This window comes from Allomuricauda sp. F6463D, assembly GCF_023015965.1.
Taxonomy (GTDB): domain Bacteria; phylum Bacteroidota; class Bacteroidia; order Flavobacteriales; family Flavobacteriaceae; genus Flagellimonas.
This window is the reverse complement of sequence record NZ_JALKAN010000001.1, coordinates 828160-885830: the sequence shown is the minus strand read 5'-3', so window position 1 is coordinate 885830 and position 57671 is coordinate 828160. Positions and strand designations below refer to the sequence as shown.

Below are 57671 nucleotides of genomic sequence, written 5' to 3'. Positions count from 1 at the left end.
TTATCAGTACGGCCTGCATCCTCTGCATAGAACTCAACATCTTCCACAAAGGTTTTTGCATAAGCTACGGCATCTATGGCTCGCTCTATAATTTTATCTTGTGTGGAGTTGAATTTGTACTTGATGTGTGATTCGGAAGTTCCAATTCCAGTATGTATTCTTGGTCTCTTGGCGTCCTTAATGGCTTCCGAAGCAACTTCGATATCTTTTTTAACCGCACGGGTCAACCCACAAACCGTCGCATTCTTGACCAATTTGGCAATTTCGTTCACGGACCTAAAATCCCCGGGACTGGATATGGGGAATCCTGCTTCAATTACATCAACCCCTAGTTCATCCAAGCGTTCGGCAATGATTAATTTTTGCTCGGTATCCAATTTACAGCCGGGTACCTGTTCTCCATCCCTAAGTGTTGTATCAAAAATTTCTACCTTATCTTTACCCATTATATCAAGCGGTTTTTTTCTATTACTTACGAAAGTAGGGAAGGGGTGCTGAAGATCAAAAGAGACTATGAGCATGTTACAACGTTAAACTGCTTTTTGTGCAATGTAAACAACTGTAGTACAGTTGTTTAAATAATATTTTTTACGATGACAAATGCCCATAAGGACGCATTGTTTGTACTAGTAAAATCGCTTTCTAAGTCCGAAAAACGTCAATTTAAACTTTATGTTGGCCGATTGGGGGTTAATGCGGACGCTAAATTTTTGGCGCTGTTTAACCTCTTGGATAAAATGCGAAAATATGATGAACGGCAGATTTTGGATAGTGGTATTGTTAAAAAGTCGCAGCTTTCCAATTTAAAGGCGCATTTATATAAGCAAATTTTGGTCAGCTTACGGTTGAACCCAGTGAACCAGAATGTTCGAATACAGATACGGGAACAACTTGATTTTGCTACAATCCTTTATCAAAAAGGATTATATAAGCAAAGCTTGAAAATTCTGGAAAAAGCAAAAAGCTTCGCCATTGAGAACGAGGAGAAGAACATTGCTTATGAAATTGTGGAGTTGGAAAAGGTGATTGAAACCCAATATATCACTCGAAGTATACCTGATAGAGCGGATGAACTTGCGATTGAGGCGAAGGAACTTTCTGCTCAAAATGTGATGACCAGTAAGTTATCCAACCTTTCACTTCAACTTTATGGAATGATGTTGAAAGTTGGTTATGTGAGAAGTGATGAGGATCTGCAAAAAGTTAAGAGCTATTTTGATGAGCATACACCTAAATATGAAATTGATAAACTTGGTTTTCGTGAAAAGTTATGGCTCTACAAAGCACATTTATGGTATAGTCTTTTAATTCAGGACTTTTTGTCAGCCTACAAATATGCAAGTAAATGGGTGGATTTGTTTTATGAAAATGAGCACATGGTTCCGTTGAACCCAGTATTTTTCTTAAAAGGGAACCACTACCTTTTAGAATCTCTTTTCTTTGTTAAATATGCCTCGCAGTTTAGACAAACTTTGGAGCGTTTGGAGGAACAAGTAAAAGATGCGAAATTTCCGCAAAACGATAATATCAGTTCACTTGCCTTTTTATATATAAACTCCAATAAATTAAACTTGCATTTTTTGGAGGGCACTTTTGATAAAGGAATCTATTTGGTGAACATTATCGAGTACGGTATAAAAAAACATAAACAACAGATAGACGAGCATCATATAATGTTGCTTTATTACAAAATTGCTTGTCTTTATTTTGGAAATGGGGACAACAAAAACTGTATTGCCTATTTGAAAAAAATCATTTCAAATAAAAAATTGAAAATGCGAGAGGACCTTATGTGCTTTGCGCGTGTGTTGAGCTTGGTAGCGCATTACGAAGCAGGGATGGACTATCATTTAGAAGTTCAACTTAAAAGCACCTATAAGTTCTTGTTGAAAATGAACGATTTGCATGAGGTTCAAAAGGAAATGATCAAGTTTTTGAGAAACCTTGGTGATATCTACCCTACCGATTTAAAAGGCGAATTCCAAAAGCTGTATAATGAGTTAAAGAAATATGAGAACCACCCATATGAAAAGCGGGCATTTTTATATTTGGATATCCTTTCTTGGCTGGAAAGCCATTTGCAGAACAAACCTGTCTCAGAAATAATAAGGGAGAAGGCCTTAAAGCTTACTCGCTGATACAGGCATTCCAAACAGCGTCCTTTGGCGGTGCAGCCACGAATGTAATAGGTTCTTTTTTTACGGGATGAAGAATTGCCAAGCTCCTGGCGTGCAAGTGAATGCCACCATCTTTATTGCTGCGGTCGGCCCCATATTTTAAATCCCCTTTTATAATACAACCCATAGCTGCCAACTGAGCTCTGATTTGATGATGTCTGCCCGTTTTTAAATCAATTTCCAAGAGAAAATAGTTGTCCAGCTTTTTTATCACTTTGTAATCCAACACAGCTTCTTTGCTATTGGGCACTTCTTTGGAGTGAGCGTAGGATTTGTTTTGCTTAGGGTTTCGAACCAGCCAATGGGTTAAAGAACCACTTTCTTGTTCAGGTAAATTTTTAACAACCGCCCAATATATCTTTTTCGTTTCCCCTTGGGCAAACATTTTATTTAGACGGGGGAGCGCCTTGGATGTTTTGGCAAACACCACTATTCCGGAAGTTGGACGGTCCAAACGATGTACAACACCCAAATACACATTACCAGGTTTGTTATACTTTTCTTTTAAATACTCTTTGACAACTTCGCTCAATGGGTCGTCGCCGGTTTTATCACCTTGAACAATATCACCCACGCGTTTATTGACCACAATTAAGTGGTTGTCTTCAAAAATGACTTGAAGGTTGTTAGGTGAGGAATGTCTGTTATTGTTAATTGACAATTGTTGATTGGAATTTAATACGATTCTTCTTCATTGGGGAAATCCCGACTTTTTACATCGTCCACATATTGGGATACTGCTTTGCTCATTTCATCATAAAGGTTTGAGTACCTTCTCAAAAACCTAGGATTAAATTCATGAGTCATTCCCAACATATCGTGCACTACCAAGACTTGACCATCAACACCACCTCCTGCGCCAATACCGATTACGGGTATGGAGACACTCTCCGCTACCTCTTTGGCCAGTTTCGCCGGTATTTTTTCCAAAACAATGGCAAAACATCCCAATTCTTCCAATAATTTGGCATCTGATTTCAGCTTTTCTGCCTCTTCTTCTTCTTTGGCACGTACAGTATAAGTTCCGAATTTGTAAATGGATTGGGGGGTCAACCCCAAGTGCCCCATTACAGGTATCCCTGCCTCCAAAATTCGACTGATGGAAATTTTGATTTCTTCCCCACCTTCTACTTTTACGGCATGGGCTCCGCTTTCTTTCATAATGCGGATTGCTGAGCGCAAAGCTTCTTTGGAATCACCTTGGTAGCTTCCAAAAGGAATATCCACCACGACCAACGCTCTTTTTGCCGCACGCACCACAGAAGTGGCATGATAGATCATTTGGTCAAGGGTAATGGGTAAAGTAGTTTCATGGCCCGCCATTACATTGCTGGCAGAATCTCCTACCAAAATGGCATCTACATTGGCACCATCCACAATTTTGGCCATGGAGTAATCGTAGGAGGTAAGCATGCTGATTTTCTCACCGTGCTTTTTCATATCCACCAACGATTTTACGGTTACCCTTTTATATTCTTTTTTTGCTGTAGACATTGTAATTTTATTTGATGGCTAAAAGTAAGCAGATTTGTTTAATTTAGGCTTCAATCGAAAAACTAATACCATGAAAAAACTGTTAAGTTGTACCGTTTTATTTGCTGTTGGGGTATTGACGTATGCTCAAGGTCCGAACTCATCAAATATAGAAGCCGAAAATCAAATAAAACAAGTCATAGAAACTTTTTTTGATGGTTTTCACAAACAAGACTCAACAATTATTAAGGCTACTGTTACCGATGAGATTGTTTTGCAAACAACGAGTATAGGGGAAGAGGGGAAAACACTTTTCAGAACCGAAGAATTTTCAAAATTTTTAAAGTCCATTGTGGGTATACCGAAAAGTACCTCGTTCGAGGAAAAACTCACGTCATTTTCCATTCAAGTGGATAGGACCATGGCAAATGCTTGGGTTGGATATGAGTTTTGGATGAATGGTGAGTTCAGTCATTGTGGAATCAATTCGTTCCAACTTATCAATTTTGATGGCGAATGGAAGATTATCTATCTTATTGATACTAGGGGCAAAGATGGGTGTTTGAATTAGCAATCGCTTAAAAATACACCCACTGCAAGGCCTCCTTCGGAGGTTTCTTTGTACTTTGAGCTCATGTCTTTCGCTGTTTCCCACATGGTGTTCACTACTTTGTCCAAAGGTACTTTTGCATCGTTTGGATCGGTATCCAGTGCCAATTCGGCTGCATTTATAGCTTTTATGGCCCCCATGGCATTGCGTTCAATACAAGGAACTTGCACCAATCCACCGATGGGATCGCAGGTGAGTCCTAAATGATGTTCCATTGCGATTTCAGCAGCGATTAGTACTTGTTCGGGCGAACCTCCCATGAGCTCTGTTAGACCCGCGGCGGCCATAGCAGAGGATACCCCGATTTCTGCTTGACACCCTCCCATGGCGGCAGAAATGGTAGCGCCCTTTTTAAAGATACTGCCCACTTCGCTCGCTACCAATAAAAATTGTTTTACATCATCGAAATTGGCATCGTGGTTTTCAATGACCATATAATACATTAAAACGGATGGGATAACCCCAGCACTCCCATTGGTTGGAGCGGTGACAACTCGTCCAAGAGAAGCGTTCACTTCGTTGACACTTAAAGCAAAGCAACTGACCCATTTAATGATTTGACGGAATCTAACTTCGGTATCTCGAATACTTTCCAGCCATTCTTGGGGATTGGAATAAGGGGTGTTCCCTTTTAGTTTCAGATGCATCTCGAAAGCACGCCTTTTAACATTTAAGCCACCGGGAAGTTTCCCTTCGGTATGGCAGCCGGTAAACATACATTCCAGCATGGCATTCCAAATACGTGCAATTCCTTCGTCAATTTCTGACTCGGTTCTTAGAGAGAGCTCGTTCTCCATCACAATTCTGGAAATGGATTTATTTTGGGCGTTACAATGTTGGAGCAACTCATCACCTGTTTTTACAGGGTGTGGAAATGTATTAAATGTTGCTTTATTCTCTTTAGCGTGTGTGAGCTCCTCTTTTACCACAAAACCACCACCAATTGAATAATAGGTTTCAGTAATCGTTTTGCCATTGGTTAATTCTGCTTCAAATCGCATACCATTGGCATGGAAGGGCAAAAATTCTTTTTTGAAGATTATATCATCCTTAAAGTTGAAAGGAATCACTTTTTTTCCACCAAAATCCAATTTGTTTTTAGCCTTTATATCATCAATACTTTCTGGAATACTGTCAATCGCTACGGTTACAGGGTCTTTGCCCAATAATCCCATCACCACGGCGATGTCCGTAGCATGCCCTTTGCCTGTAAGACAAAGTGATCCGTAGAGGTATATTTTTATGCGATTTACTGATTCAAAAATCTTTTGCTCTTCAAGTTCAGCAATCCAACGTTCGGCAGCACGCCACGGCCCAAGGGTGTGGGAGCTCGAAGGTCCTACACCGATTTTAAGCATATCAAAAATACTGATACATTCCACGCTTTTAGTTTAAAGTAAAGGTAGGAGGATTTAAATAAATCAAAAAATTTTGTTGCAAGCAGGATGGAAAATTAGCTTCACCCCATATTCAATCTAAACGCTTTTTCTTGTGCGTGTATTGCCAGTTCCATGGCCAAGAAACAATGGTCTTGGATCATGGCGGTCTCGGTACGGTTCACAACATCGCTAACCAATCGTTCACCATAGGGTTTATGCACATTGCTACAGTCAAAATATTTGGTTTCTTTTTGGTCCACTAAAAACAAATGGTTGCCTTGAGGTCTTCCAGAAATATCTATATACTTGCGCATTTCAATATAACCTTCAGTTCCCAGGATAAAGGTTCGGCCATCGCCCCAAGATTCTAAACCGTTGGGAGTAAACCAATCGATTCTAATATAACCCGTAGCATGTCCGCTTCGTACCATCATATCTCCAAAATCTTGATAATTGGGGAAATCTGGCGTGTCAAAATTCCCAATTTGTGAGGTGCTTACCTCGGCATTAGTAGAATTGGTATAGAACAAAAATTGATCGCATTGGTGAGATCCAATATCGCAGAGTATTCCTCCTGACTTTTCTGGATTAAAGAACCACTCGGGCCTGTTTTCTGGTTGCATACGGTGCGGGCCAAGACCAATCGTCTGTATTACCTTGCCAATAGCTCCTTCCAGCACCAGTTTTTCTGCCATTACAGATGCAGAATTATCCAAACGTTCGCTATAGGCAATAGAATAAATGCGACCAGTTTCTTTTTGAACTTTTTTTACTTCGTTAAATTGATCAAAGGTGAGCATACCGGGTTTATCCGACATATAGTCCTTTCCCGATTTCATTACCTTAATACCAATTGGAGCGCGTTCTACGGGAATTGCAGCACTGGCCACCAATTGTATGGAATTGTCCTCGATAATTTCCAGCTCACTTTTTGCAATTTTAGCATTTGGATACTTTCTGATGAAGTTTTTTAAAAGTTCAGGCTCTTTTGCATAAACGGCAACAAGGGTGCCACCGCCAGCTATCAGGGAGTCTACCATTCCGTATATATGGCCGTGGTTGATTCCAATGACCGAAAAACGTATTTTTTTCTTGACCTTAGGTCGATCAGTAGCCTGGACCTTAATTTCCCTGATTTTTTCTGGGTTAAAGCCATGCATGCTTTGGGGAATCATAGCGGTGGCCGCCAACCCTGCTACTGAAGTAGCTCCTTTTCGTAAAAACTTTCTTCTATTGAACTCCATAGTTATGTTGAATTGTCATATGCTGCAAAATAGATAAATAAACATGGTAAACCTCGTTTACGGTAGCAAATAAATGAAGAGTGTTGTGTGGGAGCGAGGATAGTAGCGGGAACAATCAAAATGACATCATGTCATGTTGCTGTGGCTTGGCATATTGTTTGTCATTCAATAAACGATTAAAAAATATAGATACTATTAATTAATAACATATAGAATGAGCAAGATTATAGGTATAGACTTAGGTACGACCAACTCCTGCGTCTCTGTAATGGAGGGTAACGAACCCGTGGTAATTCCAAATGCCGAGGGGAAACGAACCACTCCATCAATGATCGCATTTGTTGAAGGTGGGGAGATAAAGGTTGGTGACCCTGCAAAAAGACAAGCCGTGACCAACCCTCACAAAACGATTTATTCCATTAAGCGTTTTATGGGCAATAAATACTCTGAATCCAGCAAGGAAGCCAAAAGGGTTCCTTATAAGGTGGTAAAAGGAGACAATGATACTCCTAGAGTGGACATTGACGGACGCATGTATACGCCTCAAGAGTTATCAGCTATGATTCTTCAAAAAATGAAGAAAACTGCTGAGGATTACTTGGGACAAGATGTAACCAGAGCGGTAATTACCGTTCCGGCATATTTTAACGATTCACAAAGACAGGCCACCAAAGAAGCTGGTGAAATTGCTGGTTTAACGGTGGAGCGAATTATAAACGAGCCAACTGCCGCTTCATTGGCATATGGACTTGATAAAAAAGACACCGAACAAAAAATAGTGGTGTTTGACTTTGGTGGAGGTACGCACGATGTTTCTATTCTTGAATTGGGAGATGGTGTGTTCGAAGTGTTGGCCACTGATGGAGATACCCATTTGGGAGGTGACGATGTTGACCAAAAAATTATTGATTGGTTGGCCGAAGAGTTCAAAAAAGATGAAGATATGGATCTTCGTGAAGACGCAATGGCACTTCAGCGTTTGAGAGAAGCAGCTGAAAAGGCTAAAATTGAGTTGTCTTCTTCGGCACAAACAGAAATTAATCTGCCTTATGTTACGGCAACGGCTTCAGGGCCTAAACACTTGGTGAGAACATTGTCCAGATCTAAATTTGAGCAGTTGATAGCTGATTTGGTCAAAAGAACAATCGCTCCATGTGAAGCTGCATTAAAATCTGCGGGACTTTCTAAGAGTGATATCGATGAAATTATTTTGGTGGGTGGTTCTACCCGTATTCCTGCGGTACAAGAAGCTGTTGAAAGTTTCTTTGATAAAAAACCATCTAAAGGGGTGAACCCAGATGAGGTTGTGGCCGTTGGTGCCGCTATTCAAGGTGGTGTATTGACAGGAGATGTAAAAGACGTACTCTTATTGGATGTTACCCCACTTTCTTTGGGTATTGAGACCATGGGGGGAGTGTTGACCAAATTGATTGAGGCGAACACAACCATCCCAACGAAGAAATCGCAGGTTTTCTCCACTGCAGCGGATAATCAACCATCAGTTGAGATTCATGTACAGCAAGGGGAAAGGCCTATGGCAGCAGATAACAAAACCATTGGTAGGTTCCACTTGGACGGTATTCCACCAGCACCAAGAGGTACACCTCAAATTGAAGTGACCTTCGATATTGATGCGAACGGTATCATAAAAGTTTCTGCAACAGACAAAGCCACTGGCAAGTCACAGGATATCCGAATCGAGGCTTCTTCTGGATTGACAGAGGAGGAAATCCAAAAGATGAAAGCAGAAGCCGAGGCCAATGCTGAATCTGATAAGAAAGCTAAAGAAACAGCCGATAAATTAAATGAGGCTGATGCGATGATCTTTCAAACAGAGAAGCAATTGAGCGAGTTTGGCGATAAATTGTCCGATGACAAGAAAAAGCCGATCGAGGATGCTTTGGAAGAGTTGAAGAAAGCTTTTGAAGGTAAAGACCTGGCTGTTATTGAGCCTGCTTTGGAAAAAATCAACGAAGCTTGGAAAGTAGCTTCCGAAGAAATGTACAAAGCACAAGCTGAAGCGCAAGGCGGTGGAGCAGATGCATCATCAGGTGCAGGCGAAGCAGCTGGAGGAGATACTTCTGAAGGAGATAATGTAGAAGACGTTGACTTTGAAGAAGTGAAATAATTTTAATTAAGTTATATAAATAGAAAAACCCTGACGAAATCGTCAGGGTTTTTTGTTTCAAAAAATTTCAGGTTTAAGCGGCACTCAACTGCTGCATTTCCATTTCTTTGATTTTTCGCAAAGCTTCGGATTTTGAGTTCACGTTGAGTTTTACATAAATGTTCTGGATATGGAAATTAACCGCGCTAGGCGTAACAAAAAGCTTGTCCGCAATCATTTTATAGGTAAATCCTTGAGTGAGCAATTCTATAATTTCATTTTCTTTTTTGGAAAAAGCATCATAGGATTTTGACTGGAACGAATCAATGATTTTTTTAGCCACATCTAGTTCCAAAGCTATACCATGTTGTTTTAGCGTGTTAAGAGCGTTGTACAGCCTATCCTTTGTAATGGGTTTTATAAGGTATCCGCTAGCCCCATTTTTAAAGGCGTCTTTAATAAGGTTAAAATCGTTTGTTTTACTCATCATTAACACCTTGAGGTCTTTGTTCTTTCGGAAAAAATAATTAAGACCATCAATGCCGGAAATGCCATTGAGCATGGCTTCACAAATAATAATGTCTGGATGTGAGCGTCCAAAGTTGGACAACAACTCGTGAATTGAGCTGTAAGTTCCAAGAAGTTGATACTGATCATTTTCTTGAAAATACTGATTGTAAATGCCGCCGATAGCACCATCATTGTCAATGATGGCAATTTTTAATAAATCTGTTTTCATGATAAGAAAGATTTGGGGGATTAATACTGTTACATAATATTGTTGTAGGTTAAGTTTTGGACATGGGAGTCCTTTTCCGCATTTTTGAAGTTGGGATAAACCAATGTAGCATAACTAGTAATACCCAAAGGACTATTACAGATTAAATTCAACTTAGTTTACTTCAAAATGGGTGTAATCCCTAAAGGGATTAAGCGCTAAAATTTGTGTTTAGTTGAGATGTTCGCCTGTCAAAAAGATAGGCTAAATTGAGGTTTTGGGACGCCTTTTTTTTGAGTGTTGTAGTTTTTGTTCATGACTTAATAGATTTGGGATTGTATTATTTCAATAGTGAATTTATAATTTTTTAACTACCATAGGTAATTTTTGTAGGCATTTTCGTTCAAATGCATATCTTAAAAAATTAAATCACTTTGATGCAGGGCAGGTTATTAACATCAACGATACACATAAAAATCTAGTAATCAGTTTAATACATAAAAAAATAGGATGCCGTCCCATCAGCATCCTATTCTTGGTATAAATCGGTCAGATTGAAATAATACAACCCGCTTTTATGATAGTCTGTCAGTTTCCCCCTGTCTTTCTTATCATTGTCATGAGTGTTTCGAATCTCGGCTATGAAACAACTTCATAAGACACGTCCTCAGGTTTATTGACCGATTCAATAAATTTTTTATGATCAGTACTTCTATTGCTCATCTTGGAAGGAGGTGTCCACATATTCATAGACATCCTCATTAATTGCCGTTTGTAGGCCTGCATCCCTTTCAGCAACATCGTTGTACTGATTCTGCTTACTTGAACGTCCATACGCAACGGTATATTGTGAAACAGTGTTGTTGATTCCTCTGTTGGATACCACAAACCCTAATTTTTTCTCTGGACTCAACTGAATTGCGTACTCATCGTTATTACTATTAATGTGACTGCCCAAATTAACAGATTCGGTAAGTGTATTTTTTGCAACTTGAGAGGCGTATAAATCCAATCCGCCATACCCATCTCTTCCTTCAGAAGCAAAGAATAATAAGGTCTCATTGTAAATGCTAGGATAGAGCTCATCCTCTTTGGTGTTTACCTTAGGGCCAAGATTTTTGGATATTCCCACGGTTCCGTCTGCTGAGATATCAGCTGCGTAAATATCGTATTTTCCAAAAGTTCCCTTCATATTGGAAGCAAAGAACAAACGTGATCCATCGGCCGAAATAGTAGGATGTTTGGCCGAATAGTGTTTTGGACATACATCCAACTTGGTAACATTGGTCCATTCACCGTTTAAATTTTCCACTCGGTAAATCTGATAGACCAATTCCTTTTTGGAGAATACTCCATAGAGAGGCTTTTGATAAATACCTTTACTAAAATAAGCCGTTTTGCCATCTTTGGTAATTGACATGGAGGGCACATAACCATCCAAAGTGGAAACGCTTCCTTCCATTGTGTCGTTAATCATCTTTTTCTCTGACTGTGCAAACATGTTTTGGCTGGTCAGTATAATTCCTGAAATAAGTAAGCTGTAAATAATTGAACGTGTCATGATGTATAGATTTGGGGGTTAATACATGGCAAAGATCAAAAACAATTGAAAAGAATACTTATTAATTTTTCATAGGTTTTTACGTTTAACGACTAAAAAGTGCATTTTATCGAGTATTTTTTAGACAATTAACACTCTTTAAAGTGTCAAATGACGTTTAAACGTCTGTTTTGTGTAATTGAACGATTGTTCATCGAGTTTTTAATGTAATGACCTTAAAGCTATAATATGTATAGACCAACTCTGTATTTTAATAATTCTATAAGAGATATAATCATAAATATTTATTTAAATTAAAGTAACTTCGCTTTTTTTGAAAATAGGGCATATTATTAGTGTTCTATATCATCAAATTCATGAAATAATCTCTAACTCAGTTTGACTGCTTTTACATGAATATTACCATAGAGAATATCATTTTAATTGGTTCTACACTTCTTTTGGTCAGTATTTTGGCAGGTAAAACAAGTTATCGGTTTGGAATCCCAACCTTATTGTTGTTTTTGACCATTGGAATGCTTGCGGGGTCTGATGGTATCGGAGGGATTTATTTTGATAATCCTAAAATTGCGCAATTTATTGGTGTAGTTTCACTTAACTTTATTCTATTTTCAGGGGGATTGGATACCAACTGGCAATCTGTTAGACCAGTACTTAACGAAGGAATAGCGCTTTCAACCATTGGCGTTTTGTTAACAGCGGTGGGTTTGGGGTACTTTGTTTATTTGATTACCGACTTCGGTATTTATGAAAGTTTATTATTGGGTGCTATTGTGTCCTCCACCGATGCGGCTGCGGTATTTTCTATTTTAAGAGGTAAAAATTTAGCCCTTAAAAAGAACTTAAGGCCAACATTGGAGCTGGAGAGTGGTAGTAACGACCCCATGGCCTATGTGCTCACCATTGCGTTTTTGACACTTGTCCAATTTCCTGAAAAAAATATACTTTCCGTACTGCCCATGTTTTTCTTGCAAATGATTCTTGGTGGTGCAGCCGGGTTTCTCTTTGGGAAGTTGAGTAAAATAATAATCAATAGAATCCGGTTGGACTTTGAAGGGCTTTACCCGGTGCTAACCATCGCTTTAATGTTCATCACCTTTTCGGCAACCGACTTTATTGGGGGTAATGGGTTTTTGGCCATTTACATTTGTTCCGTATATCTTGGGAACCATAATTTGATTCACAAGAAAACCATTATGCGAATGTTTGATGGTTTGGCTTGGCTTATGCAGATTGTACTGTTCTTAACCTTGGGGCTACTGGTATATCCTAGTGAAATAGTACCTTATATGGGTATCGGTCTGTTAATTTCGCTTTTCTTGATTTTTGTGGCTCGTCCTTTGGCTGTTATGATCTCTCTACTGCCATTTAGGATGAAGATGAGAAGAAGATTCTACATTTCTTGGGTAGGATTGCGAGGAGCTGTACCCATAGTTTTTGCAACTTATCCATTGTTGGCGGGAATAGATAAGGCCACAACTATATTCAATATTGTTTTTTTCGTGTCTATTACCTCAGTACTTATTCAAGGAAGTACGTTGTCCATAGTTGCCAAATGGTTGCATGTTGGATTGCCGGAAAGCGCAAAACCGTTATCCCCTACGGATGAACTTTTAACGGAACATCCCAAAGCTTTAATGAAAGAGATTTTGATCAAGAAGGATTGCTCTGCCGTAGGATTAAAAATTGTACATCTTGATTTTCCAAAGAAGGCCATAATCGCCATGATTGAACGTGATGGAAACTATCTGATGCCAAATGGTTCAACTGAAATTGAGGCAAATGATAAACTAGTGGTACTCACCGATAAACCAGAAATTTTGGAAAGGGTTTACACATCTCTATCCATGAAAAAGACGCAAGAAACCAAAGAAGTATCGTAATTGGTCTTGTTCAATGATGAGGATTTTCTAATATCCGCTTTAAGTTGATGTTATATAGGCGTTCGATATGTATAAAAAACCTTTATAATGGTTAATTTAACCAACATGAATTGCTTGCTCAAACCATTGGTGTTAATTTTTCTACTGTTACAATCTTGTACAGAAGAACCATGGCTTTCCGGAACCTTGAACATGTCCGATGGAGATGAATGGAAACCTATGGTTTACGTGGTTCATCCCCAGAAATTTAATGAGTTGGCCCAAAGCTTTGTTGGGATAGTACTGGATTCGGCCGAAGTGGACAGTAATGGGTATTTTGAGTTTAAGGAATCCCCAGACTATAAAGAACCTGTACTGTTGGAGATTGTAGTGCAAAAAATAGGTGAGAAGTATCCCAATAGGTTAATAAATGAAAACCATGTTACCGATAACTACTTCCCTTTGATTTATACGGAAAATGCTAATTTAGAAGTAAAAGCAGCCATAGCAAGTTTTCAAAGTTCACTTACCATAGCAAATCCTTCTCCAGCAAATGAAGCGGTACTCCGATTGAGGGATGAACGATTGACTGTATTCGATAAATATCTAAAGGAGGTTGTAAAAGGACAACAGGCAGATGAAGATTTGTTGGAGCGTGAAAAAAGTCTTCATTTATATCAGGAAAAGCTAGTATACTTTGCCGATTCCACTTCCCATTTACTTCCGGCACTAATGGCATTGAGGTGGGTGAGCCCCGAGGGTGATTATGAACGAATTGCTGAACCGGTCTACCAGCAATCTAAAAAATGGAACGAGTTATACCCTGAACATCCTTGGGTTAAAGAATTTGTTTCTGTCGCTAACAAGCAAAACCTTCCTGTGTTGATTGGAGATACAATCCCTAATCTTAAATTTCCGATGAAAAGTGGAGTGGAAATTTCCCTAAAGGAAATTATTGAAGGACAAAAGTTAGTGCTACTGGATGTTTGGGCGTCTTGGTGTGCCCCTTGTAGAGTTGAGAACAGAAATGTTTTGGTGCCGCTTTGGGAGAAATATAATCCCGAAAACTTTCAAATTGTGGCCTATGGTTTGGAAAGCAGTGAAAAAGCTTGGCACAACGCCATTGAAAAAGATGGTGCGTACCGTTGGTTGCATGCATCGCATTTAGAAGGGGATCAAAATCCGTTAATGGAGGATTTGAGATTAAAAACCATTCCGGCCAATTTTATAATCGATTCAGAGGGCAAGGTATTGGCCAAAAACCTCCTTGGAAAGGATTTAACCGATTTTGTGGATGGTTATATGTCAAAATAGTTGTTTACAGCCACTGTCCATAAATGCGCCGTTATGCTTTTTCCTTTGCCAAGCTGAAATATTTTTTTCTTAACCAGAAAGATACTTTAACCAATAAAATGAGTGCAGGCACCTCTACCAATGGCCCGATTACGCCAGCAAATGCTTGACCTGAGTTCAATCCAAAAACGGCAATCGCTACGGCAATCGCCAATTCAAAATTGTTGCCAGCTGCCGTAAACGCAACCGAAGCAGTTTTGTCATACGAGGTACCCATTGCCTTTGTGGTAAAAAAGCCAATTAAGAACATCAGCACAAAATAAATCAACAACGGCACCGCAATAATCAATACATCCATCGGTATTTGAACGATCAACTCTCCTTTTAATGAAAACATGATTACAATGGTGAACAAAAGCGCAATCAAGGTAATCGGAGATATGGTAGGGATAAACTTGTTGTTGTACCAATCTTCCCCTTTTAATCGAACCAATATTTGCCGACTCAAAATCCCCATCAAAAATGGAATCCCTAGATAAATAGCCACGCTTTCTGCAATGGTGCCTATGGAAATATCTACAATAGCGCCTTCAAATCCAAAATAGGGTGGGAGAACCGTAATAAATATCCAAGCGTAGAAGCTGTAGGCAAAAACTTGAAAAATACTGTTCAATGCCACCAATCCTGCTCCATATTCGCTGCTACCTTCGGCCAAATCATTCCATACCAAAACCATTGCAATACAGCGCGCCAAACCAATTAGAATAAGTCCAACCATGTATTCGGGGTAGTCCCTAAGAAAGATAATTGCGAGTACAAACATTAAGATGGGGCCCACAATCCAGTTTAAAAACAGTGATATGGATAATATTTTGGTGTTTTTAAACACTTTGGGCAACAAGGCATATTTTACCTTGGCCAAAGGCGGATACATCATTAAAATCAATCCTATGGCAATGGGAATATTGGTGGTTCCACTACTAAAGGAGTTTACAAAGTCGGGAAAGGTTGGGGAAAAATACCCAATTCCGACCCCCAATGCCATTGCTACAAAAATCCAGAGGGTCAAATTTCTATCTAAAAAGCTTAGTTTTTTGGAAGCCATTATTTCTGTATTTGGGAAAAAATATAAAACATTTCCGAAGCAATCTGTTTGCTTCGTTCGCTGTATTTTTCTGCTTGTTGAGGTGTGTCATCAAAAACTTTGGGATCCTCGTAGGTAATCGGGATTCGTTTTTCTGCTCCAGGAACAAACGGACAGCCTTCATCGGCCTGGGAGCAGGTCATGATAGCTGCAAATTCTGATTTTGGATTAAAATCAGAATCCATTCTTTTGGAAAAACCAATCACGGAATGCTCGTTGCTCGAAAACTTGATACTGTACACAGGATTATTTCCTGCGGAAAGGGAATTTACCTCAAAACCGGTATTCGTCAAGGTATCCGCGACTTTGGGGAATAGGGCAGTGGCCTCGGTCCCTCCAGAATAACAGGAAACGTTTTCTATTCTAAAATAATGGGCCATTGTCTGCGCCCATACTTGGGACAAATGACTTCTTCGCGAATTGTGGGTGCATATAAAATTAATACGAACGGATTCCCCATCACCCACTTTTTTCTGAATATAGTCAACTAAAGGCGCAAGCGTTTGTTTGCGTTCCTCGGAAATGGATTCTGATTCTAAACCAGAAATGAATTCGTTCAACGGTTGAAAAATTGACATATTTATTTTTGTTTATTGGGAATTAACAACAACCACTGCCCGGTGCGCAGGACTGTGAACTTTGTACCTCAGACAACTTTACTTTCGGCTTTTCCGTTGGAACTCCACATTGGTCCTTCGCTAAACAATCAGTTTGTTTGGTGGTCAACAAAAAGTTAGTGCCGTCAAAATCAAGGCCAAATTTCCCAATGGTCTCACCTTGGTATTCCACTTCCACCTCCAAATCATCGATTCCCAATGTTTTTTCGGAAAGCTCAATAATATGAACCAATTTCTCCGGATGAAGTCTGTGGTCATAATCATTGGCATTCCAAAGTTGAAAATTCACCACTTCTTCATTACGGACAGTACCACCACAATCAATAAAGTGTTTGGTTATTTTTCCCACTTCGGTTACGTGGAAATGATTGGGCACTAATTCACCATTAGGTAATTGGAAGGCAATTTTATCCAATTGTTTCAAGGTATTTTTTACTTCTGAAAGTTTCATATCTAAATGTTTATTGTGATATTACGATTAATTAAATTAAATTTTTTTAGCAACAATCTTTTTTGGTCAGGTCTTGGTTCAAGAAATCAGTCATGATAGTTTTCATTTTTTTCCAATTCTCCTCATCAATACAATAACAAACACTGGTACCTTCAACATTGCCTTTTATCAATCCTAAATTTTTCAATTCTTTTAGGTGTTGGGAGATTGTTGGTTGGGCCAATCCTATTTCATCCACTAAATCCCCACAAACACATGCATTTATTTTAAATAAGTGTTCTAGGATAGCGACACGGGCAGGGTGACCAAAAACTTTGGCAAATAGAGCAATTTGATTCTGCTTATCGGTAAATATTTCTGATTTGGTCAAGCCCATTGTAACATGATATTGATTGCAATATTACGATTAATAGTATTTGAGGACAAAAATTTCATGTTAATTTTTCATTGCTTAGCTGGGGTAACTCGCAATGTAGGTTAAGCCCACTTATATTAAGTGATTTTTAACGTAATTGATTCAAAAATTGTAACAATTAGCAGTTATTCTTATTAAATTGCGTTATGCACGCACATGCATAACGAAAATTGAATGACCAGAAAAAATAAAATATATCTGGATTACAACGCGACCACACCTGTAGACCCACAGGTGGTAAATGCCATGCTGCCCTATTTTACAGAAAACTTTGGCAATCCAAGCAGTGACCATTTCTTTGGATGGTATGCGGATGATGCTGTGGAAAATGCACGGAATCAAGTGGCCAAGCTTGTGAATTGTAGGCCAGTTGAGTTGACATTTACCTCAGGAGCCACGGAGTCTGCAAACCTTGGGCTGATTGGATATTGCAGAAAAAATAAAAATCGTGGAAACCATATTGTTACCGTTAAAACAGAGCATAAGGTCATATTGGAAACCATGGCTTTTCTGGCATCTGAAGGTTTTGATATCACTTATTTGGACGTGGACAAGAACGGAAACATTGATTTAAACCAATTGAAAGAAAACTTGAAATCAACAACCATTTTGGTGAGCATTATGCTGGCAAACAATGAAACAGGTTTGATTCATCCTATAAAATCCATTTCCAAAATAGCACACACAAAACAAGTGGCGGTAATGTCGGACATTACACAGGCTGTTGGTAAAACACCTGTCGATTTGCAAGATTTAGAAGTTGATATTGCTATTTTTTCGTCGCACAAACTTTATGGCCCTAAAGGAGTTGGGGCACTTTATCTAAATAAAAAAAATAAAATATCGATTGATAAACACCTCTATGGTGGAAGTCATGAAAAGGGTCTTCGTCCTGGAACTTTAAATGTACCTGGAATCGTAGGTTTTGGTGAAGCTTGCAGAATTGTTGGGCAAAGTCTCGAGGAAAACTATCAAATGCAATTGAGCCTGCAAAATCAATTGGAAGAAGAGCTTGTAACGATTGGGGGAGCAACGATCAATTGTGGTAAAGAAAATCGTTTGCCTAATACGACCAACATTTCATTTAAAGGTGTTGATGGAACCAAGTTACTTCGCCAATTAAATACATTGGCAGTATCGCGGGGTTCAGCCTGTAATGCAAACTTGATAACTCCTTCTCACGTACTAAAAGCGATGGGGATTGAGGATCATACCGCCTTAGGGAGTTTACGTATCAGCACGGGTCGAAAAACTATTTCAGAAGATATCCAAAAAGCGGTTTTCGAAATCAAGAAGGCCGTAAACCAACTTAAAACAGTCAGCTTATGAGGGAGTTGAATGTGATCATATCGAAATATTTACATTTAAAATCACAAGATATCGGTAGTATTATGGCCACCGTGGTTCATGTGGAAGGCTCTTCCTATCGACGGGCCGGAGCACGAATGTTGGTGGATGAGTATGGAAATATCACTGGGGCCATCAGTGGGGGATGTTTGGAAGGCGACGCCCTAAGAAAGGCACTTTTTGCACTAGATAGACAAGAAAATAAATTGGTCACGTATGACACGAGTGACGAGGATGATGCGGTCATCGGGGCACAATTGGGCTGCAATGGCATCATTCAAGTGCTTTTTGAACCCTTGGACTATACCGATAAGTACAATCCATGCGAGCTGTTGCAAACAGTTGTCAAGAATGATACCGCTCAGGCCATTTCCATAGTTTTTGATTTGGAGAAGAGAAACAAACAACTTGGCACTGTTTTGATTACAGATAAAGTCCATGTCCATAAGAAAATCAACCTGCCTCCTGAGCTGGAAGCGGCATTGCTTTTTCAAAGCAAAAAGGTGCTGGAGCAAGACAAATCGTGCTTTGTTGAGATAGAAACTCAAAGTTCCAAACAACATGTTTTCATGGAATTGCACCAGCCTCCGGTACATTTAATCTTGGTGGGCGCAGGGAACGACGCCCAACTACTTGCCCAACAAGCAGACCTATTGGGGTGGAAAGTTACCGTAACGGACGGTCGACCAACACATGCGAACAAACAGCGATTTTTGGGTGCGTGCCAAGTTATTGTCGCAAAGCCCGAAGAAACATTGGAGAACATCAAAATAGATAAACACACCTGTTTTGTACTGATGAGCCATAATTATAATTATGATTTGAGTGTATTAAAACTATTGTTGGGAAAACAGCAAATCCCATACATCGGCATTCTTGGGCCATTAAAAAAGTACAATCAGATGCTGAACGAACTAGCGGGGCAAGGTGTCGAAGTTTCCAAAGATGACCTAAACAAAATCCATGCACCCGTAGGGCTTGAAATAGGTGCGGAAACACCAGCAGAAATAGGATTATCCGTATTGGCGGAGATTCAAAGTGTATTGACCAATAAAAATGCAAGGCCACTCAAACAAAAATCAGAACCCATCCACGATAAAATAGCGAACTACTTTCAAAAACTATCCATTTGAGTACAGAAGAAAACATAGCAGTGGTTGTTTTAGCAGCAGGTGGATCCAGTCGTCTGGGAAGGCCCAAGCAATTGGTAAGGTTTAAGGGCAAGACGCTCTTGGAACACGCCATGGACAATGCAAATATATTGAGCTTCCGAACAAAAATATTGGTATTGGGAGCAAACCAAGATAGTATTCAAGAAAAAATTAAAACAAAAGGATGTAAAGTGGTCATTAACAATGATTGGGAGAAAGGGATGGCATCCAGTATCAAAGTGGGGCTAGCAGCTGCTTTGGAAGATGAAGCTGGGTTGGACCATGTACTCTTCTTGGTATCCGACCAACCCTTTTTGGAAAAATCCAATCTCATCAAGCTAGTGCATACCCAATTGACGAAGAACCCAAAAGCTACGTATTCCCAATATGGAGATACTATTGGAGTGCCTGCTATTTTTGGAAAAGCGGCATTCCAGTTATTGTTGAAATTGGAAGGTGATGAAGGAGCTAAGAAATTGATGCATTTTGAAGATTTTGATTTTTGTACGGAAACATTCAAAAAAGGAGGGTTTGATGTGGATACCGAGGATGATGTTAAACGATTAAAGCAAATGGACCTATGAAAGTAACGGTCAAATATTTTGGATTGGTGGCGGAAGCTACCGAAAAGTCAGAAGAAGTTATGGAACTCAAAGGAGAACTAACTGCCATTGCGTTGAAAGAACAATGCCTGAAGGGACTTACCATTACTGATAAGGATTCTGTACAAATTGCGGTAAATCAAAATTTGGACGATTCAATAACAATAAAAGATGGTGACGAAATAGCTTTATTACCACCATTCGCAGGAGGATGAGCAGATACAGTAGACAGATAAAACTCACTGAAGTTGGACCTGACGGACAGAAAAAACTTCGCAATGCCAAAGTGTTGATTGTTGGTGTTGGGGGGCTGGGAGGTCCAGCGGCCCAATATTTAACCGGGGCAGGAGTGGGTAAAATAGGTCTAATAGATCATGATAAGGTTGATATTTCAAATTTGCACAGACAGGTTTTGTTCTGTGAATCGGATGTGGGAAAACCAAAAGCCGTTGTCGCCAAAGAACACCTGGAAAAGCAAAATAGTGAAGTGCAATTTCAGGTTTTTGAAGAACCGTTGACGATTGAAAATGTGGAAAATATCATCAAACAATACGATGTGGTATTGGATGGCACGGATAATTTTGAAACCAAATATCTTATCAATGATGCCTGCTTACTTGCCGATAAACCTTGGGTTTTTGCTTCCATTTACAAAAACGAAGGACAACTTTCGGTATTCAATTACAAGAATGGGCCAACCTATCGTTGTGTGTTCCCAAAGAGTACTAGGCAGAACATCAGTTGTGAGGCCACGGGAGTATTGGGCGTGTTGCCAGGTTTTCTTGGAACATTGCAGGCGGCAGAGGTCCTTAAAATAATCTTGGGGGTAGGTGAAGTGCTCTCGGGAAAATTAAAGTTGGTCAATATAATGCAGGCCAGTGAGCAGACCATCAAAATAAACAAACGTCCTGAAGAGATAGCGAAAATTCGTCAATCAGGAATAGCCCCTGTTTATATTGATTGCAACTTAAAAAACAAGGAACATTGGTACCTCGATGTGCGCGAAGTGTTTGAACAGCCTAAACCAAAAGGAAAAAAGGTGTTGAACATTCCTTTGGGAGATTTGACATCACGGCACCAAGAAATACCGAGCGATCAAGAGGTTTTTGTATTCTGCCAGACTGGTAAACGTAGTAAAAACGCTATAGAAATCCTTAAAAATGAATTTGACTTTCACAACCTGAAAAATGTGGAAGACGGTATAGAAACAATAATTGATGGATAGAAAGAAACCAAAAAAAGTATTTGTTCAAGGGGCAATTCCCCCTGAGAAAATAGCCAATTCGGTGGCCAATCACCAAAGCAAGACCAATATAGGCGCGCATAGTATTTTCTTGGGACAGATAAGGGCCGACGAAGTGGATGGGAAAACTGTAATTGCCATTGATTATACGGCCTATGAGGAAATGGCGGAAAAGGTCTTCCACGAGATTCGGGAAGCGGCTTTTGCCAAGTTCGATATTACCTGTGCCCATATTTATCACAGTTTGGGAAAAGTGAACGTTGGTGAACTTTGTTTGTTTGTGTTCACGTCCTCCGCACATAGAAAAATAGCGATTGAGGCCACTAACTTTTTTGTGGAAGAGATTAAGGCAAAAGTACCCGTGTTTGGTAAAGAGATTTTTGAGGATGAAACCCATCAATGGAAAGTAAATAAGTAAATGGTAGATATAACACATAAAACGAACACCTTGCGGGAAGCCACCGCGGAAGCCATCGTGAAGACAAGTAGTCAGGAAACGATTGAGGCCATCAAAAACAATAAAGTTCCCAAAGGGAATGTGTTTGAAATGGCCAAAGCAGCAGGATTGTTGGGGGTGAAGAAAACCCCAGATCTCTTGCCCGATTGTCATCCCTTGCCCATTGAATACACAGGAATCAATTATGAAATCGATGGCTTGGACATCATTATTACAATGACCGTAAAGACCATTTACAAAACAGGGGTAGAGGTAGAGGCCATGCATGGTGCTAGTATTGTTGCCTTGACAATGTACGATATGCTTAAACCGATTGATAAAAAAGTTGAAATTGGCACCATACGACTTAAATCGAAAAGAGGGGGGAAGTCCTCCTTCAACATAAACACTGAAGGCCTAAAAGCGGATGTAATCGTTTGTTCAGATACTATTTCCAAAGGAAAAGGAGAAGACAGGGCAGGAGAGGCCATTGTTGAAAAACTGAAAGCACTGGGGGTAGAATCCCAAAAAAGTATCATTCCCGATGAAGCTGATGAAATCATCAAAAAAGTGGAATATACCACAGCAGATATGGTGATTTTTACGGGAGGAACGGGCGTGGGGCCAAGAGATGTTACCCCACAGACTTTGGAGCCCTTGTTGGACATCAAACTAAAAGGAGTTGAAGAACAAATGCGAAGCTACGGGCAGGAACGTATGCCGTATGCGATGTTTTCGCGATCTATTGCGGGCATAAAGGACGGTAAATTGATTTTGGCACTGCCAGGCTCTACCAAAGGAGCGGCAGAATCCATGGATGCAATTTTCCCGCACGTGCTGCACGCATTTAAAGTGATAGAAGGAAAAAGACATGATTGAACAGAAACCACAAATAATTGACAATTTCGGTAGGCCACATACCTATCTCCGTATTTCATTGACCGACCGGTGCAACCTTCGGTGCTTTTACTGTATGCCCGAAGAAGGCATTGAGTTGATGGAAAAGCCCAGCATCATGACCTTGGAGGAAATCATAGAGATGACCAGGACTTTCAGGGATTTGGGCGTGGATACGGTACGGTTGACTGGCGGCGAACCTTTGGTTCGAAAGAATTTCGGTTTTTTGGTCGAGGAACTGGCCAAATTGGGTGTTACCCTCAAATTGACTACCAACGGAATTATTTTAGATAAATATTTGGACTTGTTTGATAAAATTGGACTGCGCAAAATCAATTTTAGTCTGGATACCTTGGACAAGGCAAAATCCATCTTCATCACTAAGCGTGATTACTACCAGCGTATTATGCGCAACTTGGAGATGGCCCTCGATATGGATATGGACATCAAGCTGAATATTGTACTGATAAAAGGAGTCAACGATAAGGAAATCAACGATTTTATCGCTTTGACCAAGGATAGAAAGATTACTCCAAAGTTTATAGAGTTTATGCCATTTAAAGGTAACCAATGGGATTGGAGTAAAGGAGTTGGAAAAGATGAGATTTTGCAGACCGTTCGTGCTGGGTTCGGGGAAATAGAGACCTTGAAAAATCCACAGCACAGTACTTCTACCAACTTTAAGGTGAAGGGTCATAAGGGCAGTTTTGGCATTGTTAGTACCATAACCAATCCTTTTTGCGATGAGTGCAACCGTATTCGCTTAACGGCTGATGGCAAAATGAAAAACTGTTTGTTCGCAACCTCCGAAACCGATTTATTGACTCCGTTGCGGAACGGGGAAAAGATAGACCAGACCATTTTGGAGGCCATAAAGTCCAAAAAGCATTCCCGTGATGGCATGGATGTAAAGATGGATGCAGAACACTACGAGCAAAACCGTTCAATGATTTCAATAGGGGGCTAATGGTTACGATAGAAGAAGCACTACGCATTATAGCAGACCAAAAAATCAATTTAAAAAGTGAAACAAAGCCACTGGAAGATGCACTTGGGTACGCACTTGCCAATAAAGCAGTATCACCTTTTGATGTGCCCGAGTTTGATAATTCCGCTATGGACGGTTATGCGCTGTGCGGACTTTATCAGCAATATAAATTGGTAGGGGAGGTGGCTGCTGGTGATTCCGAAGCGGTTTTAATGAACGACGGTGAGGCCGTTCGGATTTTTACAGGCGCCAAAGTGCCCAAAAATACTTCTGCCGTGATGATGCAAGAGAAAACGTCGGTGGAAGCAAGCACGCTTTTTTTGGACGAAATGCCCAAAGCTGGACAAAATGTCCGTAAAAAAGGAGGGCAATTGACCAAAGGACAAGAGGTTTTTGAACAAGGACATATTTTGAACCCACCCTCATTGGCCTTGATGGGAAGTTTGGGATTTGAACAACTGGAAGTTTTTTTAAAACCTCAAGTAAACATCATCACAACGGGAAACGAATTAGTAAAACCTGGTCAACCAAAGTTGGAGGGACAGATTTATGAATCCAACAGTTACGCGATTGCCGGGGCATTACAACAGTTCGGGTTTAAGCATCATCAAAAAATACAAATACAGGATGATTTTGAGGCCACAAAAGCAGGTATCAAAGCGGCTTTGGAATCTTGTGATGTACTGATTATCTCGGGAGGCATTTCGGTGGGGGACTATGATTTTGTAAAACAATCCCTTGAAAAAAATGGAGTTAAAGAGTTGTTTTATAAGGTATTTCAAAAACCTGGAAAACCATTGTATTTTGGAAGAAAGGACAATAAGTTCGTGTTTGCTTTGCCCGGAAACCCAGCCTCATCGCTGACTTGTTTTTATGTGTACGTGCTTTCGTTGCTTCAAAAATTATCGGGATATCGGAGGGCTGGTTTGCCAACCTATCAATTTCCAATAAAACATGGGTATGAAAATCGATTTGGGCGCCCTTCCTTTTTAAAAGCCTTTGTTTCGGAAGGAAATGTAGCGGTTTTGGATGGCCAAGGTTCTTCTATGATTCAATCCATGGCGAAGGGAAATGCACTCGCTTTTGTGGATGATGGTGAAAAGCTTAACGAGGGTGACTTGCTGACATGTAAATTGATATCGTAAGGAATGAGTGTTGAATATTTGCCCGTAGTATTCTTTTTGATTGCACTTTTTTATAGCTCGGTTGGGTTTGGGGGAGGTTCCAGTTATTTGGCGATTCTCAGTCTTTTCTTGACCGATTTTTATGAGATACGTTCCACGGCACTTATCCTGAATATTTGTGTGGTCAGTATTGGCACACTGTTTTATATCAAGAATCGGGTTTTCAACCTTAAAAAGTTTTGGCCTTTTTTAGCGGCAAGCATTCCATTGGCCTATCTGGGCGCGCAGTTACGGCTATCCGAGACTTCTTTCTTTTTAATATTGGGAATCGCATTGATCTTGGCAGGTATTTTTATGCTGCTGCGTTTTGTGAAGAAAAAAATGGACACCTACGAGTTCTCAAATCCCAAAAAAATGCTGCTTGGCGGGGGTATAGGATTACTTTCAGGAGTTTCGGGAATTGGGGGAGGTATTTTTCTTTCTCCAGTATTGAATCTTTTAAAATGGGCGAACCCAAGAACGGTAGCTTCGTTGGCATCTGTTTTTATTTTGGTAAATTCCATTTCTGGATTGGTTGGTCTGAATATGGCGGGAACCTTCACATGGAACAGTGAATTGATATGGCAGCTCATTGTTGCTGTTGTGATTGGGGGAAGTATTGGTTCCTATTTGTCCAACAAAAAATTCAATCTGAAGTTTTTGGGAGTGCTCACTAGTATTTTGGTACTTTATGTAGGTTTCAGATTGATTTTATTGCACGGTTTTGGGATAAAGATTTAAATCAGTCCCAACATTTTACCGGAATGCTGTTGCACGGTCGAGGTAATCTCTTCATTCATTTTTAAGAAAATGGAAAGCACTTCTTCCCCTGTTTTCGTTAATTCGGCCCCACCGCCTTTGGTTCCGCCTTTGTGAAGTTCCACATAAGGCTGTTGCCCCCGTTGGTTCATATCTTCCACCATGGCCCAGGCTTTTCGGTAGGACATGCCCATTTCCTTGGCCGCTTTGGAGATGGACCCATTTTTATCAATAAGCTGTAGAAGTTGTGCGCGACCTGGACCAAAAAACTTTTTTCCATCAATATCGATCCAGCACCGTACTTTGAGTTCTTTACTTGTTTGCATCATTGCTTCTGTTCTAACTTCAATCAATATACTCAAATCTTTGCTGATGATTGAATGAACCTAAAAAAATAAAGGGCAAAACCATCTTTGAAAAGTTCAGAGTGGTCTTGCCCTTTATGTATTGGGAGTAGTTTATTTAGATAGTTATACTGGCTCCCATTACCTTTAAAAACTCACTGATAAGCGCTGGATGGCCGGGCCATGCGGGTGATGTTACCAAATTACCATCTACATAGGCTGCATCTACGGGAATATCCTGGAACTCCCCCCCAGCCAATGTGACTTCTGGTCCAACAGCGGGATAAGCGGTCAATTTACGCCCTTTGACCACCTCCGCGGCCGTCAGTATTTGTATCCCGTGACAAACAGCTGCAACAGGTTTGTTCTCGTTAAAGAAATGCTTGACAATATCCAGCACATTTTGATTCAAACGAAGATATTCTGGAGCACGCCCTCCGGCAATGACCAATCCGGCATAATCCGATGGGTCAACATCAGAAAAGCTATAGTTGAGCGCAAAATTATGCCCCGGCTTTTCGGTATAGGTCTGGTCACCTTCAAAATCATGGATGGCGGTTTTAATGGTGTCCCCCTTTTTCTTGTCAGGACAAACGGCATGTACTTCATAGCCCACCATCAAGAGCATTTGAAATGGAACCATGGTTTCGTAATCTTCGGCAAAATCACCAGTTAGAAAAAGAATTTTTTTCATATTTCTTATGTTTTGGGTTAAATGTTAGGATGTAATGTTTGTTCCCTTAAAGGTAAGTAAGGTTGGGTAGACACATTGTCAAGTTTCTATTAAAAAAAAATTAAAAGTGAAGCTATTTGAAAAAATGCCGGAAAATCATAATCTATTCTGATTTTCCAATAAAACTTAAAAAGTAAATGCCCAACAAAACAACGAAATAACTCAATATGAGTTATCAACTTTTGGATTCCCAGTATTATTATTTATGAACCTGTGGATTAATATCACTTTTTCATTCCTATAGAAGATTTTAACTATCTTTTTACCTTTAAAACCAATAACCAACTAACTATACTTAGAATGAAAAAAGCAATCTTTATTTTCTGTTTATGTTGTGGCACTTTATGCTTCATGTCCGCCCAACAAAACAACCCTTCTATTTCCGAATCTACTTTATCTGAATTTCAATATCGATTATTAGGCCCTTCTATGCCAGCAGGTCGTGCTTGGAGAGTGGTTGGTCTACCTGACAACCCTAAAACCATGTATGTAACAACAGCAGGTGGTGGTATCTGGAAAACGGTTAACAACGGAACCACATTCAAACAAATATTTACAGATGAAAGTTCAGCATCAACCAGTGAGATAGCTATAGCAAAATCCAACAATGATATTTTGTGGGTCGGAACTGGCGAAGCAGCAAACACTCGTGCCAATTCTATAGGAGATGGCATCTATAAATCCTTGGACGCAGGCGAAACATGGCAACACATGGGTTTAAAAAATTCGCAGATGATCGGAGGGATCGTTATACATCCAGAAAACCCGGATATTGTTATGGTTGCTGCCATGGGGCATCTTTGGGGAACCAATGAGGAAAGAGGCTTGTTTAGAACAACCAATGGAGGGGAAACGTGGACAAAAGTTTTATATATTGATGATACAACAGGGTTTTCCACTATTAAAATAGATCCTAAAAACCCAAATATCGTATATGCTACTGCTTGGCAACGGACCAGATTTGGCGGTGGTGATATGGATGAGTCCGGACCAAATAGCGGTATATTCAAATCGGTTGATGGAGGGGTGACTTGGAAAAAGCTTACCGAAGGGCTGCCAACAGACGATACGGGAAAAATTGAACTCGCCATAGCCCATAACAATACCAACATTATTTATGCGGCTATCTTAACGGGAGAACCAATAAGAGGTGGTAGAACAAGCAAACAAGGAGGAATTTTTCGCACGGATGATGGAGGCGGTTCCTGGGTAAGGGTTAATGAAGATATGACAAGTTATTATTATGATCATATTTATGTGGACCCTACCAATGACGAAACGGTTTGGATGCCGGTGTATAAACTATCCCGTTCTACGGATGGAGGTAAAACATTTTCATTGGTAAATATGCGGCATGTTCATTTTGACCTGCATTCTATGTGGATCGATCCAAACGATACGGATCATATGGCTATTTCTGGTGATGGAGGTGTGAGTATTACCTATGATGGGGCTAAAACATGGCAACAAACTGTATTGCCAATAGGTCAGTTTTATGAAGTTAGTGTGGATAACCAACAACCCTATCATGTTATCGGAGGTATGCAGGATACGGGACATTGGCGCGCACCTAACAGAACATATGATGATGAGGGACTTACGACATTGGATTGGTCTAAACTTCGATATGTTGGCGATGGAATGGCATCGGCCACAGACCCAAGAGATCCTAACATTATTTATGTGGTTCAACAATTTGGGAACTGTTCACGATTGGATTTAAGAACATGGGATAGGACTGAATTAAAACCTACGGATATTGAGGAGCTAAAGCAAAAAGGTGCAACGCATTCAATCAGATATAATTGGACCCCCGGATTTTTATTATCAGAACATGATCCGGATTATGTGTATTTAGGCAGTAATTATCTATTTAGGATTAACGCTAAATCTGGAGCATATGAAGTTATAAGCCCAGATTTATCATTGCAGCAGGACAAGACCTTAAAAGGGATAAATGATGGCTATCATAGTTATGGAAGCATATTTTCAATTGCAGAATCTTCATTGGATGATCAAGTGCTTTGGACCGGAGCCGATGATGGTCCTATTTGGCTAAGCACCAACAAAGGGGACGACTGGAAACGCGTAGATACTTCAATTGACGATAAAGAGGCCAAACTTGGTGTTGTGGCCGAAATAGAAACCTCCAAGTTTGATAAACAAACCACTTATGTAGTTTATGATGGCCATGCGCGTGACGATATGAAACCCCATGTTTATAAAACGACTGATAACGGTACATCATGGCAAGACATTGCTGGTGATTTACCAGAATTTGGACCAGCATATGTTATAAAAGAAGATCCCACTAATCCACAAGTATTGTATTTGGGAACGGAGTTTGGAGTATATGTAAGTCTAAACCAAGGAGGTTCATGGACAAAACTGAAAAACAATTTACCAACTGCTGCTGTTAGGACCATGGCAGTTCAAGAGCGTGACAGCGAATTGGTAATTGGTACATTTGGGAGTGCCATCTGGGCTTTAGATATAGCTCCTTTTTCTGAAATGACTTCTGAAAACCTGGATAAACCGGCATTTTTATTTAAAGTGAAACCTGCTATTAATTTCAAACAAAGGGTAAGTTTTGGAAACTCTATAGAAGAGATAAACGGTGATATGTTTTTTAGAGCTGAAAACCCTCCTATGGGAACTATGATTACCTATCGTGTTAATGCAAAGAATGATGATGTAAAAATTACCATTACCGATAAACAAGGCAACTTAGTTAGGACCTTGGCAGGAAATAATGAATTAGGAATCCATAAAATCAATTGGGATTTAAGAAGCGACGAAACTATAAACAATGAATTTACCAGAAGCAGCAACATGACTCCTAGCGAGTTTGCTTATTCTCAAAGAGTTCCATTGGGCGATTATACCGTAAGGCTTTCAGTGGGCAATTATCATCAGGAAACTGAAGTTAGTGTGATTAAAGAACCGCAAGCAAAAGTAGAAGCTGCGCATATCAGAAAATAATATAGAGAAAATTAAAGAAGGTTTTTATTTTCAACATCCACCTACAAACTAGTATCTCAGCCACCTATATTGGCACCTAAAAAACAAAAGCCCCTTAAAAAGGGGCTTTTCACGTTATTATGCGGAGGAAGAGGGTCTTCTTTAATTTGAAAAAACCACTGTTTTCAGGGGTTGTAAAGGGTGGGGAATTTGTACTGACACCGAAAGGGACACCTTTTTAACAATAATTTAACGATTATGCACTTTTAAGATACCAAATGGGTACAATAAGAGTTAAAATAAATTAATTAGCTTCAAAAGGACAAAATTTCAAATTGAGCAATGCCAGGTAACGCAATCAAAATTTTAAATAGACCATCTATTTAACTACGATATTAAAATCCTTCAACAGTATGTCCAGAAACCAAAATTAGATTAAATCCTGATTCTTAATTTTGCTGCAACTAATTTTCGATTGTTAATAACTCGAATCCTTACAATATTCCCAAAAAATCCATTAGCCTCAAATGGAGCCATTTGAAAACATATAAAATTTGTCAAATTTAATTTGACAGTATTTGAATAAAATTAATTAACTGTCTGTTTGTCAAATTTTTGTGAATAACTATTTCTAGTATTGGTTAACACCTGCTCCCTTTTGTTTCTACTTTTATTCCAAGAATTCTGCAATAGAAAACAAAAGTGCTTTTGTTCATTTTTTAATCTCAAAAAGAAGCAAATGAACAATTTATTGATACTAGAACGATTAGATCGTTTGGAACGGCTCATGATAGCCAACAAAGAAGTGCTAACCTTTGAGGAGACCTGTGACTATACCGGGATTTCCAGAAGTTATTTGTACAAGCTGACCGCTGGGGGAAATATTCCGCATTCCAAGCCCAATGGAAAAATGATATTCTTTGAAAGGAAGAAGCTCAATGATTGGCTTCTTCAAAATAGTCGGGTGTCCCAAGATGAAATCAATGAGAAGCATAACGGCCCTTATTCTAAAATCGAAGGTAATGGTTTCGGCTAAGGATGATAATAACCTGTACTTTGTCAAGGATTCAAAGAAGAAAACGGTATATGATTACACCATGGAATATTTGGGAACCAAGTATGATATCATGTACAATGAGATTTCCCATGATTTCCAGATAGCATTTAAAGGTTCCAGGGAGTGGCAATATCTGAACCTTAACTCCCTTATCATAGAGCTTGCTAAAGCTGGTGTGGATATCCCGACCGGAAAATTGGAGATACTGATACGATCGGAGTGGATTCCCAAATATAATCCCATCAAGGAGTATTTCAACAATCTCCCGATATGGGATGGAGAGGACCATATCCTAAAGCTGGCATCCTATGTGCCTACTTATGAGAAAAAGGCTTTCAATTATCATTTCAAAAAATGGCTGGTCCGTGCCATCAGATGTGCCCTGGAACCCAATTATTTCAACAAGCAGGCTTTCGTGCTTTCCCATCAGGGGCAAAACTCGGGCAAGTCCACATGGTGCCGATTCCTCTGCCCACCCGAGCTCAGTGAATACATGGCCGAGGATATCAGCAATGACAAGGATGCAAGGATTCAGTTGTGCCGGAATTTTTTGTACAATCTGGACGAACTGGCCGTGCTGTCCAAAAAGGATGTGAATGCGCTAAAGTCATTTTTTTCCAAGACCTTTATAAATGAACGCCTACCGTATGATAGAAAAAACACCACCCTGTCACGGATATGTTCCTTTGTGGGATCCACCAATATGTCATCCTTTTTGAACGATGAGACAGGGTCGGTCCGTTGGCTCTGTTTTGAGCTCAAGGGGAAAATAGATTTTTTGTATTCAAAAGAGGTCGATGTCAACAAGGTCTGGTCACAAGCGTATCATTTGGCCTACTCGGACCCCAGCTTTGACTCCGAACTTTCCATTGAGGACATACAGGAGAACGAGGAAAGGAACAGGAAGTATATGAAATTGACCTCGGAACAGGAAGTGGTTGCCAAGTACTATGAAAAGTCCAATGATATGAAAGACTTCAGGACGGCATCGGATATCATGGTTGAGATCGCTTGTCTCAACCTAAGGCTCAACCACATCAATATCGGTCGGGCACTGGCCGGGTTTGGCTTTCAAAAGGTCAAGCATCCCAAACGACAGGTGTACGGCTATTTGTCCCGACCACTCTTTGGGGGAAGCCCATGGGAAATGGAATTTGCAAAGAAAGAAGAATAATACCTACCTAGTTACCTAAAGCAGGATAAAGCCAATGGTCATGAGGCAAAACTTTAGGTAGGATATATAACCTCCATCTTACCTAAAGGTTACCTATTCTACCTAAAGGGTAAGATAGGTAAGTTGAAAAAACATCTGACCTAGCTTGAAAACCCGCGTCATCATTGGGTTAGGTAGGAAGGTAGAAGAAATAACAAAACTTGAGACAATGAAAGAAAAAAATAGAAATACCATGGACTGCGAAAAAGCCCGCAACATTGACATCGTTTCCACGCTGGCCAAGTTGGGGCACTTTCCAGTCCGGAAAACGGAAAAAGAAGCTTGGTTCCTCAGCCCGTTCCGGAGCGAGACCCAAGCCTCTTTCAAGGTATCATTAAAGAAAAACTATTGGATAGACTTCGGGACCTTCGAAGGGGGCAGTACCATAGACCTGATCATGAAAATGGAGAACTGTTCCGTAAAGGAGGCGTTGGAACGACTATCAGGGAACATGGACCATTTTTCTTTTCATCGGCAACCCATTCCCAATGAAAAGGAAGAAGGTGAAAGCCAAATTGAAATCATCGAGGTAAAGGAAATCGAACACCGGGCCCTACAAAACTATCTAAGCTCCAGAAACATCTCGATCACAACAGCCAGAAAGCTGTGCAAGGAAATCCATTATAAAATCAGTGGTCGGTCATACTTTGCCATCGGACTCCAAAACAGGTCGGGAGGCTGGGAACTCAGGAATACATATTGGAAAGGGTCCAACACGCCAAAGGATGTTTCAATGATGGGGAACAGATCAAAGAAATTGGCCATTACCGAAGGCATGTTCGATATGCTTACCCTAATGGAACTGATACCAGAAATCGAGAACGACCATGATCTTTTGATATTGAACACCACGGCCTTTGTAAAAAGGATGATCACAGAGATAGGGGAATATGAAAATGTGGAACTTTTTCTTGATAGGGACAAAGCGGGTATGGCGATGACGGGACTTTTATTGGAAAAGTGCCCGAACAGTAGGGATATGTCCTCTCTCTATGTAGGATTCAAGGATATCAACGAATGGAAGGCAAAAAGCACGAAGGATGAAGTTCGGCAACGAATTCAAGATGTGTCATTGTCATGACAAATCTTGCTTTTGCTCCCGAAGGTCGCAAAAGTTGATGGGAAAATGAAGAAAGAGTTCGTCCAGTTCCGCTGCTCGGTCTACGAGAAGAAACTGCTGAAGGTAAAGGCCCGAAAGAGCGGTCTTTCCGTCAGTGAATACTGTCGCCGAGCTGCATTCGAAGACCGGATCGTGGAGCGGATGACGGACGAACAGATAGAGGCCTATAAGCTATTGGTCAAATACCAACGAAATTTTAGGCTGATTACCAATATGTTCAGAAAGCGGAACCCCAGGTTGGCCGAGGAAACGGCCCAGCTGGCAAAAGAGATAAGACAACATCTTTTAAATTTCAAGAAATGATAGGAATGGGAAAGTCCATATCGCATACCGCAGCCTCGATGAGCTATGGGATGAACCAGGAGAAAGGATCGGAGATCATCCACAGCCAATATCTGGCCGGGGAGACACCAAGGGAGATCACCGAGGAGTTCAAGGTCATCCAAGAACAGAACGAGCTGTGCCGGAAGAACACACTGAGCTTTGTGCTCAGTCCCACCATAGAGGACGGGAGGAAACTGGAAAGCGAACGGCTCAAGGAAATGACCGAAAGGTTCCTCAAAGAGATGAACCTCAAGCAGCACCAGGCCGTTGCCTTTGTCCATAGGGACAAGGAACATGTACATGTCCATCTGTATGCCAACCGGATAAACTTTCAGGGAAAAGCCTACAATGACAGTTTCATCGGAAAGCGGAGCCAACAAGTGGCGGAACGGGTGGCCAAACAAATGGACCTGACCACGGTAAAGGAGGTACAACAGGAAAAACTGTACCGGATGCAACATGTCCGATCGGAAATACAGAAGATCCATGAAAAGGTCATGGCCAGGGACCGCCCAAGGGATTTTGACCAGTACATCAAATCCATGGGGCAAAACAATGTAAAGGTCATCCCGAGCATCAACAGGCAGAACAAGCTACAGGGTTTCCGTTTTGAGTACAAGGGAACCAACCTAAAGGGAAGCGAAGTGCACCGGTCCATGTCCATGGGCAGGATCGCCCGTCAAATGAACTTTGAAAAGAGCATGGCACAACGAATCGCCAAGGACAGGAGCATGCAGCTTTTGGGCCGGACAGTGAATATCCCAACAAGCCTGACCCAGACCATCATAAAGAAGACCATCAAGCTGGCCATAAAAGTGGTCAGGGACACTGGAATAGGAATCTAAACAAAAGATCATGGCAAAACTGGACGAGATAGCGGAACTGTTGACCGAGGAGATCAACGGGTTTGAGAAGAGTATAGACCGTTTGGAAAAGGTGCATGAAAATTTGTAAAACCATCCATTAAAGGCAGATACCAGCGAATTAAATGCTCTTTTAAAAGAGTATGGCAACAACCAAAAAAACAACATTGAGGAACAACAAAGACTGATGGAAAGGATTCTTCATAAAGTAGAGCGGTCCGTTCTCTTGCCCAGTTGGGCCATAAAACTTACTTGGGGGTTGTTGGTCACGGTCCTGTTGGTCCTTGGATTTTCAATCTATCAGGTGTCAAGGATGTCCAAGAAAGAAGAGGCTGCATATATAAAAGGTCAGGATGATGCCATTGAACACTACAGGACATTCTTTGCGGATAGCCCAGGGGCAAAGGAACTCTACCAAGAATGGCTGGAGGTAGAAGGCAAAAAGTAGGACAGCGCCCTATCCTATTTTTGCTATACGCTTTTCTTTCCGAACTGCTACAAAAATAGGATAGGATCCGAGCGCTGAAGTTGGGGTAAGGGATTTGGGGACAAGTGGTCTCCCCATAAACCTTAGCCCCCACATAATAACTACTTTAATCAGACTTAGAATTGAAATCCAATTTTGTGAATACCTCCGGGGGATGGCTGTTGTTTTGTAATAAATAATCCTCGGAGCAAGCCCACGAGGTATTCAACGGAACAATATGTTATCATTTTTTAAAAAACCATCCGTTTTTCAAACATTTCCTTTACTACACCCGAGGCAGAGCCTTGGGGAATTCTATTGATTAAAACATATACCCTAGTAGGTGTATATAAAAGATTATTTTTACATCAAATCACTGATAATGTCTGAAACAAACAGAATAGAATACAAAGAAAAATTAACCAGAGACCTGGATTTGGAAAAGGAAGTGATTGCTTTCCTCAATTATTTGGAAGGCGGGTTAATTTACTTAGGCATTGATAAGCAAGGGAAAGTACTTGGTGTAGATGATATTGACAGTGATATGCTTAAAATCAAAGACCGTATCAAAAACAATATTGCTCCTTCGGCCATGGGTTTATTTGATGTAGTGGCTGAAGAACGTGACGGTAAAGACATTATCAAGATTATTGTTGCCGGTGGAAGTGAAAAGCCCTATTTCAAAAAGAAATACGGCATGACCGAAAAAGGCTGTTTTATTCGTGTAGGCACAGCGGCCGAACCCATGCCGCAAGCTATGATTGATAAACTTTTCGCCAGCCGTACCCGTAATTCAATAGGAAAAATAAAATCGCATCGTCAGGACTTAAGTTTTGAGCAGCTACATATCTATTATCAGGAGAATGGTAAACCTCTTAACAAACAGTTTAAAAAGAATCTAGAACTACTTACCGAAGACGGTTTCCTTAACTATGCAGCCTACCTTTTAGCAGATGTGAACAATGTATCTATTAAAGTTGCTAAATATAAAGGCCTAGATCGGGTAGACCTTCTTGAAAATAATGAATATGGATATTGCTCGCTCATTAAGGCCACAAAAAGTGTACTGGATAAAATTGCAGTAGAAAATACAACTTTTGCGACCATTACATCAAAAGAACGTATTGAGCGAAAGTTATGGAATCCTGTAGCCTTGCGTGAAGCTATATATAATGCCATAGTACATAACGACTACACCCGAGAAGTACCACCTAAGTTTGAAATATTTGACGACAGGATTGAAATAACATCTGCCGGTTCCTTACCGGACGGACTTAGCAAAGAAGATTTTTTTGAAGGCGTTTCTATGCCGAGGAATAAGGAGCTAATGCGTATATACAGGGATTTGGATTTGGTAGAGCAACTGGGCTCTGGCGTTCCACGGATTTTAAAGAGTTACGGAAAGGAATGTTTCCGGTTTATGGATAACTTTACCAGAATGACTTTTCCTTCTTCTGAAAAAATCACCGAACAAGTTACCGAACAAGTTACCGAACAAGTTACCGAACAAGTTACCGAACAAGTTACCGAACAAGTTACCGAACAAGTTACCGAACAAGTTACAAAATTACTTTCTGTAATGGGTAGGGATGAAACTACAACGGCAGAATTAATGACAAAGTTAGACATGAGGCATCGTCCAACATTTTTATATAATTATTTACAGCCGGCACTTGATGCAAAATTGATTGAAATGACAATCCCGGATAAACCGAAAAGCAGTAAGCAACGATATAGGTTAACGGAAAAGGGAAAACAGATTAAGTGACTTTAATGGTGATTTTATTAATTTCTATTTGAATATGACCTATCAGTCAAAAAATGAACAAGATATTACCGGCTTAAAAAACCGCACTAATTTTTTGTTTCCCATTTGTGCTTCATACCTTGTTAACCCCTGTGAAATAAGGAAATTTACATAATGCATCAGGGGTTTTTCCGGAAACCCCTTTGTTAAGGCCATATTTCTTGTGCAGCCCAGATTTTAGGATTTTCCAATCTTTTCCGGCTTCTGGATCAGCTATGTGGTCGGCCAAACGCTGATCGAGCAATTTTCGGTGCTCTAACGAAATTTCTGGATTCTCTTCTTCCTGATATGTTTCTACAAGGGCCAATATCAAGGGGCAAAAGGTTTAAGCGTTTTTTGACTTGATCTTTTCTTGAAAGCTCAATTTCTTTTTTAACAATTGCATATCTTCACTGACCTTTCGGTTCAATATTTTTGCATAATGTTGCGTAGTTCGGAGTGATTTGTGCCCCAGCATCTTGCTTACAGACTCAATGGAGACGCCATTGGAAAGTGTCACGGTGGTCGCAAAAGTATGTCTGGCCAAATGAGTGGTCAGGTGTTTATTGATTCCGCTTAGATCCGCTATTTCCTTTAAATAGGCATTCATTTTTTGATTGGTCAATACGGGTAGCACCTTTTTATCTACAAGTAAGGGGCTATGCTCGTATTTTTCAAGAATCAACAAGGCAGTGGGTAGGACAGGAATATTGCTTTTTGTCTTTGTCTTGGTACGTTTGGTGTTGATCCATAAATCTCCGTCAATCCCTATCACAAAATCGTCATGTGTCAATTTTTTCACATCCGCATAGGCCAATCCGGTAAAGCAACAGAAAACAAAACAATCCCTTACATGCTCTAACCGTTCATTTGTAAAAGGATGATTCATTAGTCGTTGAAGCTCTTCATCAGTCAGGAATTCTCGTTCTACAGTTTTTAATCGGGCTTTCCAATTGGCAAAGGGGTCTGTTTTGATCCAGCCATTTGCATAAGCGATCCTTATGATTTTTTTAAAGTTCACCACATATTTGATGGCCGTGTTATGGCTGCACTTTCTTTTTGTCTTTAGATAATATTCAAAACCTGAAATAAATGAATGATCTACATCTACGACAGGAATATCTTTCTTTCGAAGTTCGATCTGTAAATATTCGGCCAGATGACTTTTTGCTGTTTTGTAACGTTCTGCTGTACCAGGAGCAAAATCTTTCCCAACTAATTTTTCAACCCTGTCATTGTGCTCTTGAAAGATTTCCAATAACATTTTTGAGGGCTTATCCACACCTAGGTAAGAATTTTTAAGTGACACAGCAGTCAATGGTCGGCCCTTGTCTTTCAATTTATCCGCATGCCGAAACAGGTCGGTCCGTATTTTCATTAATTGCGAATTCAGTTGACGTACTTCTTGCGAGAACCCTAACACCTTTCCATTGGTGGCATCCCAAGTGTTGGGATAAATTTTGCGGCCAGTGCTGAATTCGGAACGCTTTCCATTTACCGTGATTCTGATGTATATCATTGCCCGGCCTACTTTGTCGGTTTTGTGCTTTTTGATGTAGAATAAGAGAGATAACATAAAAGGGACACCTATTTTAACATTATTTGCCTTGAAATTAGTAAAAAAATATTAAAAAATAATCCCTGTAATATGTTGATTAACAATATTTTAAATGATATTAGGTGTCCCTTTTTGGTGAGATTGCAGGTGACACCGAATTGGGCACCTATTAGGATGATATTAAATGATATCATTTGATATCAAAAAAAATAAAAACCCTGTAAATCAATAATTTACAGGGTTTCTTGTTTTGAGATGATGTCTCTCAGCGGAGGAAGAGGGATTCGAACCCCCGGAGGTGTGACCCTCAACAGTTTTCAAGACTGCCGCATTCGACCACTCTGCCATTCCTCCTAAGCGGGTGCAAATATAGAAAGCTTTTTTTTATCCCAAAAGACCTTTTTTAATTTATTATTGGTTTATAGGTTCAATACCAAAAAATATCCCTTCAAATTACAAAGATCACAAAATTGAGTATGTTCGTTCAAAACATTGGTTATACCTTTGCACAATGCTAGAATGGTACCACTATTTGCTCTTGGTGGCTGTAGGTTTTGCAGTTGGATTTATTAACACTGTAGCAGGAGGAGGTTCCCTGCTGTCCTTACCCACACTTATCTTTTTGGGATTGCCGCCCGCCATGGCCAATGGTACCAATCGTGTAGCTATTGTGGTTCAGAACGTTATGGCAACCGCAGGGTTTAAGAGCAAGGGAATCAGTACTTATCCTTTTAATATTTATTTGGGGATTTCTGCTTTTTTGGGGGCTATTATCGGTGCATATATTGCAGTGGATATTGATGATGAAACCTTCAATAGAATTTTGGCTATAGTGATGATGGCCGTGGTGCTCATCATTATTTTTAAACCTAAAATGAGGGTAGATGACATACAGGAACGACTAACGGGAAAATACCTGTGGATTGCCATTGTTGTTTTCTTCTTTTTTGGAATTTATGGTGGCTTTATCAATGCTGGTCTCGGGTTTTTAACAATACTATTTTTGCATTATTTTAATCATATGAGTTTGGTAAGGTCCAATGCGACCAAGGTTGTAGTGGTTTTGATATATATGCTGGCAGCATTGGCCGTATTTGCCTTTAACGATAAGGTAGATTGGAAATTAGGCCTAGTGCTGGCTATAGGAAATGGCTCGGGCGCATGGTTTGCCAGTAGATTTTCCGTTAGTAAAGGAGATGGCTTTATAAAAACATTTTTAGTGGTTGCCGTAACTATTATGGCCATAAAACTATGGTTCTTTTAAAATAAAACAAGTATGCCTGGATTTGAACTATTTGGGGACAAGGAAAGAAAAGAAGTGCAAGATGTAATGGATTCTGGAGTCCTGATGCGCTATGGGTTCGATGCCATGCGAAATGGACATTGGAAAACCAAGGAGCTGGAAACCGCTTTGGCAGAAAGAATGCAGACCAATCATGCCCATGCAGTGAGCAGTGGAACCGCTGCATTGACTATTGCCTTGGCAAGTGCAGGTATTGGGGCAGGAGATGAAGTAATAATGCCCACTTTTACCTTTGTTGCCAGTTTTGAATCCATTTTGGCATTGGGTGCAGTACCCGTTTTGGTGGATATTGATGATACATTGACGTTGAAACCGGAGGCCGTGGTAAACGCGATAACCTCAAAAACCAAAGTGGTGATGCCTGTACACATGTGTGGCTCTATGGCCAATTTGGAAGCATTGAAAGCCATTTGTGATCAACATGGACTATTGTTGTTGGAAGATGCTTGTCAAGCCATTGGTGGGACTTATATGGGCAAGCCATTGGGCAGTATTGGGGATTTGGGTTGCTTCTCTTTTGATTATGTAAAGACCATAACGTGTGGAGAAGGCGGCGCCGTCATCACCAATAACGAAGATTATTATGAAAATGCCCATAAATATTCCGACCACGGGCACGATCATATGGGTAACAATAGGGGAGCGGAGGAGCATCCATTTTTAGGGTATAATTTCCGTATTTCCGAGATGAATTCAGCAGTAGGGGTGGCACAACTTTCTCGTTTGGATGAATTTATTGTCATTCAGAAAAAAAACTATACCATTTTAAGGGAGGCTTTGTCCGCCATTCCAGAAATCGTTTTTAGAACTGTACCAGATGGGGGAGAGGAGAACTATTCGTTTCTAAGTTTCTTCCTACCTTCGGAAAACTTGGCCCAAAAAGCACACCAAGCCTTAAGTGATAAAGGAGTAGATGGATGTTTTTATTGGTACAATAACAATTGGCACTATTACAAAAAGTGGGAACATTTGACCAATATGAAGTCGTTGGGAAATCTTCCAAAAGATGTAAAGGAGGCATTGCCCGATTACAATAAAGCTGATTTCTCCGAATCCGATAAATGGATATCCAGAAACATTTCTTGCTTGATTAAATTGGGTTGGTCCGAAAAAGAGGTTACTGAACGTGCCAAGAAAATGGTGGAAGCTATTAAATCATCTTTATAATAGACGCCTGACCTAATCGAAAGGGATTGGTTCACAGACAAAGGATCAATGGAAAAGGGTAAAAGGTATTGGTGCTAATTGTATGAATCCCCATGAAGCTATATGATATTACGAACTAATCAGCGAAAGCATGAGAAATCTCTAAGTGGCTAAGCAAATAGTTGACACGAATTTCTAGAAATCTCTTTTCGTCATGCTGAACTCATCAAACATGGATTCCAGTCGTCACAGGAATGACAGAATAACCAAATTGCACCTAAATTTGAAATTTGATTTGAGCTTTTCTATCAATAGTTCACATACTCCACAATCTCAAGACCGTATCCCACCATACCCACGCGTCTAGTTTGACCGGAATTGGTCAACAATCTAATCTTGGAGATATTGATATCATGGAGAATTTGTGCGCCAATACCAAAATCTTTCGTATCCATATCAATTTTGGGTGCTTTATTGATTCCTTCTGCCTGTAGTTTTTTAAACTCGGCCAATCTGCCCAATAAATTCATGGATTGATTTTCTTGACTTATAAAAATCATGGCGCTGTTTTCTTCCGCGTTCAAAGCGTCGAACATGCGCTGTAAGGATTCATCTGGATTGTTGGTCAAAGTGCCCAACATATCGTTGTTCACCAAAGTGGAATTTATACGTGTCAATACAGGTTCCCCACTTTTCCAATTTCCTTTGAGCAAAGCAATATGGACTTGATTGTTTGTGGTTTGTTTGTAGGCACGTAATCTAAATTCCCCAAACCTTGTATTGATGGTGAAAGCTTCCTTTAACTCGATCAGACTATCATGTTCCATACGATAGGCTATCAAATCCTCAATGGAAACAATTTTAAGATCAAACTTTTTAGCTACTTTAAGGAGTTGGGGCAATCGGGCCATGGAACCATCTTCGTTCATAATTTCCACAATCACTCCTGCAGGCTCCAGTCCGGCCAATCGTGCAAAGTCAATGGCTGCCTCGGTATGCCCTGTGCGGCGAAGTACACCACCTTCTTTTGCAATTAATGGGAAAATATGGCCTGGTCTTGCCAATTCGTGGGGTTTTATAGCTTTATCTGTAAGCGCCAAAACAGTTTTTGCCCTGTCGGCAGCAGAAATACCAGTGGTTACACCATTCCCTCTTAAATCTACGGAAACCGTAAAGGCTGTTTCCAGTGGGTCGGTGTTATGGGTTACCATTTTGTGGAGTCCCAAATCTTTGCATCGTCCTTCGGTAAGGGGTGCGCAGATAAGACCACGACCATGGGTGGCCATAAAATTAACCGTCTCCGGAGTAATCAGTTCGGCAGCGGCCAAAAAATCACCTTCGTTCTCCCTGTTCTCATCATCTACCACAATAATTACCTTGCCCTGTCTTATATCGGCAATGGCATCCTCGATAGCGTTCAGTTGTACTTTTTTATCCTTGGTGATCATTGTTCCTCTGCGTCTTTATCTTTCTTTTTAAAAATTGATTTGATACGATCTATAAAATGTCCAAATCCTACTAATCCTTTATCTGCGGTGGCCCTTCTAGTGAGCGATATGCCCAAGGGCAACATAATCAATGTGGGTAGCCAAGCCCCGATGGCAGGGTGTATGTTTCCCTCTTTGGCATAGTTCCCTGCAAAGACTCCAATAAAATAATAGGTCAAAAATAGCATTATGGCCACAACCATAGGCAATCCCAGCCCACCTTTTCTAATTATGGCTCCCAAAGGTGCTCCTACAAAGAATAAAATAATACACGATAATGCAAGTGCATACTTTTGATGTAGCGACAAAATATGGCTGTTATAGAATTTGTATCTGCTTTGTAGCTCGTTCTTTTTGGATTTTACCGTGTTCAAGATACTGGTAACCTCGTTCTGGGCTTTTTTCATCACCTGAACTTGTTCCCATTTTTCCAAGCTCCCTATAAAATCATCTATGGTTTGTATTGTATCCAGCCTGTTTTCATTAGACTCTTCAGGTTCAATTAGTTGTAGGTTTTTAAGTGTACTGTCCCTTGGGGATTTAAAAGGAAAAGCACCCATTCGGTTGACCACGTTTTTGGAGAATGCTTCTACTTTTTCGAGATTGTTTTCACGAAGAGAGTCGATGTCCTTGATGAGCCTACCAACATTCTTCATCTTGTTGGTCGTAATGTTTTGGTCTTCTTCCAAATCATGGTCATTAAGCTCGGAAATATCTATGTTAATGGTATACGTCTCAAAATTGGATTTGGCAAAAGGTTGTTTTCTACGCTCTTTGGCATCTTTGGGCATCACATCTTCATAGTAGTTGCCATCTTTTAATACCAATTGAATAATGTCCGATGCCTCACTACTGATCAATTCACCAGATTTGGCCTTGATTACGGTATTGTTTATGTTCTGAGCTGTTTTTTTATGGATGATGACGTTGTCCAAGAAGCGATCTTGATCCCCGTGTTTTTTGTCCACTTTAATATTCATTCCTTCACCGGTTCCTTCAAAATCACTAAAGACACCTTCAGTAATTGCGGCGGCCGGTTTCACCTTGGCTATATTTCGCCTCAGGTTGAACATTTTTTGTTCGGATTTCGGAATTACATTGTTGGCAAAAAAGAAAGTGACCACTCCTAAGAAAAGTACAAATATGATTAGGCTGCGCATACCCCGCTGTAACGAAATACCCGACGCTTTCATGGCAGCAAACTCGTAATTTTCTGCAAAGGCACCAAAGGTAAGGATAGAGGATAGGAGTACGGTAAGCGGCAACACCTTGTCCACAAGTGTGGGGATAAAGTAAAAAATAAACTTGCCAATAATGACCATGCCCAGCCCTTTTCCCGCCAAATCATCTATAAAAAGCCATATTCCCTGAAAAATGAATATGACGATCAAAATGAAAAAGGAACTGAAGAAGTTGTATAAAAATCTTCTTAGTATATACTGATCAAGTATTTTCAATGCCTAGTTTCTTATGATATAGTACCCTTTATCCTCGTACTTTTTCTCGTCAAAGGTAAAAAGAGTGCTCGATATGGGCTGATTGGTTTTGAAAGAATTAACGGTAATGGTTGTTTTGGTTCCATTAAGACCTGTTTGGATCAGCTTATAAATATGTTTGGTCTGTGTATCGATTCCCAACAACACGGATTTGATCTCGGTATTGGAGTCAATTGGAATCAACTTTACATATTGAATTTTTCTGCCTCCCACATTTTGAAGAATGTCCCATTGGTAGTTATGCCCCGTTTTGTAAAAGGTCAACATTTTGGATGGGCTCACATTATCATTGTCTTCGTTGACATCTTCAATGGTAACTTCTTCGTTTTCGGGAACCACGGTGTACACTTGGTTGCCATCGTACATTTGTATGGCCCCAAAATAGTTGAGCAGGTATTTTTCACCATCCAAGGTAACGTTACCATTGGTTTCTTGTTTTAAGCCCGCCTCTGTGTTTTCCAGGGAGGACTGAAAATCAATATATATGTTGTCATAGCTCTGAACCTTATTGTACACCTCGTCCAAAAGTGCTTTGGCTTTATCGGAGCTTTGCCCGTAGGAAATTCCAAATGCAAATAATGTTAGTAATAGAATGCTTTTCTTGATCATGATTTTATTTTGCTTCATTTTCTAATAGTTGTTCCAAAGAATACATATCGGGGACCAAAACTTGTCTTGCTTTGCTTCCTTCAAACGGCCCCACTATTCCTGCGGCCTCAAGTTGATCTATAATCCGACCAGCTCTATTGTATCCTAGTTTTAATTTACGTTGAATCAGGGAGGCTGAACCTTGTTGGGCGGTCACAATTACCTCTGCGGCATCCCTAAACATGGCATCCCTGTCCGCAATATCATTATCAAGACTTGTGCCAGATTCTTCCCCTACATACTCTGGTAGTAGGTGTGCTTCTGGGTAGGCGCGTTGAGAACCAATATAATCGGTGATTTTTGCTACTTCCGGAGTGTCCACAAAGGCACATTGCAGTCTTGTTACATCGTTTCCTTGCGTGAAAAGCATATCTCCTCGACCGATTAACTGGTCGGCGCCCTGAGCATCCAATATAGTTCTGGAATCTATTTTTGATGTTACCCTAAATGCTATCCTGGCAGGAAAGTTCGCTTTTATGATACCGGTAATTACGTTTACCGAAGGTCTTTGGGTAGCAACTATTAAATGAATGCCAATGGCACGTGCCAATTGTGCCAATCTGGCAATGGGTGTTTCCACTTCCTTGCCCGCTGTCATTATCAAGTCTGCAAATTCATCAATAACCAATACAATATAGGGTAGGAATTTGTGCCCGTCGTTCGGATTCAATTTTCTGGCCTTAAATTTTGTATTGTATTCTTTCACATTACGAACCATGGCCGATTTCAACAGCTCATAGCGATTGTCCATTTCAATGCAAAGAGAATTTAATGTGTTTATAACCTTTGCATTATCTGTGATGATGGCCTCATCGGAATCCGGTAGTTTGGCCAAAAAGTGACGTTCTATCTTATTGTATAAAGTCAATTCCACTTTTTTGGGATCAACAAAAATAAATTTGACCTCTGCGGGATGTTTTTTGTAGAGTAGGGAGGTGATAACGGCATTTAAACCAACAGATTTACCTTGACCAGTGGCACCGGCCATAAGCATGTGCGGCATTTTGGCAAGATCTACCACAAAAGTTTCGTTGCTGATGGTTTTTCCGAAAGCGATGGGCAATTCCATTTCTGCTTGTTGGAATTTGTTGGATGCGATTACGGAGCGCATGGAAACTATAGTCGCATTTTTGTTCGGCACCTCAATACCTACCGTTCCTTTTCCTGGAATAGGAGCAATAATACGAATGCCCAACGCTGCAAGGGACAGCGCAATATCATCTTCTAAGTTTTTAATTTTTGAGATACGGATTCCTGCTTCGGGAACAATTTCGTAAAGTGTTACCGTAGGGCCAATTGTCGCTTTGATCTGTGCGATCCCTATTTTGTAGTTTTTTAGGGTACTTACAATTCTATTTTTATTTTCTTCAAGCTCTTCTTGGTTTATGGTAATTCCTTTGGAAGCACCATGGGCATCCAAGAGATCCAAGGTTGGGAATTTATAGTTGCCCAATTCCAGTTTGGGGTCGAATTCGCCAAAATCCTTCACCAATTTGGCAGCCTTTACATTAGTTTCTTCCTCTATGGGTGTTTCTTCAACCTTTAGGTCAAGATCAGATTCTTCCTCTTCTGGAATATTAACATCAAGTCCCGCTTCGTCCAAAGGTGGAATGTCTTTTTTGTGGGTATAGGTGTCAATTTTTTCGGGAACTATATCTTCCATACTCAGTTCAATGCTCCCATCTTCATCTTTAAGGGAGGTTCCGGTAGTTTCGGTTACTGGTTTTTCTTCAAAATCAGATTTGATTTTTTGCTTTTGACGGCGGAAGAAATCGACGAAACCTTCGGGTGTAAAATTGAACAATTGCACCAAGATTACCATCAAAACAAATAACAGAATCAAGAACACCCCTATTTTGCCGGTATAATCTTGGAGAAAATCATTCATTTCATAACCAATAAGTCCACCGAGCAGTGGAAAATCGGCAGCAAAAAAGCCAAGGGCAACGGAGCCCCAGATTGCGCCAACCAAACCCCATACCCATTTGGAAGCAAGTCGTTTGCCATCTAGCCCCAAAAAAAGATATAGCCCAGTAACAGCCAATAGAAATGGAAAAACAAAGGAAGCCAAGCCAAACCCTTGGTACATAAAAAAATGGCTCACACTCGCCCCAAACTTATTCAGCAAGTTACTAGCTTCGGAGTTACGGTCTGCAAATTGGGTAAGCATGCTCTGATCTTCCTGCCATGTGAAATAAAAAGACGTGAAGGAGAAGAAAAGCGCAATGCTGAGAACTATCAAAAGACTGCCAATAATAATCTTATTCTGCTTAGAAAGCTTAAAAGACACCTTTTTTGGGGCAGTGGCAGTTCTTTTTGATTTTGATTTTGTTCTTTTTTTGGCCATCAATAATTTTTAAGCGGGGCTAAGTTACAAATTTACGTTGCTACACGCGGTCTTGGATTTTGCTATAGGATTTTGGGCACATAGATAATTAAGCCAATTATGCTAGCAATGACCGATACTATCATAACGGCTCCTGCGGAAATATCTTTTATCAAACCAATTTTAGGATCCAATTTGGGTTGCATATAGTCACAAACTTTTTCAATGGCGGTATTCACCCCTTCAATTCCCATTACCATCCCAATGGCGAAAAGTTGGAGTATCCATTCGATATTTGAAATTTTGAAATAAAATCCCAATATCGTGACCATCAAGGCGATCGCGAACTGGATTTTTATGCTTGGTTCGGTCCGTAGTAAAAGGAACATGCCCTTTAGGGCATATCCAACACTTTTTATCCTATTCTGTAAAAAAGATTCCTTAGGCATCCATCAATGCTTCAAGGGCGGCTTTATAATTGGGTTCGTCCACGGTTTCCGAAACTTGTTCGGAATACACTACTTGTCCATTTTCGTTCACCACTACCACAGATCGGGATAACAATCCCTCAAGCGGACCATCGGTAAATTCCACATTATAGGATTTTCCAAAGTTTCCATTCTTAAAATCGGAGAGCGTCTCAACTTTATCTATGCCCTCGGCACCACAGAAGCGAGCTTGGGCGAACGGCAGGTCTTTGGAAATACACAATATTTTGGTGTTGTCCAATGCTGCCGCTTCTTGATTGAACTGGCGCACGGATTGGGCACAGGTACCCGTATCTATACTCGGAAAAATATTGAGAACCACCTTATGCCCTTTATAGTTGGAAAGAGTAGTGGTGGAAAGGTCAGTTTTTACCAGTGTGAAATCTGGAGCGGATGATCCATTATCTGGAAGATTTCCCAGAGTATGAATTTCATTTCCTTTTAAAGTAACGGTTGCCATAATCATAGTTTTGATTCGAAATCAAAAATACTAAAAAAACCTTCCCGAAGTGTGTTACGAGAAGGTTCTTAATTTATTGTTTGCTTACAATATTTGTTACTTGTCTATGGAGCCGAGCACTCTTGACATAAAACCGTTAAGGGCTTCTTTTTTTGGAGTCCCGTTATTGATTTCGTTGGACACTTCGATGGCACCATAGATATTGGAAATCAACTCTCCGATCATATCCAGTTCTTCGTCTTTTAAACTGGAAACTTCACAAATACTTTCCAAGGTATCCGCAGTTTCCTGCAAATAGTCCTCGTCGTGCTCTTCGGCAAAATTGACCAGTTGTTTAATTATGGGCAACTTCATTGATCAAGTCTTTTAAAACATCATATTTATTGGTCTGCACCTGATTTTTTAAAGAACCATTGGAAAAAGCAGCAAAAGTAGGCAGGTTGTCCACGTTTGCCAATTTTCTGGATTCCGGAAATTTTTCGGCATCGACCATCACAAATTTTATGTTCTCGTTCAAAGAAGCTTCCTTTTTGAACTTTGGTTTCATTATCCTGCAGTTTCCGCACCACGATGCACTGAACTGCACCACCACATTGTCATTTTCTTCAATGACTTGGCTTAAGTTGTCTTGATTTAATTCTTCCACCATGATGAATTAGTTTACATGGTTGGACAAATATTCAGAAACACCCGCTCTATCCGCGTTCATTGCTTCTTTCCCTTCTTCCCAGTTTGCGGGACAAACTTCACCTTTTTCTTGAACGTGCGTGTAAGCATCCACCAAACGCAAGAATTCCTTCACGTTTCTACCCAATGGCATGTGATTTATGCTTTCGTGGAACACTGTTCCTTCCTCATCAATCAAATAAGTGGCTCTGTATGTTACATTATCTCCTTCCAATACAATAGAATCGGTCTCTTCATTGTAGTCTTCCTTCATAATATCCAAAATGCCCAAGGCAGTTGCCAAGTTCCTGTTACTGTCAGAAACAAGAGGGTAAGAAACACCTTCAATACCACCGTTGTCCTTCTCTGTGTTCAACCATGCAAAATGTACTTCGGCAGTATCACAAGAAGCACCGATAACAATAGTGTTTCTCTTTTCAAATTCACTTAAGTTTTGTTGAAAAGCGAAAAGCTCCGTAGGACATACAAAAGTGAAATCTTTTGGGTACCAGAAAAGTAAAACTTTCTTGTTTTCTGCTTTGGCTTTCTCTAAAATGTTGATTTTGAATGTATCGCCTAATTCGTCGATGGCGTTTACTTCAATGTTGGGGAATTTTCTTCCTACTAATGTCATTATAATGGATTTTTATATATTTCGTATAGCAAAAATAGTAAGGATATGTGGCTTTTTCTGGCTAAGAAATTAGTTTTTCTTATGGTTGGATAGGTGGTGACTATGCCACAAAAAAAGCAAGGCCTTTGTTACGATAATTACAAACTTGAACTTCAAAAATCATTAAATTTTCAATGAAGCAGGTTTCATCGAATAAAGGCATAAAAATTTATTCGGAATTGCTTGTGGCGAGTTGTTTGAGCTTAATTCTGAAGGCAGCAAATAACAAGGTCATTATAGGGCTCAGCCAATTGAATACTGCATAAAGGGCATATTCCCCAACACCAACACCCAAGACACTACTGTGATAGGCGCCGCAGGTATTCCAAGGTACCAGCACAGAGGTTACAGTGCCCGAATCTTCCAATGTTCGGCTCAAGTTTTCTGGCGCCAGACCACGTTCTTCATATGCTTTGGAAAACATTTTTCCGGGGACTACAATGGCTAAATACTGGTCCGAAGCGGTAATGTTCAAAGCCAAACAACTCCCAACAGTACTGGCGAACAGCCCAAAAGTTGTTTTGGCCAGCTTTAAAAGTGATTCTGTAATACGTTCCAACGCTCCTATACCATCCATAATTCCACCAAATACCATGGCGCAAACAATTAGCCAAATAGTACCTAGCATGCCCGCCATTCCGCCAGAGGAAAAAAGATCGTTCAGTGCTGGATCATCCGTAGCAATGGAAGTATCCACCGTTATGGCGTTTAAGATTCCCTTGTACCCCGACTCAAAACTTAAACCAGTACCGCCACCAATATTGGCAACAATATCCGGTTGAAATATAAGCGCGAAAACACCTCCCAACAAAGTCCCGATCAATAGTGCCATCAATGGAGGGGCTTTTTTGATAATTAAACCGATCACGACCAAAGGCACCAAAAACAACCATCCGTTTATATTGAAGGTTGAACCGATATTGTTTAGCAGCGAACTTGTATCTGCCACTCCGGATGTATCAATAGTGAATCCTAGAATAATAAATACAATTAAGGCCACTATGATTGTTGGAATTGTGGTATAGGTCATATACCGTATGTGGGTGAACAAGTCGCCACCTGCCATGGCAGGAGCCAAGTTGGTGGTGTCGCTCAGGGGAGACATTTTGTCGCCGAAATAAGCTCCTGAAAGTACGGCTCCAGCTGTCATTCCCAAAGAGATGCCCAAGGCGTCACCAATACCGATCAATGCAATACCCACGGTAGCCGCTGTAGTCCAACTACTTCCCGTAGCAATGGAGATAATGGCGCAAATAATTACACTGGCAGCCAAAAATATAGTAGGATTCAAAATTTGAAGGCCGTAATAGATCATAGCGGGGATAATTCCACTTACCAACCAAGTACCAGAAAGTGCACCGACCATTAAAAGAATAAGCAAAGCTCCGGTGGTCGACTTAACGTTTTCGGCCACTTCTGCAATCATTTTTTTGTAGGAAACCTTATTAAAAATACCAACAATAGCAGCTACGGCACCACCCATCAATAAAATAAACTGGTTGGAACCACTTAAGGCATCATCCCCAAAAACATAAACATTGTAGGCCAACATAATTACCAATGCAAATACTGGTATCAGCGCTTCGGCAATGGTTAAATCCTTATTTTCTACAATATGCTCATCTTCCCTAAATTTTGGTTTTTCCTTTTTGTTTGGCATTTGGTATGGGTTTGTTAAGAGGTAATATTACGATTTTGAACCTTGCTATGCAACCCTCTTGTACATACTCTTTTAGGCCAAACTTGTGCTGGGCGACAAAATATCAAGTCTCTCCATACAACTCCTCATGCTGATATATGTTTTGTGGATATCGTTGTCCAAACCAATGGAAAAACGGATAAGTCCTTGGGAAAGACCAAGCTCTTTTTGCTCTTCTTCTGGGATTTCGGAAGAGGTAGACGTTCCCGGCGCACTGAAAAGGGTCTTATAAAAGCCAAGGCTTACCGCTAAATAACCCAGTTTTTCTTTTTGCATGAGCTCCATTAGCGCATTGGCTCTTTCCAAGGAACCAACATCGAGGGTGAGCATGCCCCCAAACCCATATTCGTGGTTCATTTGGGATTTTATCAGACGGTGTCCCGAATGGCTTTCCAGACCAGGATACACTACCTTTAAGCCGTCTTTTTCGAACTGCTTGGCCAAATAATGGGCATTTTCGCTGTGTTTCTTGATTCGAATATGCAGTGTGCGCATATTTTTTAAAATGGAGGCCGCTCGCAGACTGTCCAATGTACTGCCCAAGAGCATGCCCGCTCCATTGTTTACGTCTTTTAGGCTTAGGCAAAAATCCGTGGTTCCGCACACGGCCCCAGCTACACAATCGCTACTGCCATTGATGAATTTGGTAAGGCTGTGCACCACAATATCCGCTCCCAGTTGCGCCGCATTAATGGTCAAGGGCGAAAAAGTGTTATCCACAACCAAGGGCATTTTGTTCTTTTTGGTGATCTTGGAAAGTGAGGTTATGTCTGCTACTTCCAACAAAGGATTGCTAATGGCTTCGCAATACACCATTTTGGTTTTGGGCGTGATGGATTTCTCGACCGTTTCCAGATCGGTGATGTCAATAAACGAAACGGAGATATTGAATTTTTTCACAAAGTTTTTCAGAAAGGCATAGGTTCCCCCGTAGATGGTCCTGCTACAGACAATATGATCCCCGGAATCACATAATTGAAGAATTACCGCGGTTATCCCGCCCATTCCGCTGGCATAGACATTTGCAGATTCTGTTCCCTCCAGTTGTGCCATGGCTTCACCTAAATATAAGTTGGAAGGGGAGGAGTGCCGGCTGTACAAATAACAACCTTCGGTGTTCCCTTCAAACGTATCGAACATGGTTTTTGCTGAAATAAAAGTATAGGTTGATGAATCTGATATAGAAGGGTTTACACCTCCGTATTCACCAAAATATTGAAGATCCTGAATGTGTTCTGATGCTTTATAATCCATAATGTACCGTTTTGAATAAAAATAAGAATACACAGAACTAAAATCAATAGGGATGTTATAAAATGGATTATTTGTCATTATTTATTTAATAATTAGGAATTTATTCCATAATAATCGAGTTTAGTGGTTATGGTTAGAAAAAACGTCGGAATGAAACTGGATAAAATAGATATTGAACTGATACGGTTGCTGCAAGAAGACTGCAAAAAAACCACACAACAATACGCCAATGCTTTGCATTTGTCCAAAACAGCGGTTTATGAACGCATTCGCCGCTTGGAGCGCAACGGAGTGATTACCCAATACACGGCCTTGGTGGACAAGGTAAAAGTTGGGCGCGATTTTATGGTACTTTGCCAGATACGCTTGGTGCAGCACACCAAAGAGAACGTCTTAAAATTTGAACGCGAAGTTTTGCAATTGCAAGAGGTATCCGAATGCTTTCACGTTGGTGGTGACTACGATTATATTTTAAAGATTTATGTGGAAGATATGAAGAGCTATCGCGAGTTTATGGTCACCAAACTCACCGCTATTGCCAATATTGGCAACACCCAAAGTTCTTTTGTGATCAATGAGGTAAAGAACAGCCCATCCGTGCATATTTAAAAGGCAGAAGTCAGGGGGCAATAATCAATAATCAGTAAGCAGTATACAATAACCAGTAGGCAGTAATCAGTATGCAGTATGCAGTAAACAGTAGTCGGTAATCAGTTACCATCAACCAACAACCAACAACGAATAACCCTTCACCCAACATCTAACTTCATATTTCAAACTGCGAACTGCGAACTGCGAACTGCAACCTGCCTACCGCAAACTCCCCGTCAACCCAAACCACCCATCCATCAATTCAAATCACTCATTGGTCAATTAGCAGGTTGTTAAATCCTTGAATTATAAGAACTTGTTCCTTAAAATTATATTAAAAAAATTGATTATGAAGATTAGAAATCTATTTAGCGTCATATTCGCATTTGTTTTACTATCGTCCTGTAGCAAAGATGACGGACCCAGTGTTCCGAGCAACAAGGCACCTACGATGGCAGATCAGGTCTTTCAAGTGGTTGAAACCATCACCGATGCCGAAACAATAGGCAAGGTAGTGGCCGTCGACGCCGACAAAGATACACTGACGTTCAGTATCACCACCAACGACAGCGACCTGTTCAGCATTACCAAAGAAGGAATTTTGAGCTTGGCCACAGGGAAGAACCTTAATTTTAGCAATGCAGTTTCCCATACAATTACCGTAAAGGTGAGCGACGGAGAGGAAGATGCCTCCGCCACGATTACCATAAAGGTGGGCGATATAAGCATGGCCCCCGTATTTGGAGAAGAGAGTTATGCCTTTGAAGCATCGGAGGACATATCCGATACCGATGTTATCGGCACGGTAACTGCCACCGATGGGGATGGGGACACATTGGAGTACTCCCTTACCACCAACGACAATGACCAGTTCCAGATAAATGCCGAAGGGGAACTGAGCCTTGCCGATGGTAAGGAGCTGGACTTTGAGGCAGCAGAGGAGCATGTGCTGACCGTAACGGTGACGGATGGCACCGAATCCGTGGATGCAACGGTGACCATTACGGTAATCAAATTAAACATGTTCGAGGACCCGGCATCCTTTATCACAACATGGGAAGTGCCCGAGAATAATTTTGAATTGGAGATAGGCACCAATGATAATTTTGATTACGACTTCACCATCAACTGGGGGGACGGTACCATTGAACAATTGGCCGACTTGCAAAACCCGACACATGTTTACGAAACAGCGGGCACCTATACCGTGGCCATACAAGGTTTTTTTCCGTCAATTAAGATGCAGGACAATGCTTCCAAAATTGCTTTTAAGAGCATTGATCAATGGGGCGCTATTATGTGGAACAGTTTTAATTTTGCATTTACAGGGTGCGTAAACATGGAATACCACGCCACGGACGAGCCCGATCTCTCCTTGGTGTCCGATTTATCAGGGATGTTCTATAATGCCAAGTCTTTTAATGGAGATATCAGTAGCTGGGATGTGAGTACTGTTACCAATATCTCTTTTGTGTTCTATTTAGCCGAAGCCTTTAATATTGATATCAGTGGTTGGGATGTGGGCAATGTAACTGATATGTCATTTATGTTCAATTTAGCTACTTCCTTCAATCAAAATCTTGGGGCATGGAATATAGGCAGCATCACTGATATGTCGTTCATGTTTGACGAATCAGGTCTAAGCCCGCAAAATTTCACTGCCACTTTGGTGGGATGGGAAGCTGCGGACAACACACCAAATGATATTACTTTAGGAGCGGATAATATCCAACTTTGTGATGTGGATGGCGTACCTGCTTACGATAGCTTGGACAATAATTATAATTGGAGCATTAACTATGAAGGAACAACAAACTGTAATTAAAGACTAGCGCTTTTTAATTTGACTGTAGAGCCTTCCGTGCAAACGGGGGGCTTTTTTGTATTGATGCAATTAACAATAATCAATTAACAATAAACAATTAACAATTAACAATTTCCATTAACCATTAACCAACGAGCAGTAGGCAGTACTCAGTTGGCAGTAATCAGTAGTTTAACTTCGTACATCTGACTTCGTACTTCCAACCACCAACCACCAACCATCAACCACCAACCATTGACCATTAACCAGTAGACAGTAATCAGCAACGCTCAGGAAAATAAAAGAAAGCGTCATTTCGATATGAAAAGCGCAGTATTGATTGAGAAATCTCCTAAAAAACTAATGTTAAGTTCAAGGGGAAAGTCCTATTGGAGCCATTCTGTGAAATTCGTGTCAAAACCTATTATTCGTTATCCCCGTCCAAAAAAGATTTCTCACGCTCTCGCTAATCGGTTCGAAATGACATGTGTTGATTAGAGTAATTGGAGCAATTCGTGTCGGAACAATATACGATTAGCAATAAACAATAAACAATCAGCAATGAACATTAACTAGTAAGCAGTAAGCAGTACTCAGTTGGCAGTAATCAGTAGTTTAACTTCGTACATCTGACTTCGTACTTCCAACCACCAACCATTGACCATTGACCATTAACCAACGAGCAGTAGGCAGTACTCAGTTGGCAGTAATCAGTAGTTTAACTTCGTACATCTGACTTCGTACTTCCAACCACCAACCAGTAGTCTAACATCTAACATCTCACATCTAGCATCTAAATATCCCCCGTCAATTAAAAAGTAACATCCATCAACTTAAACAGCGCAGGGATAAGATCGTCCACATAATTTTTTTTGAAATGTTCCATCTTGCCAAGATACTAGTATATAAAAAGATTTAAATCATGAGAAAATTACCGAACAAATTAGGAACAATAATAATGGCCCTGGTCCTGTTATGGTCCTGTGGCAAGGACGATGGGCCAAGCGTTGCGAGCAACGAGGCACCTACGATGGCAGATCAGGTCTTTCAAGTGGATGAAACCATCACCGACGCCGAAACCATAGGCAAGGTAGCGGCCGCGGACGCCGACGAAGATGTACTTACATTCAGCATCATCACCAACGACAGTGACCTGTTCAGCATTACCAAAGAAGGGGTTTTGAGTTTGGCCACAGGGAAGAGCCTTGATTTTAGCAATGCCGTTTCCCATAAAATTACCGTAAAGGTGAGCGACGGAGAGGAAGATGCCTCCGCCACGATTACCATAAACGTGGGCGATATAAACGAGGTCCCCGTGTTTGGAGAAGAGAGCTACGCCTTTGAAGCATTGGAGGACATATCCGATACCGATGCAATCGGCACGGTAACTGCCACCGATGGGGATGGGGATACATTGGAGTACACCCTTACCACCAACGATAACGACCTGTTCGAGATAAATGCCGAAGGGGAACTGAGCCTTGCCGATGGAAAGGAGCTGGACTTTGAGACCGCAGAAGAACATGTGCTGACCGTAACAGTGACCGATGGCACCGAATCCGTGGATGCAACGATAACGATCACAGTAGCCAATGTCATTGAAAGTATGTTCGAGGACCCGGCATCCTTTATCACCACATGGGAGGTGCCCGAGAACAATTTTATATTGGAGATAGGCACCAATGATAATTTTGATTACGACTTCACCATTGACTGGGGGGACGGTACCATTGAACAGTTGGTCGATCTACAAGACCCGACACATGTTTACGAAACAGCGGGCACTTATACCGTGGCCATACAAGGTTTTTTTCCGTCAATTAAGATGCAGGACAATGCTTCCAGAATTGCTTTAAAGAGCATTGATCAATGGGGCGCTATCGTATGGCAAACTTTCAACTATGCATTTTTAGAATGTGTAAACATGGAATACCTTGCCACAGATGTGCCGGACCTCTCCCAGGTATCCGATTTGACAGGGATGTTTTTTGGGGCCGAATCCTTTAATGGGGATATCAGCAGTTGGGATGTGAGCAATGTTACTGATATGCCTGGAGTGTTCTATAGTGCCAATTCTTTTAATGGAGATATCAGCAGTTGGGATGTGAGCAATGTTATCAATATGACAGGGATGTTTTATAATGCCGAATCCTTTAATGGGGATATCAGCAGTTGGGATGTGAGCAATGTTACCGATCTGGACGATATGTTCAATACTGCCAGTTCTTTTAATGGGGATATCAGCAGTTGGGACGTCAGCAGTGTTACCGTTATGTCACGGATGTTCAATAAGGCCACTTCCTTTGATCAAAATCTTGGAGCATGGTATATAAACAGTGTCGCCACTATGAAAGATATGTTTGATGGTTCCGGACTGTCCCCACAAAATTTCACTGCCACATTGGTGGGATGGGAAGCTGCGGACAACACTCCAGATAATATTACTTTAGGGGCGGAGAATATTCAACTTTGTAGTCCTGAAGTTCTATCTGCTTATGCTAGTTTGATCAATAACCACAATTGGGATATTGATTTTGATGGTATAGTAATCTGCAATTAAAAGACAAGCGTTTTATTCCAAATGAAACTATAGAGCCTTCCGTGCAAACGGGGGGCTTTTTTGTATTGATGCAATTAGCGCTAAACAATTGACAATAAACAATAAGCAATTTCCATTAATCATTAATCATTAATCAACGAGCAGTAGGCAGTACTCAGTAGGCAGTACTCAGTAGTTTAACTTCGTACATCTGACTTCGTACTTCCAACCACCAACCACCAACCACCAACCATTGACCATTGACCATTAGCCATTAACCAACGAGCAGTAGGCAGTACTCAGTTGGCAGTACTCAGTAGTTTAACTTCGTACATCTGACTTCGTACTTCCAACCACCAACCATTGCCAGTAACCATTAACCAGTAATCAGCAACGCTCAGGAAAACAAAACAAAGCGTCATTTCGATATGAAAAGCGCAGCATTGATTGAGAAATCTCCTAAAAAACTAATGTTAAGTTCAAGGGGGAAGTCCTATTGGAGCCATTCTGTGAAATTCGTGTCAAAACCCATTATTCGTTATCCCCGTCCAAAAAAGATTTCTCACGCTCTCGCTGATCGGTTCGAAATGACATGTGTTGATTAGAGTAATTGGAGCAATTCGTGTCGGAACAATATACGATTAGCAATAAACAATAAACAATAAACAATCAGCAATGAACATTAACTAGTAAGCAGTAAGCAGTAAGCAGTAAGCAGTAAGCAGTAAGCAGTAAGCAGTACTCAGTTGGCAGTAATCAGTAGTCTAACTTCGTACATCTGACTTCCAACTTCCAACCATCAACCATCAACCATCAACCAGTAGTCTAAAATCTAACATCTCACATCTCACATCTAGCATCTAGCATCTAAATATCCCCCGTCAATTAAAAAGTAGCATCCATCAACTTAAACAGCGCAGGGATAAGATCGTCCACATAATTTTTTTTGAAATGTCCCATCTTGCCAAGATACTAGTATATAAAAAGATTTAAATCATGAGAAAATTACCGAACAAATTAGGAACAATA

Annotated in this window: 53 protein-coding genes, 1 tRNA gene and 1 pseudogene (1 of these 55 running past the window's edge); 28 read left to right on the top strand and 27 right to left on the bottom strand. The window is 40.5% G+C overall.

Features of this window, described 5'->3' with window-relative positions:
• Positions 1-446 carry the start of a 2-isopropylmalate synthase gene (locus MWU56_RS03830; RefSeq protein WP_247042423.1) on the bottom strand. 727 nt of this gene lie to the left of the window's left edge, so 446 of the gene's 1173 nt are visible here — the first part of the coding sequence; it begins with the start codon at positions 444-446; its stop codon lies off the left edge, out of view.
• A gap of 147 nt (positions 447-593) precedes the next feature.
• On the opposite strand from MWU56_RS03830, the gene MWU56_RS03825 reads away from it, so the two are divergent.
• The gene (locus MWU56_RS03825; RefSeq protein WP_247042422.1) at positions 594-2138 is read left to right on the top strand and encodes a hypothetical protein; all 1545 of its coding nucleotides are present in this window, start codon (positions 594-596) and stop codon (positions 2136-2138) included.
• Here the strand turns inward: MWU56_RS03825 and MWU56_RS03820 are convergent.
• Positions 2128-2838, bottom strand: coding sequence for an RluA family pseudouridine synthase (locus MWU56_RS03820; RefSeq protein ID WP_262917773.1), 711 nt, complete (start codon positions 2836-2838; stop codon positions 2128-2130). The two genes, MWU56_RS03825 and MWU56_RS03820, sit on opposite strands and share 11 nt — an antisense overlap.
• 14 nt (positions 2839-2852) lie before the next feature.
• Positions 2853-3671, bottom strand: a complete 819-nt coding sequence (gene panB, locus MWU56_RS03815) for a 3-methyl-2-oxobutanoate hydroxymethyltransferase (RefSeq protein ID WP_247042421.1) — start codon at positions 3669-3671, stop codon at positions 2853-2855.
• Positions 3672-3741: 70 nt separating this feature from the next.
• Here panB and MWU56_RS03810 point away from each other — a divergent pair, with 70 nt between their 5' ends.
• Entirely contained in the window at positions 3742-4221 is a 480-nt protein-coding gene (locus tag MWU56_RS03810) for a nuclear transport factor 2 family protein (RefSeq protein WP_247042420.1), read from the top strand.
• Here MWU56_RS03810 and MWU56_RS03805 read toward each other — a convergent pair.
• Positions 4218-5642: an L-serine ammonia-lyase gene (locus MWU56_RS03805; protein WP_247042419.1), complete on the bottom strand. Its 1425-nt coding sequence runs from the start codon at positions 5640-5642 to the stop codon at positions 4218-4220. The genes MWU56_RS03810 and MWU56_RS03805 overlap by 4 nt on opposite strands.
• Before the next feature lie 77 nt (positions 5643-5719).
• The gene (locus MWU56_RS03800) at positions 5720-6883 is read right to left on the bottom strand and encodes a Gfo/Idh/MocA family protein (RefSeq protein WP_247042418.1); all 1164 of its coding nucleotides are present in this window, start codon (positions 6881-6883) and stop codon (positions 5720-5722) included.
• Between the two features lie 214 nt (positions 6884-7097).
• Between MWU56_RS03800 and dnaK the strand changes: the two genes are divergently transcribed.
• The gene (gene dnaK, locus MWU56_RS03795) at positions 7098-9011 is read left to right on the top strand and encodes a molecular chaperone DnaK (protein ID WP_247042417.1); all 1914 of its coding nucleotides are present in this window, start codon (positions 7098-7100) and stop codon (positions 9009-9011) included.
• 73 nt (positions 9012-9084) lie between these two features.
• Here the strand turns inward: dnaK and MWU56_RS03790 are convergent, their stop codons facing one another.
• Together MWU56_RS03790 and MWU56_RS03785 are read right to left on the bottom strand one after the other, a co-directional pair.
• Positions 9085-9729 carry a response regulator transcription factor gene (locus tag MWU56_RS03790; RefSeq protein WP_247042414.1) on the bottom strand — a complete coding sequence of 215 codons (645 nt, stop codon included), beginning with the start codon at positions 9727-9729 and terminating at the stop codon, positions 9085-9087.
• A gap of 691 nt (positions 9730-10420) precedes the next feature.
• Positions 10421-11269, bottom strand: a complete 849-nt coding sequence (locus tag MWU56_RS03785) for a hypothetical protein (RefSeq protein WP_247042413.1) — start codon at positions 11267-11269, stop codon at positions 10421-10423.
• 392 nt (positions 11270-11661) lie between these two features.
• Between MWU56_RS03785 and MWU56_RS03780 the strand changes: the two genes are divergently transcribed.
• Complete coding sequence (locus MWU56_RS03780) at positions 11662-13152, top strand: potassium/proton antiporter (protein WP_247042411.1); 1491 nt, start codon at positions 11662-11664, stop codon at positions 13150-13152.
• Between the two features lie 105 nt (positions 13153-13257).
• On the top strand, positions 13258-14445 hold the full coding sequence (locus MWU56_RS03775; RefSeq protein WP_247042409.1) for a TlpA family protein disulfide reductase: 1188 nt from the start codon (positions 13258-13260) through the stop codon (positions 14443-14445).
• 31 nt (positions 14446-14476) lie between these two features.
• Here the strand turns inward: MWU56_RS03775 and arsB are convergent, their stop codons facing one another.
• From arsB to MWU56_RS03755, 4 genes are read right to left on the bottom strand one after another with little or no spacing between them, the layout of a single operon-like run.
• Complete coding sequence (arsB, locus tag MWU56_RS03770) at positions 14477-15529, bottom strand: ACR3 family arsenite efflux transporter (RefSeq protein ID WP_247042401.1); 1053 nt, start codon at positions 15527-15529, stop codon at positions 14477-14479.
• The gene (locus MWU56_RS03765; protein ID WP_247042400.1) at positions 15529-16146 is read right to left on the bottom strand and encodes a low molecular weight phosphatase family protein; all 618 of its coding nucleotides are present in this window, start codon (positions 16144-16146) and stop codon (positions 15529-15531) included. The genes arsB and MWU56_RS03765 overlap by 1 nt, the downstream gene beginning before the upstream one ends.
• Before the next feature lie 22 nt (positions 16147-16168).
• A complete protein-coding gene (locus MWU56_RS03760; protein ID WP_247042399.1) occupies positions 16169-16636 on the bottom strand; it encodes a DUF6428 family protein in 468 nt (155 codons plus the stop codon).
• 46 nt (positions 16637-16682) lie between these two features.
• Positions 16683-17012 (bottom strand): ArsR/SmtB family transcription factor, encoded by a 330-nt coding sequence (locus MWU56_RS03755; RefSeq protein WP_247042398.1) that lies wholly within the window; start codon positions 17010-17012, stop codon positions 16683-16685.
• Between the two features lie 213 nt (positions 17013-17225).
• Between MWU56_RS03755 and MWU56_RS03750 the strand changes: the two genes are divergently transcribed.
• Genes MWU56_RS03750 through MWU56_RS03705 form a run of 10 tightly spaced genes read left to right on the top strand, consistent with a single transcriptional unit; the run spans position 17226 to position 25619 of the window.
• On the top strand, positions 17226-18380 hold the full coding sequence (locus MWU56_RS03750) for a cysteine desulfurase family protein (RefSeq protein WP_247042396.1): 1155 nt from the start codon (positions 17226-17228) through the stop codon (positions 18378-18380).
• Positions 18377-19531 (top strand): XdhC family protein, encoded by a 1155-nt coding sequence (locus tag MWU56_RS03745; RefSeq protein WP_247042394.1) that lies wholly within the window; start codon positions 18377-18379, stop codon positions 19529-19531. The genes MWU56_RS03750 and MWU56_RS03745 overlap by 4 nt, the downstream gene beginning before the upstream one ends.
• On the top strand, positions 19528-20133 hold the full coding sequence (locus MWU56_RS03740) for an NTP transferase domain-containing protein (protein WP_247042392.1): 606 nt from the start codon (positions 19528-19530) through the stop codon (positions 20131-20133). Before MWU56_RS03745 ends, MWU56_RS03740 begins: the two co-directional genes overlap by 4 nt.
• Complete coding sequence (locus MWU56_RS03735; protein ID WP_247042390.1) at positions 20130-20366, top strand: MoaD/ThiS family protein; 237 nt, start codon at positions 20130-20132, stop codon at positions 20364-20366. The genes MWU56_RS03740 and MWU56_RS03735 overlap by 4 nt, the downstream gene beginning before the upstream one ends.
• Entirely contained in the window at positions 20363-21376 is a 1014-nt protein-coding gene (locus MWU56_RS03730; protein WP_247042388.1) for a HesA/MoeB/ThiF family protein, read from the top strand. Before MWU56_RS03735 ends, MWU56_RS03730 begins: the two co-directional genes overlap by 4 nt.
• Positions 21369-21812 carry a molybdenum cofactor biosynthesis protein MoaE gene (locus tag MWU56_RS03725; protein ID WP_247042387.1) on the top strand — a complete coding sequence of 148 codons (444 nt, stop codon included), beginning with the start codon at positions 21369-21371 and terminating at the stop codon, positions 21810-21812. The genes MWU56_RS03730 and MWU56_RS03725 overlap by 8 nt, the downstream gene beginning before the upstream one ends.
• Positions 21813-22709: a bifunctional molybdenum cofactor biosynthesis protein MoaC/MoaB gene (moaCB, locus tag MWU56_RS03720; RefSeq protein ID WP_247042384.1), complete on the top strand. Its 897-nt coding sequence runs from the start codon at positions 21813-21815 to the stop codon at positions 22707-22709.
• The gene (gene moaA, locus MWU56_RS03715) at positions 22702-23694 is read left to right on the top strand and encodes a GTP 3',8-cyclase MoaA (protein WP_247042383.1); all 993 of its coding nucleotides are present in this window, start codon (positions 22702-22704) and stop codon (positions 23692-23694) included. The genes moaCB and moaA overlap by 8 nt, the downstream gene beginning before the upstream one ends.
• Positions 23694-24860 (top strand): molybdopterin molybdotransferase MoeA, encoded by a 1167-nt coding sequence (locus tag MWU56_RS03710; RefSeq protein ID WP_247042382.1) that lies wholly within the window; start codon positions 23694-23696, stop codon positions 24858-24860. The genes moaA and MWU56_RS03710 overlap by 1 nt, the downstream gene beginning before the upstream one ends.
• Before the next feature lie 3 nt (positions 24861-24863).
• Positions 24864-25619 (top strand): sulfite exporter TauE/SafE family protein, encoded by a 756-nt coding sequence (locus tag MWU56_RS03705; RefSeq protein WP_247042381.1) that lies wholly within the window; start codon positions 24864-24866, stop codon positions 25617-25619.
• Here the strand turns inward: MWU56_RS03705 and MWU56_RS03700 are convergent.
• Complete coding sequence (locus tag MWU56_RS03700; protein ID WP_247042380.1) at positions 25616-25999, bottom strand: winged helix-turn-helix domain-containing protein; 384 nt, start codon at positions 25997-25999, stop codon at positions 25616-25618. The genes MWU56_RS03705 and MWU56_RS03700 overlap by 4 nt on opposite strands.
• Positions 26000-26099: 100 nt before the next feature.
• Positions 26100-26675: a DJ-1/PfpI family protein gene (locus tag MWU56_RS03695; protein WP_247042377.1), complete on the bottom strand. Its 576-nt coding sequence runs from the start codon at positions 26673-26675 to the stop codon at positions 26100-26102.
• 339 nt (positions 26676-27014) lie between these two features.
• Between MWU56_RS03695 and MWU56_RS03690 the strand changes: the two genes are divergently transcribed.
• The 8 genes and pseudogenes from MWU56_RS03690 to MWU56_RS03655 all read left to right on the top strand — a co-directional run bounded on the left by MWU56_RS03690 (position 27015) and on the right by MWU56_RS03655 (position 36486).
• Positions 27015-29696, top strand: coding sequence for a VPS10 domain-containing protein (locus tag MWU56_RS03690; protein WP_247042376.1), 2682 nt, complete (start codon positions 27015-27017; stop codon positions 29694-29696).
• Positions 29697-30414: 718 nt separating this feature from the next.
• Positions 30415-30711: a helix-turn-helix domain-containing protein gene (locus tag MWU56_RS03685; RefSeq protein WP_247042375.1), complete on the top strand. Its 297-nt coding sequence runs from the start codon at positions 30415-30417 to the stop codon at positions 30709-30711.
• A complete protein-coding gene (locus MWU56_RS03680; protein WP_247042374.1) occupies positions 30659-31906 on the top strand; it encodes a virulence-associated E family protein in 1248 nt (415 codons plus the stop codon). Before MWU56_RS03685 ends, MWU56_RS03680 begins: the two co-directional genes overlap by 53 nt.
• A 208-nt stretch (positions 31907-32114) precedes the next feature.
• Positions 32115-33026: a CHC2 zinc finger domain-containing protein gene (locus MWU56_RS03675; protein ID WP_247042372.1), complete on the top strand. Its 912-nt coding sequence runs from the start codon at positions 32115-32117 to the stop codon at positions 33024-33026.
• A 12-nt stretch (positions 33027-33038) separates the two neighbouring features.
• On the top strand, positions 33039-33368 hold the full coding sequence (gene mbpA, locus MWU56_RS03670; RefSeq protein WP_247042371.1) for a mobilization protein MbpA: 330 nt from the start codon (positions 33039-33041) through the stop codon (positions 33366-33368).
• On the top strand, positions 33365-34234 hold the full coding sequence (locus MWU56_RS03665; protein WP_317236505.1) for a relaxase/mobilization nuclease domain-containing protein: 870 nt from the start codon (positions 33365-33367) through the stop codon (positions 34232-34234). The genes mbpA and MWU56_RS03665 overlap by 4 nt, the downstream gene beginning before the upstream one ends.
• Positions 34235-34244: 10 nt before the next feature.
• Positions 34245-34700: pseudogene (locus MWU56_RS16605) on the top strand (DUF6730 family protein).
• Positions 34701-35100: 400 nt separating this feature from the next.
• Positions 35101-36486 carry a Fic family protein gene (locus MWU56_RS03655; RefSeq protein ID WP_247042368.1) on the top strand — a complete coding sequence of 462 codons (1386 nt, stop codon included), beginning with the start codon at positions 35101-35103 and terminating at the stop codon, positions 36484-36486.
• A 112-nt stretch (positions 36487-36598) separates the two neighbouring features.
• Here the strand turns inward: MWU56_RS03655 and MWU56_RS03650 are convergent, their stop codons facing one another.
• From MWU56_RS03650 to MWU56_RS03640, 3 genes are all read right to left on the bottom strand, one after another.
• The gene (locus tag MWU56_RS03650; RefSeq protein WP_247042367.1) at positions 36599-36838 is read right to left on the bottom strand and encodes an addiction module protein; all 240 of its coding nucleotides are present in this window, start codon (positions 36836-36838) and stop codon (positions 36599-36601) included.
• A 12-nt stretch (positions 36839-36850) separates the two neighbouring features.
• Positions 36851-38080, bottom strand: a complete 1230-nt coding sequence (locus MWU56_RS03645) for a site-specific integrase (RefSeq protein WP_247042366.1) — start codon at positions 38078-38080, stop codon at positions 36851-36853.
• Between the two features lie 251 nt (positions 38081-38331).
• Positions 38332-38416, bottom strand: a tRNA-Ser gene (locus MWU56_RS03640).
• Positions 38417-38573: 157 nt separating this feature from the next.
• Between MWU56_RS03640 and MWU56_RS03635 the strand changes: the two genes are divergently transcribed.
• Both MWU56_RS03635 and MWU56_RS03630 read left to right on the top strand, forming a co-directional pair.
• Positions 38574-39326, top strand: a complete 753-nt coding sequence (locus tag MWU56_RS03635) for a sulfite exporter TauE/SafE family protein (RefSeq protein ID WP_247042365.1) — start codon at positions 38574-38576, stop codon at positions 39324-39326.
• Between the two features lie 12 nt (positions 39327-39338).
• Entirely contained in the window at positions 39339-40532 is a 1194-nt protein-coding gene (locus tag MWU56_RS03630; protein ID WP_247042363.1) for a DegT/DnrJ/EryC1/StrS family aminotransferase, read from the top strand.
• Between the two features lie 287 nt (positions 40533-40819).
• Here the strand turns inward: MWU56_RS03630 and ribB are convergent, their stop codons facing one another.
• The 11 genes from ribB to MWU56_RS03575 all read right to left on the bottom strand — a co-directional run bounded on the left by ribB (position 40820) and on the right by MWU56_RS03575 (position 51708).
• Positions 40820-41959 (bottom strand): 3,4-dihydroxy-2-butanone-4-phosphate synthase, encoded by a 1140-nt coding sequence (gene ribB / locus MWU56_RS03625; RefSeq protein ID WP_247042361.1) that lies wholly within the window; start codon positions 41957-41959, stop codon positions 40820-40822.
• A complete protein-coding gene (locus MWU56_RS03620) occupies positions 41956-43386 on the bottom strand; it encodes an LptF/LptG family permease (protein ID WP_247043695.1) in 1431 nt (476 codons plus the stop codon). Before MWU56_RS03620 ends, ribB begins: the two co-directional genes overlap by 4 nt.
• A gap of 72 nt (positions 43387-43458) precedes the next feature.
• A complete protein-coding gene (locus MWU56_RS03615) occupies positions 43459-44103 on the bottom strand; it encodes a LolA family protein (RefSeq protein ID WP_247042359.1) in 645 nt (214 codons plus the stop codon).
• A gap of 4 nt (positions 44104-44107) precedes the next feature.
• A complete protein-coding gene (locus MWU56_RS03610; protein ID WP_247042357.1) occupies positions 44108-46489 on the bottom strand; it encodes a DNA translocase FtsK in 2382 nt (793 codons plus the stop codon).
• Positions 46490-46551: 62 nt separating this feature from the next.
• Positions 46552-46917: a diacylglycerol kinase family protein gene (locus tag MWU56_RS03605; RefSeq protein ID WP_247042355.1), complete on the bottom strand. Its 366-nt coding sequence runs from the start codon at positions 46915-46917 to the stop codon at positions 46552-46554.
• Entirely contained in the window at positions 46910-47416 is a 507-nt protein-coding gene (tpx, locus tag MWU56_RS03600; protein WP_247042354.1) for a thiol peroxidase, read from the bottom strand. The genes MWU56_RS03605 and tpx overlap by 8 nt, the downstream gene beginning before the upstream one ends.
• 96 nt (positions 47417-47512) lie before the next feature.
• Positions 47513-47770 (bottom strand): DUF6952 family protein, encoded by a 258-nt coding sequence (locus MWU56_RS03595; RefSeq protein ID WP_247042353.1) that lies wholly within the window; start codon positions 47768-47770, stop codon positions 47513-47515.
• Positions 47751-48065 (bottom strand): thioredoxin family protein, encoded by a 315-nt coding sequence (locus MWU56_RS03590; protein ID WP_247042352.1) that lies wholly within the window; start codon positions 48063-48065, stop codon positions 47751-47753. Before MWU56_RS03590 ends, MWU56_RS03595 begins: the two co-directional genes overlap by 20 nt.
• Before the next feature lie 6 nt (positions 48066-48071).
• Entirely contained in the window at positions 48072-48716 is a 645-nt protein-coding gene (locus MWU56_RS03585) for a peroxiredoxin (RefSeq protein ID WP_247042348.1), read from the bottom strand.
• A gap of 208 nt (positions 48717-48924) precedes the next feature.
• Entirely contained in the window at positions 48925-50415 is a 1491-nt protein-coding gene (gene nhaC / locus MWU56_RS03580) for a Na+/H+ antiporter NhaC (protein ID WP_247042346.1), read from the bottom strand.
• A gap of 72 nt (positions 50416-50487) precedes the next feature.
• A complete protein-coding gene (locus MWU56_RS03575) occupies positions 50488-51708 on the bottom strand; it encodes an aminotransferase class I/II-fold pyridoxal phosphate-dependent enzyme (protein WP_247042344.1) in 1221 nt (406 codons plus the stop codon).
• Between the two features lie 150 nt (positions 51709-51858).
• Between MWU56_RS03575 and MWU56_RS03570 the strand changes: the two genes are divergently transcribed.
• The 3 genes from MWU56_RS03570 to MWU56_RS03560 all read left to right on the top strand — a co-directional run bounded on the left by MWU56_RS03570 (position 51859) and on the right by MWU56_RS03560 (position 56663).
• The gene (locus MWU56_RS03570) at positions 51859-52317 is read left to right on the top strand and encodes an Lrp/AsnC family transcriptional regulator (protein ID WP_247042342.1); all 459 of its coding nucleotides are present in this window, start codon (positions 51859-51861) and stop codon (positions 52315-52317) included.
• A gap of 331 nt (positions 52318-52648) precedes the next feature.
• Positions 52649-54124, top strand: coding sequence for a BspA family leucine-rich repeat surface protein (locus tag MWU56_RS03565; protein ID WP_247042340.1), 1476 nt, complete (start codon positions 52649-52651; stop codon positions 54122-54124).
• A 901-nt stretch (positions 54125-55025) separates the two neighbouring features.
• A complete protein-coding gene (locus tag MWU56_RS03560; protein ID WP_247042339.1) occupies positions 55026-56663 on the top strand; it encodes a BspA family leucine-rich repeat surface protein in 1638 nt (545 codons plus the stop codon).
• The last annotated feature ends 1008 nt before the right edge of the window (positions 56664-57671 follow it).

Coding starts and splice junctions, on each gene's coding strand:
- MWU56_RS03825 (WP_247042422.1), top strand. CDS start 594: ATGACAAATGCCCATAAGGACGCATTGTTTGTACTAGTAAAATCGCTT.
- panB (WP_247042421.1), bottom strand. CDS start 3,671: ATGTCTACAGCAAAAAAAGAATATAAAAGGGTAACCGTAAAATCGTTG.
- MWU56_RS03810 (WP_247042420.1), top strand. CDS start 3,742: ATGAAAAAACTGTTAAGTTGTACCGTTTTATTTGCTGTTGGGGTATTG.
- MWU56_RS03800 (WP_247042418.1), bottom strand. CDS start 6,883: ATGGAGTTCAATAGAAGAAAGTTTTTACGAAAAGGAGCTACTTCAGTA.
- dnaK (WP_247042417.1), top strand. CDS start 7,098: ATGAGCAAGATTATAGGTATAGACTTAGGTACGACCAACTCCTGCGTC.
- MWU56_RS03790 (WP_247042414.1), bottom strand. CDS start 9,729: ATGAAAACAGATTTATTAAAAATTGCCATCATTGACAATGATGGTGCT.
- MWU56_RS03785 (WP_247042413.1), bottom strand. CDS start 11,269: ATGACACGTTCAATTATTTACAGCTTACTTATTTCAGGAATTATACTG.
- MWU56_RS03780 (WP_247042411.1), top strand. CDS start 11,662: ATGAATATTACCATAGAGAATATCATTTTAATTGGTTCTACACTTCTT.
- MWU56_RS03775 (WP_247042409.1), top strand. CDS start 13,258: ATGAATTGCTTGCTCAAACCATTGGTGTTAATTTTTCTACTGTTACAA.
- arsB (WP_247042401.1), bottom strand. CDS start 15,529: ATGGCTTCCAAAAAACTAAGCTTTTTAGATAGAAATTTGACCCTCTGG.
- MWU56_RS03765 (WP_247042400.1), bottom strand. CDS start 16,146: ATGTCAATTTTTCAACCGTTGAACGAATTCATTTCTGGTTTAGAATCA.
- MWU56_RS03760 (WP_247042399.1), bottom strand. CDS start 16,636: ATGAAACTTTCAGAAGTAAAAAATACCTTGAAACAATTGGATAAAATT.
- MWU56_RS03755 (WP_247042398.1), bottom strand. CDS start 17,012: ATGGGCTTGACCAAATCAGAAATATTTACCGATAAGCAGAATCAAATT.
- MWU56_RS03750 (WP_247042396.1), top strand. CDS start 17,226: ATGACCAGAAAAAATAAAATATATCTGGATTACAACGCGACCACACCT.
- MWU56_RS03745 (WP_247042394.1), top strand. CDS start 18,377: ATGAGGGAGTTGAATGTGATCATATCGAAATATTTACATTTAAAATCA.
- MWU56_RS03735 (WP_247042390.1), top strand. CDS start 20,130: ATGAAAGTAACGGTCAAATATTTTGGATTGGTGGCGGAAGCTACCGAA.
- MWU56_RS03730 (WP_247042388.1), top strand. CDS start 20,363: ATGAGCAGATACAGTAGACAGATAAAACTCACTGAAGTTGGACCTGAC.
- MWU56_RS03725 (WP_247042387.1), top strand. CDS start 21,369: ATGGATAGAAAGAAACCAAAAAAAGTATTTGTTCAAGGGGCAATTCCC.
- moaCB (WP_247042384.1), top strand. CDS start 21,813: ATGGTAGATATAACACATAAAACGAACACCTTGCGGGAAGCCACCGCG.
- moaA (WP_247042383.1), top strand. CDS start 22,702: ATGATTGAACAGAAACCACAAATAATTGACAATTTCGGTAGGCCACAT.
- MWU56_RS03710 (WP_247042382.1), top strand. CDS start 23,694: ATGGTTACGATAGAAGAAGCACTACGCATTATAGCAGACCAAAAAATC.
- MWU56_RS03705 (WP_247042381.1), top strand. CDS start 24,864: ATGAGTGTTGAATATTTGCCCGTAGTATTCTTTTTGATTGCACTTTTT.
- MWU56_RS03695 (WP_247042377.1), bottom strand. CDS start 26,675: ATGAAAAAAATTCTTTTTCTAACTGGTGATTTTGCCGAAGATTACGAA.
- MWU56_RS03690 (WP_247042376.1), top strand. CDS start 27,015: ATGAAAAAAGCAATCTTTATTTTCTGTTTATGTTGTGGCACTTTATGC.
- MWU56_RS03685 (WP_247042375.1), top strand. CDS start 30,415: ATGAACAATTTATTGATACTAGAACGATTAGATCGTTTGGAACGGCTC.
- MWU56_RS03680 (WP_247042374.1), top strand. CDS start 30,659: ATGAGAAGCATAACGGCCCTTATTCTAAAATCGAAGGTAATGGTTTCG.
- MWU56_RS03675 (WP_247042372.1), top strand. CDS start 32,115: ATGAAAGAAAAAAATAGAAATACCATGGACTGCGAAAAAGCCCGCAAC.
- MWU56_RS03665 (WP_317236505.1), top strand. CDS start 33,365: ATGATAGGAATGGGAAAGTCCATATCGCATACCGCAGCCTCGATGAGC.
- MWU56_RS03655 (WP_247042368.1), top strand. CDS start 35,101: ATGTCTGAAACAAACAGAATAGAATACAAAGAAAAATTAACCAGAGAC.
- MWU56_RS03645 (WP_247042366.1), bottom strand. CDS start 38,080: ATGTTATCTCTCTTATTCTACATCAAAAAGCACAAAACCGACAAAGTA.
- MWU56_RS03635 (WP_247042365.1), top strand. CDS start 38,574: ATGCTAGAATGGTACCACTATTTGCTCTTGGTGGCTGTAGGTTTTGCA.
- MWU56_RS03630 (WP_247042363.1), top strand. CDS start 39,339: ATGCCTGGATTTGAACTATTTGGGGACAAGGAAAGAAAAGAAGTGCAA.
- ribB (WP_247042361.1), bottom strand. CDS start 41,959: ATGATCACCAAGGATAAAAAAGTACAACTGAACGCTATCGAGGATGCC.
- MWU56_RS03615 (WP_247042359.1), bottom strand. CDS start 44,103: ATGATCAAGAAAAGCATTCTATTACTAACATTATTTGCATTTGGAATT.
- MWU56_RS03610 (WP_247042357.1), bottom strand. CDS start 46,489: ATGGCCAAAAAAAGAACAAAATCAAAATCAAAAAGAACTGCCACTGCC.
- MWU56_RS03605 (WP_247042355.1), bottom strand. CDS start 46,917: ATGCCTAAGGAATCTTTTTTACAGAATAGGATAAAAAGTGTTGGATAT.
- tpx (WP_247042354.1), bottom strand. CDS start 47,416: ATGGCAACCGTTACTTTAAAAGGAAATGAAATTCATACTCTGGGAAAT.
- MWU56_RS03595 (WP_247042353.1), bottom strand. CDS start 47,770: ATGAAGTTGCCCATAATTAAACAACTGGTCAATTTTGCCGAAGAGCAC.
- MWU56_RS03590 (WP_247042352.1), bottom strand. CDS start 48,065: ATGGTGGAAGAATTAAATCAAGACAACTTAAGCCAAGTCATTGAAGAA.
- MWU56_RS03585 (WP_247042348.1), bottom strand. CDS start 48,716: ATGACATTAGTAGGAAGAAAATTCCCCAACATTGAAGTAAACGCCATC.
- nhaC (WP_247042346.1), bottom strand. CDS start 50,415: ATGCCAAACAAAAAGGAAAAACCAAAATTTAGGGAAGATGAGCATATT.
- MWU56_RS03575 (WP_247042344.1), bottom strand. CDS start 51,708: ATGGATTATAAAGCATCAGAACACATTCAGGATCTTCAATATTTTGGT.
- MWU56_RS03570 (WP_247042342.1), top strand. CDS start 51,859: ATGAAACTGGATAAAATAGATATTGAACTGATACGGTTGCTGCAAGAA.
- MWU56_RS03565 (WP_247042340.1), top strand. CDS start 52,649: ATGAAGATTAGAAATCTATTTAGCGTCATATTCGCATTTGTTTTACTA.
- MWU56_RS03560 (WP_247042339.1), top strand. CDS start 55,026: ATGAGAAAATTACCGAACAAATTAGGAACAATAATAATGGCCCTGGTC.